At 72.2% G+C, this 54,607-nt stretch carries 59 protein-coding genes, 2 tRNA genes and 1 pseudogene (1 of these 62 cut by a window edge); 22 read left to right on the forward strand and 40 right to left on the reverse strand.

Annotated features, from left to right (window positions below; translation table 11 throughout):
* Together metG and rsmI are read right to left on the reverse strand one after the other, a co-directional pair.
* Positions 1-1,542, reverse strand: the 5' portion of a protein-coding gene (gene metG / locus ASF37_RS12160) for a methionine--tRNA ligase (RefSeq protein ID WP_056580851.1). Its footprint begins 27 nt before the window's first position; 1,542 of the gene's 1,569 nt are visible here — the first part of the coding sequence; the start codon lies at positions 1,540-1,542; the stop codon falls past the left edge of the window.
* Between the two features lie 97 nt (positions 1,543-1,639).
* Positions 1,640-2,488, reverse strand: a complete 849-nt coding sequence (gene rsmI / locus ASF37_RS12165) for a 16S rRNA (cytidine(1402)-2'-O)-methyltransferase (protein ID WP_200931228.1) — start codon at positions 2,486-2,488, stop codon at positions 1,640-1,642.
* Between the two features lie 189 nt (positions 2,489-2,677).
* Between rsmI and ASF37_RS12170 the strand changes: the two genes are divergently transcribed.
* Complete coding sequence (locus ASF37_RS12170) at positions 2,678-3,682, forward strand: hypothetical protein (RefSeq protein ID WP_056580853.1); 1,005 nt, start codon at positions 2,678-2,680, stop codon at positions 3,680-3,682.
* A 73-nt stretch (positions 3,683-3,755) separates the two neighbouring features.
* Positions 3,756-5,285: a dolichyl-phosphate-mannose--protein mannosyltransferase gene (locus ASF37_RS12175; RefSeq protein WP_056552465.1), complete on the forward strand. Its 1,530-nt coding sequence runs from the start codon at positions 3,756-3,758 to the stop codon at positions 5,283-5,285.
* On the opposite strand, the gene ASF37_RS12180 is transcribed toward ASF37_RS12175, so the two are convergent.
* The 11 genes from ASF37_RS12180 to ASF37_RS12230 form a co-directional block, all read right to left on the reverse strand.
* Positions 5,282-5,884 carry a TetR family transcriptional regulator gene (locus ASF37_RS12180; protein ID WP_235500000.1) on the reverse strand — a complete coding sequence of 201 codons (603 nt, stop codon included), beginning with the start codon at positions 5,882-5,884 and terminating at the stop codon, positions 5,282-5,284. The two genes, ASF37_RS12175 and ASF37_RS12180, sit on opposite strands and share 4 nt — an antisense overlap.
* A gap of 50 nt (positions 5,885-5,934) precedes the next feature.
* Positions 5,935-7,191 (reverse strand): NAD(P)/FAD-dependent oxidoreductase, encoded by a 1,257-nt coding sequence (locus ASF37_RS12185; protein WP_056580859.1) that lies wholly within the window; start codon positions 7,189-7,191, stop codon positions 5,935-5,937.
* A 4-nt stretch (positions 7,192-7,195) separates the two neighbouring features.
* Positions 7,196-7,363 carry a rubredoxin gene (locus ASF37_RS12190; protein ID WP_055969034.1) on the reverse strand — a complete coding sequence of 56 codons (168 nt, stop codon included), beginning with the start codon at positions 7,361-7,363 and terminating at the stop codon, positions 7,196-7,198.
* A complete protein-coding gene (locus tag ASF37_RS17755) occupies positions 7,360-7,641 on the reverse strand; it encodes a rubredoxin (RefSeq protein WP_082480484.1) in 282 nt (93 codons plus the stop codon). The genes ASF37_RS12190 and ASF37_RS17755 overlap by 4 nt, the downstream gene beginning before the upstream one ends.
* Before the next feature lies 1 nt (position 7,642).
* A complete protein-coding gene (locus ASF37_RS12200) occupies positions 7,643-8,857 on the reverse strand; it encodes an alkane 1-monooxygenase (RefSeq protein ID WP_055969037.1) in 1,215 nt (404 codons plus the stop codon).
* Positions 8,858-9,147: 290 nt separating this feature from the next.
* A complete protein-coding gene (locus ASF37_RS12205) occupies positions 9,148-10,026 on the reverse strand; it encodes a type II secretion system F family protein (RefSeq protein WP_055969040.1) in 879 nt (292 codons plus the stop codon).
* 1 nt (position 10,027) lies between these two features.
* Positions 10,028-10,963 (reverse strand): type II secretion system F family protein, encoded by a 936-nt coding sequence (locus tag ASF37_RS12210; protein WP_055969042.1) that lies wholly within the window; start codon positions 10,961-10,963, stop codon positions 10,028-10,030.
* A gap of 4 nt (positions 10,964-10,967) precedes the next feature.
* Positions 10,968-12,353, reverse strand: a complete 1,386-nt coding sequence (locus ASF37_RS12215) for a CpaF family protein (RefSeq protein ID WP_055970252.1) — start codon at positions 12,351-12,353, stop codon at positions 10,968-10,970.
* Between the two features lie 2 nt (positions 12,354-12,355).
* Complete coding sequence (locus ASF37_RS12220; RefSeq protein WP_055969046.1) at positions 12,356-13,552, reverse strand: P-loop NTPase; 1,197 nt, start codon at positions 13,550-13,552, stop codon at positions 12,356-12,358.
* Positions 13,549-14,226 carry a Flp pilus assembly protein CpaB gene (locus ASF37_RS12225; protein ID WP_156364662.1) on the reverse strand — a complete coding sequence of 226 codons (678 nt, stop codon included), beginning with the start codon at positions 14,224-14,226 and terminating at the stop codon, positions 13,549-13,551. Before ASF37_RS12225 ends, ASF37_RS12220 begins: the two co-directional genes overlap by 4 nt.
* 267 nt (positions 14,227-14,493) lie before the next feature.
* Positions 14,494-14,697: a Flp family type IVb pilin gene (locus tag ASF37_RS12230; RefSeq protein ID WP_055969052.1), complete on the reverse strand. Its 204-nt coding sequence runs from the start codon at positions 14,695-14,697 to the stop codon at positions 14,494-14,496.
* Positions 14,698-15,201: 504 nt separating this feature from the next.
* Between ASF37_RS12230 and ASF37_RS12235 the strand changes: the two genes are divergently transcribed.
* On the forward strand, positions 15,202-15,780 hold the full coding sequence (locus ASF37_RS12235) for an RNA polymerase sigma factor (RefSeq protein WP_056552971.1): 579 nt from the start codon (positions 15,202-15,204) through the stop codon (positions 15,778-15,780).
* Positions 15,777-16,793 (forward strand): DUF4349 domain-containing protein, encoded by a 1,017-nt coding sequence (locus ASF37_RS12240; protein ID WP_056580861.1) that lies wholly within the window; start codon positions 15,777-15,779, stop codon positions 16,791-16,793. The genes ASF37_RS12235 and ASF37_RS12240 overlap by 4 nt, the downstream gene beginning before the upstream one ends.
* A gap of 6 nt (positions 16,794-16,799) precedes the next feature.
* Here the strand turns inward: ASF37_RS12240 and ASF37_RS12245 are convergent, their stop codons facing one another.
* Positions 16,800-17,369, reverse strand: a complete 570-nt coding sequence (locus ASF37_RS12245) for a dihydrofolate reductase family protein (protein WP_056574469.1) — start codon at positions 17,367-17,369, stop codon at positions 16,800-16,802.
* 65 nt (positions 17,370-17,434) lie between these two features.
* On the opposite strand from ASF37_RS12245, the gene ASF37_RS12250 reads away from it, so the two are divergent.
* Together ASF37_RS12250 and ASF37_RS12255 are read left to right on the forward strand one after the other, a co-directional pair.
* Complete coding sequence (locus tag ASF37_RS12250) at positions 17,435-18,034, forward strand: TetR/AcrR family transcriptional regulator (protein ID WP_055969061.1); 600 nt, start codon at positions 17,435-17,437, stop codon at positions 18,032-18,034.
* A gap of 57 nt (positions 18,035-18,091) precedes the next feature.
* The gene (locus ASF37_RS12255) at positions 18,092-18,433 is read left to right on the forward strand and encodes a hypothetical protein (RefSeq protein WP_056580864.1); all 342 of its coding nucleotides are present in this window, start codon (positions 18,092-18,094) and stop codon (positions 18,431-18,433) included.
* A gap of 2 nt (positions 18,434-18,435) precedes the next feature.
* Here ASF37_RS12255 and ASF37_RS12260 read toward each other — a convergent pair whose 3' ends face one another.
* A complete protein-coding gene (locus ASF37_RS12260) occupies positions 18,436-19,941 on the reverse strand; it encodes an FAD-dependent oxidoreductase (protein ID WP_056580867.1) in 1,506 nt (501 codons plus the stop codon).
* Between the two features lie 90 nt (positions 19,942-20,031).
* Between ASF37_RS12260 and ASF37_RS12265 the strand changes: the two genes are divergently transcribed.
* The 4 genes and pseudogenes from ASF37_RS12265 to ASF37_RS17760 form a co-directional block, all read left to right on the forward strand.
* On the forward strand, positions 20,032-20,637 hold the full coding sequence (locus tag ASF37_RS12265) for a cysteine hydrolase family protein (RefSeq protein ID WP_056574474.1): 606 nt from the start codon (positions 20,032-20,034) through the stop codon (positions 20,635-20,637).
* 73 nt (positions 20,638-20,710) lie between these two features.
* Positions 20,711-21,652 carry a non-homologous end-joining DNA ligase gene (gene ligD / locus ASF37_RS12270; protein WP_055969072.1) on the forward strand — a complete coding sequence of 314 codons (942 nt, stop codon included), beginning with the start codon at positions 20,711-20,713 and terminating at the stop codon, positions 21,650-21,652.
* Positions 21,653-21,800: 148 nt separating this feature from the next.
* The gene (locus ASF37_RS12275; RefSeq protein WP_056580870.1) at positions 21,801-22,931 is read left to right on the forward strand and encodes a glutamate--cysteine ligase; all 1,131 of its coding nucleotides are present in this window, start codon (positions 21,801-21,803) and stop codon (positions 22,929-22,931) included.
* A gap of 273 nt (positions 22,932-23,204) precedes the next feature.
* Positions 23,205-23,273: pseudogene (locus ASF37_RS17760) on the forward strand (hypothetical protein); the annotation flags it as partial.
* Between the two features lie 308 nt (positions 23,274-23,581).
* Here ASF37_RS17760 and ASF37_RS12285 read toward each other — a convergent pair.
* From ASF37_RS12285 to ASF37_RS12315, 7 genes are all read right to left on the reverse strand, one after another.
* A tRNA-Ala gene (locus ASF37_RS12285) sits at positions 23,582-23,654 on the reverse strand.
* A 62-nt stretch (positions 23,655-23,716) separates the two neighbouring features.
* Entirely contained in the window at positions 23,717-24,643 is a 927-nt protein-coding gene (locus ASF37_RS12290) for a hypothetical protein (RefSeq protein ID WP_056580875.1), read from the reverse strand.
* A gap of 79 nt (positions 24,644-24,722) precedes the next feature.
* Positions 24,723-25,334: a GNAT family N-acetyltransferase gene (locus ASF37_RS12295; RefSeq protein ID WP_056580878.1), complete on the reverse strand. Its 612-nt coding sequence runs from the start codon at positions 25,332-25,334 to the stop codon at positions 24,723-24,725.
* Positions 25,335-25,344: 10 nt separating this feature from the next.
* On the reverse strand, positions 25,345-25,875 hold the full coding sequence (locus ASF37_RS12300; RefSeq protein WP_055969087.1) for a molybdenum cofactor biosynthesis protein B: 531 nt from the start codon (positions 25,873-25,875) through the stop codon (positions 25,345-25,347).
* Positions 25,872-26,300, reverse strand: a complete 429-nt coding sequence (gene moaC / locus ASF37_RS12305) for a cyclic pyranopterin monophosphate synthase MoaC (RefSeq protein ID WP_056580971.1) — start codon at positions 26,298-26,300, stop codon at positions 25,872-25,874. The genes ASF37_RS12300 and moaC overlap by 4 nt, the downstream gene beginning before the upstream one ends.
* Positions 26,301-26,382: 82 nt before the next feature.
* Positions 26,383-27,705 (reverse strand): gephyrin-like molybdotransferase Glp, encoded by a 1,323-nt coding sequence (gene glp / locus ASF37_RS12310; RefSeq protein ID WP_082480489.1) that lies wholly within the window; start codon positions 27,703-27,705, stop codon positions 26,383-26,385.
* Positions 27,706-27,710: 5 nt separating this feature from the next.
* Positions 27,711-29,051 (reverse strand): UTP--glucose-1-phosphate uridylyltransferase, encoded by a 1,341-nt coding sequence (locus tag ASF37_RS12315; RefSeq protein ID WP_056580974.1) that lies wholly within the window; start codon positions 29,049-29,051, stop codon positions 27,711-27,713.
* Positions 29,052-29,098: 47 nt separating this feature from the next.
* On the opposite strand from ASF37_RS12315, the gene ASF37_RS12320 reads away from it, so the two are divergent.
* Entirely contained in the window at positions 29,099-29,689 is a 591-nt protein-coding gene (locus tag ASF37_RS12320; protein ID WP_056580881.1) for a 5-formyltetrahydrofolate cyclo-ligase, read from the forward strand.
* A 52-nt stretch (positions 29,690-29,741) separates the two neighbouring features.
* On the opposite strand, the gene ASF37_RS12325 is transcribed toward ASF37_RS12320, so the two are convergent.
* The 3 genes from ASF37_RS12325 to ASF37_RS12335 are packed head-to-tail and all read right to left on the reverse strand — an operon-like array spanning position 29,742 to position 32,565.
* Positions 29,742-30,155, reverse strand: a complete 414-nt coding sequence (locus ASF37_RS12325; RefSeq protein WP_056580884.1) for a VOC family protein — start codon at positions 30,153-30,155, stop codon at positions 29,742-29,744.
* 3 nt (positions 30,156-30,158) lie between these two features.
* Positions 30,159-31,202: a hemolysin family protein gene (locus ASF37_RS12330; protein WP_055969099.1), complete on the reverse strand. Its 1,044-nt coding sequence runs from the start codon at positions 31,200-31,202 to the stop codon at positions 30,159-30,161.
* A complete protein-coding gene (locus tag ASF37_RS12335) occupies positions 31,195-32,565 on the reverse strand; it encodes a hemolysin family protein (RefSeq protein ID WP_056574490.1) in 1,371 nt (456 codons plus the stop codon). Before ASF37_RS12335 ends, ASF37_RS12330 begins: the two co-directional genes overlap by 8 nt.
* Before the next feature lie 118 nt (positions 32,566-32,683).
* Between ASF37_RS12335 and ASF37_RS12340 the strand changes: the two genes are divergently transcribed.
* From ASF37_RS12340 to mscL, 3 genes are all read left to right on the forward strand, one after another.
* On the forward strand, positions 32,684-32,995 hold the full coding sequence (locus ASF37_RS12340) for an FmdB family zinc ribbon protein (RefSeq protein ID WP_056580888.1): 312 nt from the start codon (positions 32,684-32,686) through the stop codon (positions 32,993-32,995).
* 101 nt (positions 32,996-33,096) lie between these two features.
* The gene (locus tag ASF37_RS12345; RefSeq protein ID WP_056580891.1) at positions 33,097-33,705 is read left to right on the forward strand and encodes an SAF domain-containing protein; all 609 of its coding nucleotides are present in this window, start codon (positions 33,097-33,099) and stop codon (positions 33,703-33,705) included.
* A gap of 85 nt (positions 33,706-33,790) precedes the next feature.
* The gene (mscL, locus tag ASF37_RS12350) at positions 33,791-34,174 is read left to right on the forward strand and encodes a large conductance mechanosensitive channel protein MscL (protein ID WP_055969111.1); all 384 of its coding nucleotides are present in this window, start codon (positions 33,791-33,793) and stop codon (positions 34,172-34,174) included.
* A gap of 8 nt (positions 34,175-34,182) precedes the next feature.
* Here the strand turns inward: mscL and ASF37_RS12355 are convergent, their stop codons facing one another.
* The 5 genes from ASF37_RS12355 to ASF37_RS12375 form a co-directional block, all read right to left on the reverse strand.
* Entirely contained in the window at positions 34,183-34,389 is a 207-nt protein-coding gene (locus ASF37_RS12355) for a hypothetical protein (protein WP_056552521.1), read from the reverse strand.
* On the reverse strand, positions 34,379-35,275 hold the full coding sequence (locus ASF37_RS12360; RefSeq protein WP_156368194.1) for an NAD(P)-dependent oxidoreductase: 897 nt from the start codon (positions 35,273-35,275) through the stop codon (positions 34,379-34,381). The genes ASF37_RS12355 and ASF37_RS12360 overlap by 11 nt, the downstream gene beginning before the upstream one ends.
* Before the next feature lie 106 nt (positions 35,276-35,381).
* Positions 35,382-36,179 (reverse strand): HAD-IIA family hydrolase, encoded by a 798-nt coding sequence (locus ASF37_RS12365; protein ID WP_055969122.1) that lies wholly within the window; start codon positions 36,177-36,179, stop codon positions 35,382-35,384.
* Positions 36,176-37,180 carry a PHB depolymerase family esterase gene (locus tag ASF37_RS12370; protein ID WP_156368195.1) on the reverse strand — a complete coding sequence of 335 codons (1,005 nt, stop codon included), beginning with the start codon at positions 37,178-37,180 and terminating at the stop codon, positions 36,176-36,178. Before ASF37_RS12370 ends, ASF37_RS12365 begins: the two co-directional genes overlap by 4 nt.
* 92 nt (positions 37,181-37,272) lie before the next feature.
* The gene (locus tag ASF37_RS12375) at positions 37,273-37,551 is read right to left on the reverse strand and encodes a hypothetical protein (RefSeq protein WP_055969128.1); all 279 of its coding nucleotides are present in this window, start codon (positions 37,549-37,551) and stop codon (positions 37,273-37,275) included.
* A gap of 143 nt (positions 37,552-37,694) precedes the next feature.
* Here ASF37_RS12375 and ASF37_RS12380 point away from each other — a divergent pair, with 143 nt between their 5' ends.
* The gene (locus ASF37_RS12380) at positions 37,695-38,873 is read left to right on the forward strand and encodes a PQQ-dependent sugar dehydrogenase (RefSeq protein WP_055969132.1); all 1,179 of its coding nucleotides are present in this window, start codon (positions 37,695-37,697) and stop codon (positions 38,871-38,873) included.
* Between the two features lie 31 nt (positions 38,874-38,904).
* Here the strand turns inward: ASF37_RS12380 and ASF37_RS12385 are convergent, their stop codons facing one another.
* The 4 genes from ASF37_RS12385 to ASF37_RS12400 all read right to left on the reverse strand — a co-directional run bounded on the left by ASF37_RS12385 (position 38,905) and on the right by ASF37_RS12400 (position 41,400).
* A complete protein-coding gene (locus ASF37_RS12385; protein WP_055969137.1) occupies positions 38,905-39,540 on the reverse strand; it encodes a hypothetical protein in 636 nt (211 codons plus the stop codon).
* An 8-nt stretch (positions 39,541-39,548) separates the two neighbouring features.
* On the reverse strand, positions 39,549-40,526 hold the full coding sequence (locus ASF37_RS12390) for a hypothetical protein (protein WP_156368196.1): 978 nt from the start codon (positions 40,524-40,526) through the stop codon (positions 39,549-39,551).
* 252 nt (positions 40,527-40,778) lie between these two features.
* Positions 40,779-40,851, reverse strand: a tRNA-Arg gene (locus tag ASF37_RS12395).
* Between the two features lie 87 nt (positions 40,852-40,938).
* Entirely contained in the window at positions 40,939-41,400 is a 462-nt protein-coding gene (locus tag ASF37_RS12400) for a PaaI family thioesterase (protein ID WP_055969144.1), read from the reverse strand.
* A gap of 58 nt (positions 41,401-41,458) precedes the next feature.
* Here ASF37_RS12400 and ASF37_RS12405 point away from each other — a divergent pair, with 58 nt between their 5' ends.
* Positions 41,459-42,007, forward strand: coding sequence for a TetR/AcrR family transcriptional regulator (locus ASF37_RS12405; RefSeq protein WP_055969147.1), 549 nt, complete (start codon positions 41,459-41,461; stop codon positions 42,005-42,007).
* Positions 42,008-42,200: 193 nt separating this feature from the next.
* Here the strand turns inward: ASF37_RS12405 and ASF37_RS12410 are convergent, their stop codons facing one another.
* Complete coding sequence (locus tag ASF37_RS12410; protein WP_056580903.1) at positions 42,201-43,157, reverse strand: PHB depolymerase family esterase; 957 nt, start codon at positions 43,155-43,157, stop codon at positions 42,201-42,203.
* Positions 43,158-43,270: 113 nt separating this feature from the next.
* On the opposite strand from ASF37_RS12410, the gene ASF37_RS12415 reads away from it, so the two are divergent.
* Positions 43,271-44,263, forward strand: a complete 993-nt coding sequence (locus ASF37_RS12415; protein ID WP_056574511.1) for a DNA topoisomerase IB — start codon at positions 43,271-43,273, stop codon at positions 44,261-44,263.
* Positions 44,264-44,266: 3 nt separating this feature from the next.
* Here ASF37_RS12415 and ASF37_RS12420 read toward each other — a convergent pair whose 3' ends face one another.
* Complete coding sequence (locus ASF37_RS12420; RefSeq protein ID WP_056580906.1) at positions 44,267-45,634, reverse strand: NAD(P)/FAD-dependent oxidoreductase; 1,368 nt, start codon at positions 45,632-45,634, stop codon at positions 44,267-44,269.
* A 156-nt stretch (positions 45,635-45,790) separates the two neighbouring features.
* Here ASF37_RS12420 and ASF37_RS12425 point away from each other — a divergent pair, with 156 nt between their 5' ends.
* Positions 45,791-47,440 (forward strand): Ig-like domain-containing protein, encoded by a 1,650-nt coding sequence (locus ASF37_RS12425; protein WP_056580909.1) that lies wholly within the window; start codon positions 45,791-45,793, stop codon positions 47,438-47,440.
* Entirely contained in the window at positions 47,433-48,098 is a 666-nt protein-coding gene (locus ASF37_RS12430; RefSeq protein ID WP_156366821.1) for a hypothetical protein, read from the forward strand. Before ASF37_RS12425 ends, ASF37_RS12430 begins: the two co-directional genes overlap by 8 nt.
* 7 nt (positions 48,099-48,105) lie before the next feature.
* Here ASF37_RS12430 and ASF37_RS12435 read toward each other — a convergent pair whose 3' ends face one another.
* From ASF37_RS12435 to ASF37_RS12445, 3 genes are read right to left on the reverse strand one after another with little or no spacing between them, the layout of a single operon-like run.
* Positions 48,106-49,053 carry a 1-aminocyclopropane-1-carboxylate deaminase/D-cysteine desulfhydrase gene (locus ASF37_RS12435; protein WP_056552539.1) on the reverse strand — a complete coding sequence of 316 codons (948 nt, stop codon included), beginning with the start codon at positions 49,051-49,053 and terminating at the stop codon, positions 48,106-48,108.
* Positions 49,050-50,225 (reverse strand): S8 family serine peptidase, encoded by a 1,176-nt coding sequence (locus ASF37_RS12440; RefSeq protein ID WP_056580912.1) that lies wholly within the window; start codon positions 50,223-50,225, stop codon positions 49,050-49,052. The genes ASF37_RS12435 and ASF37_RS12440 overlap by 4 nt, the downstream gene beginning before the upstream one ends.
* 42 nt (positions 50,226-50,267) lie before the next feature.
* A complete protein-coding gene (locus ASF37_RS12445; RefSeq protein WP_056574528.1) occupies positions 50,268-50,717 on the reverse strand; it encodes a PGPGW domain-containing protein in 450 nt (149 codons plus the stop codon).
* A 143-nt stretch (positions 50,718-50,860) separates the two neighbouring features.
* On the opposite strand from ASF37_RS12445, the gene ASF37_RS12450 reads away from it, so the two are divergent.
* From ASF37_RS12450 to ASF37_RS12460, 3 genes are read left to right on the forward strand one after another with little or no spacing between them, the layout of a single operon-like run.
* Entirely contained in the window at positions 50,861-52,168 is a 1,308-nt protein-coding gene (locus tag ASF37_RS12450) for a cyclopropane-fatty-acyl-phospholipid synthase family protein (RefSeq protein ID WP_056580918.1), read from the forward strand.
* Positions 52,165-52,971, forward strand: a complete 807-nt coding sequence (locus ASF37_RS12455) for a DUF1295 domain-containing protein (protein ID WP_235492863.1) — start codon at positions 52,165-52,167, stop codon at positions 52,969-52,971. Before ASF37_RS12450 ends, ASF37_RS12455 begins: the two co-directional genes overlap by 4 nt.
* A gap of 2 nt (positions 52,972-52,973) precedes the next feature.
* Positions 52,974-53,885, forward strand: coding sequence for an NAD(P)H-binding protein (locus ASF37_RS12460; RefSeq protein WP_156368198.1), 912 nt, complete (start codon positions 52,974-52,976; stop codon positions 53,883-53,885).
* 24 nt (positions 53,886-53,909) lie between these two features.
* Here ASF37_RS12460 and ASF37_RS12465 read toward each other — a convergent pair whose 3' ends face one another.
* On the reverse strand, positions 53,910-54,599 hold the full coding sequence (locus ASF37_RS12465; RefSeq protein ID WP_055969178.1) for a metal-dependent transcriptional regulator: 690 nt from the start codon (positions 54,597-54,599) through the stop codon (positions 53,910-53,912).
* Between the last annotated feature and the right edge of the window lie 8 nt (positions 54,600-54,607).

Below are 54,607 nucleotides of genomic sequence, written 5' to 3' on the forward strand. Positions count from 1 at the left end.
CAGGCTCGGGACCTTCGTGATCACCGAGCCCTCGGGCAGCCGGCCCCAGGCCGCCGCCGCGGAGATGCGCTGGTCGGCCAGCGCCCCCAGCGCCGGCTCGGCGCCCAGGGACTCCCACAGCGACGCCGACGCCTTCGGCATGACGGGGTTGAGCAGCACGGCCAGCACGCGCAGGCCCTCGGCCGCGGTGACCAGGATGGTCGCGAGCCGCTCCTTCTGCGACTCGTCCTTGGCCACCTGCCACGGCGCCTGATCGGTGAGGTAGCCGTTGAGCGCCTCGACGATCCGCCACACCTGGGCGAGGGCGTCCTGCGGGGCGATCCGGTCGATCGCGCGGTCGGCCTCGAGCACGGACTCCTCGACCAGCGCGACGAGGGCGTCCTCGGCCGGGCCGTGCGGGCCGGCGTCGGGCAGCGCGCCGTCGAAGTACTTGCCGATCATGGCGGCCACCCGCGAGGCCAGGTTGCCGAAGCCGTTGGCCAGCTCGGCGTGGTACCGGGCCCGCATGTCCTCCCAGGAGATCGAGCCGTCGGCGCCGAACGTGAGCGCCCGCGCGAAGTAGTAGCGGTAGGCGTCGGATCCGAACACGTCGACCAGCTCGTCGGGACGGATGCCGTTGGCCTTGCTCTTGCTCATCTTCTGCCCGCCGACCAGCAGCCAGCCGTGGGCGAACACGCGGTGCGGCACCGGGCGGCCTGCGGCCATGAGCATGGCCGGCCAGATGACCGCGTGGAACCGGGCGATGTCCTTGCCGACGAGGTGCACGTCGGCGGGCCAGAGCTCGCCGAAGCGCTCGTCGTCGACGCCGTAGCCCGCCGCCGTCACGTAGTTGAGGAGCGCCTCGATCCACACGTACATGACGTGCGAGTGGTCCCACGGGACCTTGATGCCCCAGTCGAACGTGGACCGGCTGATGGAGAGGTCCTTGAGCCCGCGGCGCACGAACGAGACGACCTCGTTGCGCGCCGACTCGGGCTGGATGAAGTCGGGGTTGCTCTCGTAGAGCTCGAGAAGGCGGTCGGCGTACTTGCTGAGCGGGAAGAAGTAGTTCTCCTCGGTCATGTGCTCCACCCGGGAGCCGTCGAGCGCGGAGACCTTGTGGCCCTCGTCGTCACCCTCGCCGTCGGCGACGTCGTCCTCGGCCACGAACTCCTCCGACCCCACGGAGTACCAGCCGGTGAACTCGCCCTTGTAGACCTCGCCGCGGTCGTAGAGGTCCTGCCAGAACGCCTGCGATCCTGCCTCGTGGCGCGCCTCGCTGGTGCGGATGAAGTCGTCGTTGGCGATGTCGAGCGTCTCGAGCAGCGGTTTCCACTCCGTCTCGACCAGCCGGTCGGTCCACTCCTGCGGCGTGACGCCGTTCTGCTCGGCCTTGCGGAGCACCTTGAGGCCGTGCTCGTCGGTGCCCGTCAGGTACCAGACGTCCTCGCCGCGCTGCCGGTGCCAGCGGGTGAGGATGTCGCCGATGACCGTCGTGTAGCCGTGGCCGATGTGCGGCGCGTCGTTGACGTAGTAGATCGGCGTGGTGACGTAGTAGGACACGCCACGATCCTAGTGACCGCGGCCCGGACGTCCGGCGCTGCGTCGAGCAGGCGGGGGTCGTGGGGCGTCGGTCGGGGCTGGGCCGGTCGGCCGCTTGTCAGCGTGCGTGGGCGGCGTCGTAGACCACGCGCTTGCGCACGCCGGTGTCGGCGACCACCTGGGCGACGGCGTCCTTGCGGCTGAGCCCGGTGGACTCGGCGGCGGCGACCAGGGACCGGAGGGCGTCGTCGTCGAGGTCGGCGGCGACGGCCACGTGGCCGGCCACCACGAGCGTGACCTCGCCGCGGACGCCGTGCTCCTGCTCGTCGACCCAGGCCACCAGCTCGGCGAGCGTGCCACGCGCGACCTCCTCGTAGGTCTTGGTCAGCTCGCGGCACACGGCGGCGGGACGGTCGTCGCCGAGGGCCGAGGCCAGGGCGGCGAGCGTGGCACGGGTGCGGTGCGGCGACTCGAAGAACACCATGGTGCGGGGCTCGGTGGAGAGTGCGGCGAAGGCACGGTCGCGCTCGCCGGCCTTGCGCGGCGGGAACCCCTCGAAGCAGAAGCGGTCGACCGGCAGCCCGCTGACGGCCAGGGCCGTGAGCACCGCCGAGGGGCCGGGGATGGCGTGCACGTCGACGTCGGCCTCGAGCGCCGCGACCACCAGCCGGTAGCCCGGGTCGGACACGCTCGGCATGCCGGCGTCGGTCACGAGCAGCACGTCGAGCCCGTCCTGGAGGTGCTCCACCAGCTCGGGGGTGCGCTCGCGCTCGTTGCCCTCGAAGTAGGAGACGATCCGCCCACCGACCGTCGCACCGAGGTCGGCCGCGAGCCTGCGCAGACGTCGGGTGTCCTCCGCCGCCACGACGTCGGCCGACCCGAGCGCAGCGACGAGCCTCGGCGACGCGTCGTCCGCCCGCCCGATGGGAGTCGCCGCGAGGATCAGCATCCCCCCATCCTCCCCCATCGGTGGATTCTCAACATCAGGCTCCCCATCGGTGGATCCTCAACCTCAGCAGGCGGGCTGCGGTTGAGAATCCACCGATGACTGGGGTGCGTCCACAGGACCGGACCGCGCCACGTCGAAGGAGCGTTGCCATCCACAGCACCGACGGGATCCCTGTCGAGACCGGGCGTCCGGGTCTGGACTGGTTCCATGGGATCTCCACGCCGTGTTCCTGCCGAGCTGCACGGCAGACCGTTCCACCGGGACGAGGCTCTCGCGCTCGGGGTCACGGCGCGCCAGCTGCAGCACTCGCGCTTCGTCGACCTGTTCCCGTCCGTGTACCGGCTCGAGGACACCCTCATGACGCCTCGCGCCTGGGTCGAGGCTGGACGTCTGGCCCTTCCAGGCGACGCGCACGCCAGCCACCAGACCCGGTTGGTCGATCTCGGCGTCGAGCTGGGACCGCTGTTCCCTCTCCACTTCACGGTTCCCCGCGACCTGCATCTCGCCGCCAAGCCCTCGAAGCTCTTCCTGCACCGCACGGTCGCCCTGCCACCGGTCGACGACGGCGGGGTGAGCATCGCGGCTGCCCTCACGGGCGCCGCGAGCATCCTCCGCCTGCTCGACGTGGTGAAGCTCGCCGACTGGGTGCTGCACCGAGGCCACGTCCGCGTGCACGACCTCCGCCGGTTCACCGAGACCGACCACTGGCGCCCTGGCGCGGACGAGCTGCGCCGGGCCCTGGAGCTGATCGACCCGGGGTCGGCGAGCCTGCCCGAGAGCGAGCTGCGGTGCCTGCTCGTGGGCGCTGGACTCCCGCGACCGGAGTCGAACGCCGACGTCCACGACGCGGACGGCCGCTTCCTGGCCCGAGGTGACCTCGTGTACCGCTGGCTCAAGCTGTTGATCGAGTACGAAGGACGGCAGCACGCCTTCGACGTCGCGCAGTTCGAGCGGGACATCCACCGGTACGGCGGACTCCGTGGGGATGCCTGGGCGTACTTCCAGGCCACCTCGTCGATGCTCGAGACCCCGGCGGCAACCGTGCGGGCCATCCACCAGCTGATGGTGCGGCAGGGATACACCGGTGCTCCCCCGTCGTTCGTCGGGCGCCGGTGGCAGTCCCTCTTCGAGGTGCCGACGCGCTGGCGCCACGATGCGCGACGTCGCGGTCGCGACTCGTCGGTGGCTCAGCAACCGCAGATCCGCCGCTGACGTTGCTGAGGCACCTTCGGTCCGGCTGATGTTGATGATCCACCGATGGTGGGCGGGCTGGCAGGATGGGCGGGTGCGAGGGTGGGAGCGGGAGCGCGTCGTGGGGTGGGTGGGCCCGCTGTCCGTGGCGGTGCTCGCGCTGGTGCTGCGGCTGTGGCACCTCGGACGGCCGAACCTGCTGGTCTTCGACGAGACCTACTACGCCAAGGACGCGTACTCGCTTCTGCAGCACGGCTACGTGCAGGACTTCGTCGAGGACGCCAACGACAAGATCGTGGCGGGCGACCTCGCGGACCTGATGACGGGCCAGCCCGCCTACATCGCCCATCCCGACGGTGGGAAGTGGCTCATCGCGCTCGGTGAGCAGCTGTTCGGCATGGACTCCTTCGGGTGGCGCGTCTCTGCCGCCGTCGTCGGTGCCCTCACCGTCCTCGTGCTGGCCCGGCTCGTGCGCCGGCTCACCGGGTCGACGTGGGTGGGCTGCCTGGCCGGGCTGCTCCTGTGCCTCGACGGCATGCACCTCGTGATGTCGCGCACCGCCCTGCTCGACGTGTTCCTCGCCTTCTGGGTGGTCGCCGCCGTGGCCTGCCTCGTCGCCGACCGCGACGCCGTCCGCGCACGGCTCGACCGCCACCGGCCCTGGCGACCCTGGCAGCTCGCCGCCGGACTGTGCTTCGGCATGGCGACGGCCACGAAGTGGAGCGGTCTCTACGCACTCGCCGCGTTCGGCCTCGTCGTCGTGGTGTGGGAGGTGCTGGCCCGACGCAGCCACGCACGTGAGACCGGGTCGTCGGGACCACGCTTCGGCTGGATCCGCACGACCCTGGTCACCGGGCTGCCGGCCTTCGTGACGATCGTCGGCGTGACCCTCGTGGTCTACCTCGTGTCGTGGACCGGGTTCCTGCTGCACCACGAGCTGTACGCCGAGCGCTACGGCCTGGGCGATCCGTCGTGGGGCACCTACGTCGCCTCGCCCACCCCCGGCGCGCTCGGCGCGGTCACCGACGCCTTCCGGTCGCTCTGGCACTTCCACGTGATGCTGTTCGACTTCCATACCGGCGACTACCTCGCGGGCAAGACGCACCCCTACGCCTCGAACCCGCTCGGCTGGCTCGTTCTCGAGCGGCCGGTGGCCTTCGACGCGCAGAACGACCTGCCCGCCGCCACCTGCGGCGCTCCGGCCGACTCGTCGTGCATGCGCGTGGTGACCGCCCTCGGGAACCCCGCCGTGTGGTGGACCGGGTCCCTCGCGGTGATCGCCTCGGTCGTCGCGTGGTTCCGGACCCGCGACGGTCGCTGGGCGGTGCCGGTGGTCGGCGTCGCCGCAGGATGGCTGCCCTGGTTCCTCAGCACCGACCGACCGATCTTCAGCTTCTACGCCGTGGTCGTGCTCCCGTTCATGATCGTCGCCGTCTGCCTGCTGGTCGACGAGGCGCGGCGCGCGGCCACCACGGCGCGTCAGCGCTACGCCGTGGGGCTGGTGGTGGGCCTGCTCGTGGTGGCCACCGTGGTCCTCTTCTGGTTCTTCCAGCCGATCTGGACCGACGCGCTGATCTCCTACGACGCCTGGTACCGCCGGATGTGGTTCAGCCGCTGGATCTAGGCCCCGGAGCCAGGAGCAGCCACCGCCGAGCCCGACGCCTCGCGCCCGGCGATGGCCAGACCCAGCATCCAGGCCACCTCGTCGGCCGCCTCGCGGGCCGGCTTCGACGGTCGCGTGATCGACGAGAGCACGAGCCGCACCACCACCTCGACGGCCACGTCGAGCTCGGCGTCGGCGAACGGCAGCGGCGAGAACTGGTCGACCAGCTCGGCCTTGACCACGGCCGACGCCGCCTCCACGATCTCGCCGGACTCGGTGGTGAGGATCGCCAGCAGGTCGCCGTCCTGCTCCGAGTGGACCGACGTGACGATCGTGCGGACGAGGACGCTGCGCTCCCCCAGCTCGAGGGCGCCCCGGCAGGCCGCCCGGACGCCGGACACGATGTCGTCGGCCTCCCGCAGGCGGTCGCGCACGACGGCGAGGAAGCGGTCCAGCTCGCGCAGCGCCAGCGCCTGCGCCAGGGCGTGCTTGGTGCCGAGCTCGTTGTGCACGGTCTGACGACTCACCCCGGCCAGCCGGGCGATCCGCGACATCGTGATCGCGCTCCACCCCTCGGACTCGACGACCTGCTGGGCCGCGTCGAGGAGGCGTTCGCGCATGGAGGGCACGACGGCACCGTACGTCGCTGCGCCAAGGTCGGCGGCGACGGTCACGCCGGTACCTCGGTGAGTGCCTCCGCGAGATCGTCGGACTCGACGAGCAGCCCGGGCTCGGGCCGCGCGCCCTCGGCGATCCACCGGCGCGCGAGCCGCACGTCGGCCGGGCGGCCGAGCGCCACGGCACCGCGCAGCACGCCGCCGTCGAGGTAGAACGCGGTGAAGTCGCGGGCCTCGAGCGAGCCGCGCAGGGCGACGTCGTGGCCGGCAGCCGGCCAGCCCGTCACCTGCAGCGTGTGCCCGTACTGGTCGGACCAGCACCACGGGACCTCGTCGAAGGCCAGGTCCTGGCCGGCCACGACCTTGCCGACCGCAGCGCCGTGGTTCTGCGCTCCCTGCCAGTGCTCCACGCGGTGCATCCCGCCGAGCACCCCGCTCGGGAGCAGGGCGACGTCGCCGGCGGCGTACACGTCGGGGGCGTTCGTGCGGCCGTGGTCGTCGACGACGATCGCACCGCCCTCGACCTCGATGCCGGCCTCGACGGCGAGCCGGCTGTTCGGCGCCATGCCGACGGCGACCACCACGACGGGCGCGGACCACGCACGACCGTCGGCGGCGGTCACGACGGTGTGCCCGGCGGCGTCCCCGGAGCCGGCGTCGATGGAGATGACCTCCACCCCGCAGTGCAGGTGGGTCCCCTGCTCGGCGTGGAGCGCGGCGTAGAAGTCGCCGAGCGCCGGCGGCAGGAGGTGCGGCAGCGGCGACGCAGCGGCCTCGAGAAGGGTCACCTCCGCACCTCGCTCCCGTGCGCTGGCGGCGATCTCGGACCCGATCAGCCCGGCACCGACGACCACGACGGGCCGGCCGGGCCCGAGGGCGGAGACGATGCCGTCGACGTCGGCGAGGGACCGCAGCGTCCGCACGCCGGCGGCGCCTGCCTCGGTGGTGACGGCGTCGAGCGTGCGCGCCGAGCCGCCGGTGGCGAGCAGGAGGCTCCCGTAGCCGATCACCTCGCCCGAGGCCAGCGTGACCTCGTGGTCCTCCACGGAGACGGACGCGACCGCCTGGTCCGTGCGGAGGTCGATGCGCTGCTGCTCGTACCACTCCGCCTTGCGGATGCGGATGTCGTCAGCACCCTTCTCGCCCCGCACGACCTCCTTCGAGACCGGGGGCCGACGGTAGGGCAGCTCCGGCTCGTCGCCGATCAGGACGATCTCGCCCTCGAAGCCGGCCAGGCGCGCTGCGCCGGCCGCGCTGACGCCCGCGATGCCGGCGCCGACGATCACGAAGCGGTCCGTGGTCACGGTCATCGACTCAGCCGACCTGCGTCATCGTGAAGTCGGCCTTGGCCGCGCCGCAGTCCGGGCAGGTCCAGTCGTCGGGGATGTCCTCCCACTTCGTGCCCGGCGGGAAGCCCTCCTCCTCCCAGCCCTGGGCCTCGTCGTAGATGAATCCGCACTGCTGGCACTCCCACACCTTCACTGCTGCGCTCCTCGCTGTGCTTGTCCCATCCGGTCTTGCTCCGCCTGCTCGCGGGCCCGTGCGGCCCGCGTCTCGGCACTGATGATGTCGCCGTCCTGGTCGTTGCCGGTGAACTCGGCCTCGGGCACGAAGTCGACCTGCTCGCGCACGCCGCAGTCGGGGCACGTCCAGTCGGCGTCGACGTCGTCGAACGCCGTGCCGGGCGGCCACCCCTCACGGGGGTCGCCGACGGTCTCGTCGTACACGTACTCGCAGTTCGGGCAGATGAAGCGGGCCATGTCAGGCGGCTCCCTCGAGATCGGTGGCGGTCGCGGAACCGTAGCGCGCCCGGTACCGGTCCGCCATGCGCGGATGCAGGTTCGCCTGGTTCACGTCGCCGTCGTAGTGCGACAGCACGCGCTCGTCCATGACCCGGCGCCACACGGCCGGGATCCACGTCGCGACGATCATGCCGGCGTACCCGGTGGGCAGCACGGGAGCCTGCTTGAAGTCGCGCAGGGCCTGGTAGCGACGCGTCGGGTTGGCGTGGTGGTCGCTGTGCCGCTGCAGGTGGTAGAGCAGCACGTTGGTGCCGATGTTGTTGCTGTTCCAGCTGTGCGACGGGTTGACCCGCTCGTAGCGGCCGGACTCCAGCTTCCGACGCTTCATGCCGTAGTGCTCGAGGAAGTTGACCGACTCGAGCAGCCAGATGCCCAGGATGGCCTGGAGCACGAGGTAGGGCAGGATCTCGGGGCCGAAGGCGACGGTCAGCGCGCCCCACAGCACCACGCTGAACGCCCAGGCGTTGATGACGTCGTTCCTCAGGCTGAACGGGCTCTTGCCGAGCCGGGCGAAGCGCTTCTTCTCCAGCGACCAGGCGCTCTTCAGGCTGCCCAGGACGGTGCGCGGCATGAACTCCCAGACCGTCTCGCCCAGCCGGCTGCTGGCGGGGTCCTCGGGGGTGGCGACCCGCACGTGGTGGCCCCGGTTGTGCTCGATGTAGAAGTGGCCGTAGAAGGTCTGCGCGAGGGCGATGCGGGCGAACCAGCGCTCGTGCTCCTCCTTCTTGTGGCCCAGCTCGTGGGCGGTGTTGATCCCGATGCCGGCGACCATGCCGAGGCCCGTGGCCAGCCCGATCCTCTCGAGGACGCTCAGCGGGTCGGGGATGCCGGGCAGCGTGCCGCCGCCGAGCAGGTAGGCGCCCCAGATGAAGCCGACGAGCTGGAGCGGGATGAACGCGTAGGTGACCCAGCGGTAGTAGCGGTCCTCCTCCAGCGCCTCGATGAGCTCGTCCGGCGGGTTGTTCGGGTCGAGCCCGGCCATCAGGTCGAAGAGCGGGATGAGGACGAACACGAAGAACGGTCCGAAGAACCACACGCCGCTCCACCCGGTGGCGGCGTACATGCCCCACATGGTGAGCGGGATGAGCGGGATGATCGCGCCCATGATCCACAGATGGCGCTTCCTGTCGTTCCACTCGACGGTGCGGCCGTCGACGGTGGCCGAGATCGTCATGATGTACCTCCTGCTGCCGGTCGCGACGCTGCGGGGTGCGGCGCGGATCACTTGACAGAAAGGTACTAACTGTCAAGCCGCTTGACAACCCCTTAGCTCCTGTCAAGTGGTGGGCGTCACATCTCGCCGGTGGACGCGCCCCGACGACAAGCGGGGAGATCAGAGCGAGCCGCCCCCGACGGGAGTCGGGGACGGCCCGCTGAGGCCCCGGACCGGGGCAACAGGGAAACCGCGGTCCGGGGAGCTTGTGGGCCGGCGGGAGCCGGCGTGTTCAGTTGTGGTCCGAGTGGTCAGTTGACGGCGTAGGCGTAGACGATGGCCGGGCCCAGCACGATCGCGAACAGCACCGGCAGGATGCAGGTCATGAGCGGGATCAGGATCTTGACCGGGACCTGCTGCGCCTTGGCCTCCGCCCGACGGCGCCTGCTCAGCCGCATCTCCTTGGCCTGGCTGCGCACGACGCTCGCGATCGAGACGCCGAACTCCTCGGCCTGAACCACGGCCTTGCAGAAGGCGCGCAGCTCGTCGACCGACGTCCGGTCGGCGAGCGACAGGTAGGCCTCCTTGCGCGACATGCCCAGGCTCATGTCCTGCATCAGCCGCACGAGCTCGTCGTTGAGCGGACCACTGCCGCGCTCGCCGGCCTTGGCCAGCGCCGCCTCGAAGCCGACGCCGGCCTCGAGCGAGATGACGATCTGGTCGAGCAGGTCGGGCAGGGCCTTCTGGATGTCCTCCTGGCGCTTGACCGCGTAGTTGTACACGAGCAGGTCCGGGACGAAGTAGCACAGGACCACGGACCCGGCCGCCGCCAGCGGCATCAGCGGGTGGTCGAACCGGCTCAGGAGCATCGACCCGAAGAGCAGCCCGAAGAGCGCGCCGGCGGGCTTCATGAGCACCACCCGCTCACGCGTCCACCCCTCGGGGTGGCCGGCCAGCACCATGTTGCGCTCGAGCCGCTTGAGCAGGGTGCTCGGCGTGAAGCGCTCCCACAGGTCGGCGCGCGTCTCGTCGACCTTCTGCACGCCGCTGTCGGCCACGCTGTCGGGGACGCGGGTCATGGTCTTGACCCGCTTGCGGACGGCTCCGCCTCCGGGCGCGGCCACCACGCCGGCGCCGACGAGGGCCAGCCCGAGGGCCATGAGCAGGAGCAGTGCTGCGAGCAGGACCATGTCAGAACTCGATCCGCACGATGGACCGCATCCAGAAGCCACCCAGCACGTACATGACGCCGCAGCCGAGCATGATGAGCTTGCCGATGCCCGAGTCGATGAAGACCCCCATGCGGTCGGCCGCGACCATCGAGTAGTAGATCCCGATGCCGATCGGCAGGGCCATCAGCACGTAGGCCGAGATCCGGCCCTCGGCCGACAGCGCCATCACCTGCTCGCGGATGTGGTGCCGCTCGCGGATGGTCTCGGCCACCTGGTCGAGGATCTCGTTCAGGTTGCCGCCGGTCTCGCGCTGGGCCTCGATGGCCTGGGCGATCCAGCGGAAGTCGTCGGACTCCATCCGGTCGGCGACCTGCTCCATCGCGTCCACCAGGTCACGGCCGATGCGGTACTCGTTGACGACCCGCGTCAGCTCCTCGGCCATCGGCGAGTCCGCGTCGCGCGACGCCGCGTCCATGGCCGTGGGCAGGCTCTGGCCGGCCCGCAGCGAGGACGCCATCATCTGCAGCAGCGAGCCGAGCTGTCCGGCGAACCGCTTGCGTCGCCGACCCACCTTGGCGCGCACCACCACCTTGGCCACGACGGGCACCAGCAGCGAGGCCACGAAGGAGAGCAGCACCGGCTGCTGCAGGGCCACCAGCCCGAAGAAGGTCCCTCCACCGAGGGCGAGGACGAGCACGACGAGCGCGGCGACCGACGACCTCATGCCGGCCAGCTCGAGCTCGTCGGAGGTGAACGGCCGCCAGCCTCGACGGCTCAGCACCCCTTCCACCGTCGAGACGGCACCGTCGTTCATCCGCCTGAGCAGCGGCTTGCGCTCGAGCACGGCGTACTGGGCCACCCGGCCACGCGTGCCTCGCGTCTCCGGCATCCCGACCACGGCCAGGTAGCCGCAGAAGACCGCGGCGAGCACGAGGACCGCTCCGATGATCAGCATCGGGTCACCCCACCCTCGCCTGACGCACCAGGTTCTCCAGGTCGAACGCGATGCCGTGGTCCTCGAAGCGCTCGCTGAACCGTGGCCGGATCCCGGTCGGGATGGCGTGGCCTCGGAACTTCCCGTGCTCGTCGACCCCGGCGGCGAAGTCGAACGTGAACACGTCCTGCAGCACGACGGTGTCACCCTCCATGCCGAGCACCTCGGTCACGTTCACGACGCGGCGCGTCCCGTCGCGCAGTCGTTGGATCTGCACGATGAGGTCGACCGCGCTGGCGGCCTGCTCGCGGATCGCCCGCAGGGGCAGGTCCATGCCCGCCATGAGCACCAGCGTCTCGAGCCGCGACATGGCGTCGCGGGGCGAGTTGGCGTGCAGCGTGGAGAGGGAGCCGTCGTGGCCCGTGTTCATGGCCTGGAGCATGTCGAGCGCCTCGCCGCCACGACACTCGCCGACGACGATGCGGTCCGGACGCATGCGCAGCGAGTTGCGCACCAGGTCACGGATCGTCACCTCGCCGCTGCCCTCGATGTTGGCCGGCCGCGCCTCCATGCGCACCACGTGCGGCTGCTGGAGGTTGAGCTCGACGGCGTCCTCGATCGTGACGATCCGCTCCCCCGCCGGGATGAACCGGCTGAGGACGTTCAGCAGCGTCGTCTTGCCGGTGCCGGTGCCGCCGCTGACCAGGATGTTGAGCTTGGCCTGCACGCAGGCGTGCAGGAGCTGGGCCATCTGCTCGGTCATGCTGCCGAAGCCGATGAGGTCGCTGACCGTGAACGGGTCCTTGCTGAACTTGCGGATCGTCAGCGACGAGCCGTCGACGGCCAGCGGCGGGATGACGGCGTTCACGCGGGACCCGTCCGAGAGCCGCGCGTCCACGAGCGGCGACGACTCGTCGATGCGCCGACCGACCTTGCTGACGATGCGCTCGATCACGCGACGCAGGTGCTCCTCGGAGGCGAAGCGGGTGGCGACCTGGGTCAGCCGGCCGCGACGCTCCACGTACACCTGGTCGAAGCGGTTGACCATGATCTCGGTGATGGACTCGTCCTCGAGCATGCGCTCCAGCGGTCCGAGCCCGATCGCGTCGTCCTCGACGTCGCGGACCAGCCGACGTCGCTCGTCGGAGCTCAGCAGCAGCTGCTGGTCACCCTCGATGACGGCGGTGAGCTCCTCGCGCACGAAGGTGTGCAGCTGCTCCTCGGTCAGGCTCGGGTCGTTGATGCGCGCCCCGATCCGGTCGAGCAGCGCCTCGGACGCGCGGGCCTTCATGGTCGCGTAGGCGTCACCGAGAGCACCGGTGGCCTCGACCTCCTCCAGCTCCTCCTCGACCACGGACGAGGAGAAGGTGCTGGTCTCGCGCGCACTCGCGAGGCGGTCGCTCAGCCGCATGGTCACGCCACCTCCAGCCGCTTGTGGCCCTGCTTGCCCTCGGTGGCGCGCGCACGGTCGTAGATCTTCTTCGACAGCGACTTGACCGCCTTGGCGAACGGGTTCGACTTGCTGGTGACGACGAGCGGCACGCCCTTGTTCGACGCGACCGGCACCTCCTTGGCGCGCGGCAGCACCAGGTCCACCGGCACACCGAGCAGCGCCTCCACGTCCTTGACCTTCAGACCCGACTGCTTGTCGGCGAAGTTGAGCACGACGTGGCGCGACGGCGGCATCAGCGACAGCTCGCCCAGCAGCTCGATCTCCTTGCGGACGCTGCGCAGACAGGCGATGTCCATCGTCGAGACGAGGATCGCGTCGTCGCTCGCCTCGAGGGCTCCGAGGGTCGCCTCCTCGAGTCCGGCGGCCGTGTCCAGGACCACGTAGCGGAACTGCTCCTGCAGCTGTCGCACGAGCGCGCTCACCTGCTCCGCCGTGACGTGGTCGTTCGCGGCCGGGCTCTCGGCGCCGCAGAGGACGAAGAAGCCGGCGTCGTGCACCGTCAGGTACGTCTTGAGCAGCAGGCTGTCGTGCGCTCCGGGACCGAAGGCGTCCTCGAGCGTGTGCGACGGGCGAAGGTCCAGCACCGTCGAGACGTCGCCGAACTGCAGGTCCAGGTCGACCAGCACGACCTCCATCGGCGACTGCTGCGCGAGCGACACCGCGAGGTTCGTCGAGATGCTGGTCTTGCCCACCCCGCCCTTCGGCGACAGCACCGTCATGGTGCGGGACCGGAAGTCGACGGGCATGGTCTTGGGGGCCAGCTTGAGCGGGTCTCCCGACGACGTCGGCGCGCGCGCGTCGAGCCGCGCCCGCAGTCCGGCCAGCAGGCTTGGGTCGTCGATGCTCGGAGCCACGTCGCGGATGCCCGACCGCATCGCCTCGAGCATGATCTCCTTCTCGGTCGCCGCGACCAGCACCAGGTCGACGTCGGGCCGGACGGCCGCGACCTCGCGCGCCAGGGCCATCGACGCAGCGAGCGGCACCGCGGACGTGAGGACCATGGCGTCGGGGATGACGGTGGGGTCGAGGCCGCGCAGGAAGCTCGTGGAGTCCCCCTGCAACGCGTCGGCACCGAGCGTCACGCACTGGTGGCCGATGGTGGCCTCCACCCGGGCGGCGAGCTCGTCGTCGCCGCCGACGATCAGGACGAGGCTCATCGGTCCAGCACCTCGTCGGACGTGACGACGCCACCGCCACCGGTGTCGGTGTCCTCGTTCTGCTTGGTGATCCAGACCTTGCCGAACTCCATGGCGTTGACGATCTTCGTGACGTCGGCGGTCTTGACCGCGACCGTCACGGTGGCGCCGGCCGTGCTCTGGCCGTCGCCTACCCCGGCGTCGACCTTGAGCACCGGCACGCCGTCGACCGCCATGGCGCTGCTCCCGCTGTAGCTGGCGACCACGCCGACCGTGTCGCCGGCCGCCAGGGCCCCACCGACGATCCGCTGGCCCTCGAGCAGGATCGACAGCTCCTGCATGCCCTTGGGCACGGCGGCGTCACCCTTGACGTCGCCGGCCTCGGCGAACTTGGCGGGGGTCAGCTGGTCCCCGGGCACGAGCACGCCACGCGTGACCAGACCCTCGAGCTCGGACAGGTCGGTGACGGCACCGGGCACGACGGCTGCCTTGGGCAGCTCGACGGCCTCGACGCTCGCACTCAGCTCGGAGGACGGCGTCTTGGTCGCCACCTCCTGGGTGACCCGCAGCACCGTGGTGCGCTCGGTCCCCTCGAAGGCCCGGTCGTCGGCACCCTTCGCGTAGGCGAAGAGGGCAGCGAACCCGAGCACGGCCAGCAGCACGGCTGCACCGATGGCCAGAAGTTGCTTGTTCACGAAGATCTCCCTGTTCTCGTGAAGCGCACGGTCCATGACCCCGGACCGCGAGGGGTGGTGGGGACGCCAGACAGGACGCCCCGAGATGCCTGTGCACCCCGTCGCGGGACCGTCCCTCACCCTGTTGCTTGCTGTGCCGCCCTCCGGGCTCCCTCTCCGGTGGGTGGCGAGAGTCGACGCTGAGGCCTCAGTTCCTCAGGGCCGCTCGTGACGATCGAGCAGACGGTGCCGCGAGCCCGAGCTCGCGGCACCGTCCCAGGTTCTCGATCAGCCGCCGGCCTGGCCGTCGATGGCCGTCTCGACACCGGTGAAGGCGTCACGGACGTCGCCGCCCAGGAACCCGATCACGACGATCAGGACGGCGGCGATGAGTGCCACGAGCAGGCCGTACTCGACGGCGGTGGCGCCCTTCTCGTCGCGGCGGTCCTTGAGGCCGGCGACGAAGGCGAGGACGGTGCTGAATGCGTGCATGGTGTTCTCCCTCAGAATGGTGAGCCGCCGGTGACCGGCTGCTCCGCCACCCCTGTTGGTGGCGCTCCCTGAGAAGAAGGTAAGGCCTAAAGTCCCGGGCCGTCCTGGAAGTTACGGGCCATCTTTTCCTGGTCACAACGAACTATGGACGAAACCGTGTGAAGCACTCCGGTTCGATGGGGCACCACCGCACCACACACACGACATGGCGTGGTCCGAGCCGGTGCGTTTCCTCATTTTCCAGTGTTTTTCGACGGCGCGCCGGACCCCTCGCCGAACGACGGCGGCGCGACACCTTCTGCGCCCGCCCGCCATCACCCACGGCCGGTCGACCCTCGGCGACTCGAAGGACTAGTCCGGTCGGTCCGCCGATCCGACCCTGTCGGGACCGCGGAAGGGTCCGCCAGGGACCTTCGCCATGTCCGCACCCCCCCGATCTCGACGGTGAGACGATGTGGCGTCCACCGACACGTACCGGTTGTGACCACCCGCCAGGAGGCCCCCGTGAGCAGGCCCCGCACGTCCGAGACCGGCGACGACGCCGACACGGACGGCGGCCTGCTCCAGCGGGCGAGCACCGGTGACCGCGACGCGTTCGGCGAGCTCTACGACCGGCATGTCCGGGCCGTCTACTGGCAGGCCTTCCGCGTCCTGCGCGACGCCGACGCGGCCGAGGACGCCACCCAGGAGACCTTCGTGGTCGCGTGGCGTCGCTCGCGCACGATCCGACTGGTGGACGGGTCCGTGCTGCCGTGGCTGCTCGTGACCGCCCGGCAGGTGGCCCTGAACGCGGCCCGCAAGGCGGCGCGACGCCGCACTGCGGAGCTCGACGAGGACCTCCCCGCTCGGGACGACGTCGAGTCGACGGTGGAGGCCGAGCTGGCTCGGGTCGAGATCGACGCCGCGGTCGCGGCCCTCGGCGAGCTGGACCAGCGGTTGTACGCCCTGTGCATCGACGGGGACCACAGCTACGAGCAGGCGGCGCGTGAGCTCGGCGTGACCCACGCCGTGGTCCGCAACCGTCTGCACCGACTGCGCGGCCGGCTCCGCGCCGACCTGCGCGCGATGAGGGAGACGTCATGACCGGACGTGGGAACGAGGAGCTGGACGGCCTCGGCGACGAGCGGATCAGCCGGATGCGCCAGGGCGTGATGCACCAGGTGGACGCCGACGTGACGCGTCGCGGCCGTCGCGCCCGGCGCGTGGTGGGGGGCGCGGCCGCTGCGTGTGTGGTCGTCGTCATCGGCGGCCTCGGGACCAGCCTCCTCGTGGCACCCGACGACGGGGGTGACGCGGCCGGCGCCGACAGCAGCGCCGACGTCGCCGCTGCACCCCAGCAGCCCGAGGACGCCGCGGGAGGCCTCCGCACCGAGGTGGACACCGACGAAGCCACGGCACAGGAGCTGCCCGACGTCGAGCAGTCCGAGCGCCAGGTCGTCACGACCGGCAGCGCCACCGTGCGTGTCTCGGCGCCGGCGGAGGTGGCGGACGCCCTGGCTGCCTGGGTCGATCGAGCCGGAGGACGCATCGACCAGCGGGCCGAGTACACGAGCGACGAGTCCGGCACGCGCGGGCGGGTGACGTCGGCGTCCCTCGTGGTGCGGGTCCCGGCCGACGCCGTCGACCGCACGGTGGCGCAGCTGCGCACCTACGGCACCGTCACCGGGCTCGACGTCGCGCGCGAGGACGTGACCGACCGCGTGGCCGATCTCGACGCCCGCATCCGCAGCCTCACCACGTCGGTCGATCGTCTGCTCGAGATCCTCACCGACGCGGACGACGCAGAGGCGCTGCTGGCCGTCGAGCGGGCGCTGTCGGAGCGCCAGGCGGACCTGGAGTCGCTCCAGGCCCAGCGGCGCGCGGTGCGCGACCAGGTCGACCTCTCGACCCTGTCGGTCGAGCTCGTCACCCGCGACGGCGCCGAGTCGGTCGACCCCGGCGGCTTCGTCGGCGGCCTGCAGTCGGGCTGGAACGCGTTGGTCGCCGTCGTCAACGCGAGCGTCGAGGCGCTCGGGGCCGTGCTCCCCTGGCTCGGCGTCGCGCTGCTGGGGTGGCTGCTCTGGCGCCTGGTCGGCTGGCTGCGCCGCAGGCGTTGACCGCTGTCAGGCCCGTTCGAACCAGGTGACCAGAGCCCCGTCGTCGAACGCGACCGAGTCCGTGGGGCGGAACGCCGCCGGCCGGAAGGGGCCGTCGACCACGGGCCGCCCGGACCCGGCCACGACCGGGTACCGCTTGAGGACGATCTCGTCGATCTCCGGCAGCAGGCTCCCGGCGAGCCGCCCGCCCCCGCACAGCCAGATGTCCTGCCCGTCCTGCGACTTCAGCTCCCGGACCCGCTCGACGACGTCGCCGCGGACGACCTCGAGGGCGGGATCGGGCGCCTCGAGCGTCGAGGAGACCACGACCTCGCGCAGGTGCGGGTAGGGCCGGGTGATGCCCACGTCCAGGGCCGGCCGATAGGTCCCGAGTCCCATCAGCAGCGTGTCGAAGTGCTGGTTCGGCGCGTCGGCGAGCCCCAGCGACTCGCGGAACGCGTGCGGCAGGGTCTCGGGGTACTGCTCGCAGATCCAGGTGAGCATCTTCTCCGAGAGGGCGAAGAAGTCGACCTCGTGCTCCGGTCCGGCGATGTAGCCGTCGAGCGACGTGCCGACGTAGTAGACGAGCTTCCGCATGGGGTCCCCCTGAGTACTCTGTTCGTAGTGGTTCAACGGTAGCACTACGACTGGAGTGGTCTCACGTGGCACGATCCAACCCGGCTCGACGGGCTGCGCTCCTCGACGCCGCGATCCAGACGCTCGCTGCCGAGGGAGCACGTGGCCTGACGTTCCGAGCGGTCGACGCCGGCGCCGACGCCCCGGCCGGGACGGCGTCGAACTACTTCCGCAACCGCGACGACCTGCTCACCCAGGCCGGGGAGCGCGTCTACGAGCGGCTCCTCGACGGCGCGAGCCAGGTGGTGGTGCCCGCCGATGCTCCCCGCGACCGCGACCTGCTGGTCCGGCTGATGGTCGACACCGTGCGCCGGATCGTGGACTACCGCACCGGCTTCCTCGCCCTGCTCGAGCTTCGGCTCGAGGCCACCCGGCGCGAAGGCGTCCGCGACGTGCTGACCGATCGCGTACGGGCCGACCTGCTGAGCAACATCAGCACCCACGAGCAGTGGCACATGCCGGGCGACGCCGTCACCGTGCGTCTGCTCTACCAGGCCCTCAACTGGCTGGTGGTCGATGCGCTCACCCTCCCCGGCCTCGTCGACGACGCCGAGCTCGACGCCTACGTGGCCGAGACCGTCGAACGACTCGTGCCGTCCGACCGGCCCGGTCCCCTACCCGCCTGACGCGTGGCCGGGACCGTCGCGGGTACCTCTGGTACGAACCGCGACGAGGAGGCGACCGTGAGCGACGACAGTGTGAGCGACGACGGGCGAGAGCCGGACGACTGGAGCGGCAGCATGAAGCGGCCTTGGTACAACCCGCCTGCGCGGCGTGGGGGCAGCGGGACCGGTGAGGGCTGGTGGCGATGGACGATCGCGGCGATCACGCTCGTGGTGGTCGCCGTGGTGGTCGTCCTCGTGCTGGTGGACCGGGACGTGCTCCCCCGACCCTGGGCATACGCCGTGCTGCCCGTGGCGATCTTCGCCGCAGGTCTCTCGAGGGTGGTGACGATCCTCAAGGCCAGGACCGCGGACCGGCGGGGCCTCCAGGAGCGGGACGGCCCGCCCCACGACACCCGTTGATCTCAGGTCGTCGACTCGTCGGCGTCCGGGCGGACCGGGGCGAGACCACGCGTGGCGGGTCCCTCGATGAGTCGGCCGTCGGCCTCGAAGCGTGACCCGTGGAGCGGGCAGTCCCACGAGCCCTCGACGTCGTTCCAGCGGACGATGCCGCCGAGGTGCGGGCACACGGCGGAGACCGACCGGGTGCAGCCGTCCACGACGGACGTGGCGACGGGCGGTCGACCTCGCGTGACCACGCCCTGCGTCTCACCGGGCGTGACCGGCGCCCGACCGAGGGCGCCCAACCAGCCGGACGTCATGTGCGCGCCGACCTCGGAGTTCCATCCGAGGACCGCTGCTGCGGCGCGAGCGCCCAGGAGCCGGCGCGGAGGCACGACCGGAACCTCGTCCCCTTCTGCGACCGCTCGGGCGAGGCGGCGCGCCGCACCCACGCCTGCCACCAGGCCCCACCCGCCGAACCCGGTGATCACGTGGACCCGCGACGACCCGCGCGTCCGTCCGACGATCGGCACCTCGTCGGGCGTCTGGTAGTCCTGCGCCGACCACGCCGCGACCTCACGTCCGACGTCCAGGTGCTCCCCGGCCCAGCCCCGCAGTGCCTCCACGTGCCGTCCGGCCGGCATGGATCGACCGACCGCGTGACCGTGCCCACCGACCAGGACGAGCGGACGTCCGTCGGCGTCCGTCGCACCGCGCACCGTCCACGACGGCGAGCCGACGGAGACCGCCATCGGCTCGAGCTCCTGGTCGCTCTCGAACGCGACGATGTAGGAGCGGTGCGGCTTCGTCGTGGCGAACGCTGCGCTCCGGTCGAGCACGGGCAGACCGGTCGCGACGACCACCTGCTCGGCGGTGAGCTCGGTGCCGTCGTCCAGGGCCACGACGGGATGCTCACCGCCTCCGACCGACCTGGCACGTCGGCCGACCTGCACGTCGACCCCGGCGTCGACGGCCTCCTGGGCCAGCGCGGCGGTGTAGGCCAGGGGGTCGACCTGCAGCTGGTCCTCGAGCACCACGGCGCCGTACCCCGGAAGACCGCCCGGGACGGCGCGTTGCCAGCGCGTGGCCAGCCCGGCGCGTCGCGCAGCCGCGTCCTCGGCACGCGTGGCCTTGATCTCGCGCTCGTGCGCGGCCCAGCTCACGGCCGGCCTCCGCTGGAACGGCACGTCCCAGCGCTCCAGCACCTGCTCGATCCACGCGAGAGCCTCCTGGCAGGTCTGCACGTACGCGGCCGCCGCGCTGCTGCCGTGGTGGCGCTCGATCGTCGACAGACGCGTGCCCTGCAGCAGGCTCAGCTTGCCGGTGGAGCGTCCCGACGTCCCGCCGCCGATGACGGGACGAGCCTCGACGACGGTCACCCGTCGTCCACGGTGGGCCAGCTCGGTGGCGACGGACAGACCCACCACTCCGCCACCCAGCACCACGTCGTCGTACGCCGACCCGGGCGCGGGTCGGGACTGCGGGACGTGGCTGGGGCGCTCGATCTCCCAGAGGCTTCGGGCGGTCATGCGTGCTCCTTCGTCGACGGACACCGTCGACCGACGAGTACCCGGACCTTGCACGGGCATGCGCCACGCCGCTCGGGGTACGAGGACGACGTGGACGAGACGACGGCAGCCTCGCGGGACGACCGCACGACGAACGACGCCGATGTGCACCGCAGTGCACTGGTGCTCATCGACCTTCAGGAGGACTTCCTCGACGCCCCGGGCCTGCGCGAGCGAAGGCCCGCGCTCCTGCGCGCGGTGCGACGCTGGATCGACCTGGCCGAGGGCGCTGACGCCCTGGTCGTCGAGGTGCGGACCGAGCTGCCCGAGGATCCCGAGACCTGGGCCCTCAACATGCGCGAGGACGGGCAGCCGGTCGCGCTGGCGGGGACGCCGGGCGCGTCACGGGTGTCCGAGCTCGCGGACCTGGAGGTGACCTCCGTCCTCAAGCGACGGGACGACGCCTTCCTCGGTACCGGGCTGGCCGCGCTGCTGCGGGGACACGGCGTCGACCATCTCGTGGTCGCCGGCGTCTCGACCCAGGCCTGTGTGGCCATGACGGCTGCCAGCGCGTACGCCCACGACCTGTCCGTCGTCCTGGCGGGCGAGGCGGTCGCCTCCGACGACGCCCATGCGCACACCGAGGCGATCCGCTGGCTCGCGGACGAGTACCGGCAACCTGTCGCGGATCCCGCCGACGGCTGGCCACACGGGTGAGCGCGGGCCGGCGTCGGCGCTTGCGCACCCGCCTCACCTGGCACCCCGCCCCACCCGATGACAGTCTGGGTTCGTGGCGGACGCGGTCGAGGTCGAGGTCGACGACCGGCTCGTGCGCGTCTCGAACCCCGACCGGGTCTACTTCCCCGAACGAGGGTGGACCAAGCTCGACCTCGTCGAGTACTACCTCGCCGTGGGCGACGGCATCGTCAACGCACTGTTCGAGCGACCGTGCATGCTGCACCGCTTCCCCAAGGGCCTCGCGGGCGACAAGGTGCACCAGAAGCGCGTCCCGAGGGGTGCACCACCGTGGCTGGAGACGGTGCGCCTGACCTTCCCGCGCTACGACCGGACCGCGGACGAGCTGTGCGTCACCGAGCTCGCCGCCGTGGTGTGGGCCGTGCAGATGTCCACCGTCGAGTTCCACCCCTGGAACAGCCGCCGCGACGACCCCGAGAAGCCCGACGAGTGGCGGATCGACCTGGACCCCGGCCCCGCGTGCGACTTCGCCACGGTGCAGCGGGTCGCAGCCGTGGCGCGCGAGGTCCTCGACGAGCTGGGTGCCGTCGGCTTCCCGAAGACGTCGGGAGGTTCCGGTCTGCACGTGTACGTCCGGATCCCGCCCGAGCACGGCTTCACCGACGTCCGACGTGCGGCCCTGGCTTTCGCGCGGGAGGTGGAGCGGCGCACGGACGAGGCCACCACGACCTGGTGGCGCAAGGACCGTGACCCGTCGCAGGTGTTCATCGACTACAACCAGAACGCCCGAGACCACACGATCGCCGCGGCGTACTCGGTGCGCGGCGTGCCCGACGGGCGGGTCTCGACCCCGATCACCTGGGACGAGGTGCCGGACGTCGATCCGCGCGACTTCACCCTCGAGACCGTGCCGCCCCGCTTCGCCCGGCTCGGCGACCTGCACGCCGGGATCGACGACGCCGTCTTCGACCTCGCCCCGCTCCTGGAGTGGGCGGACCGCGACGGGGTCGACGTCGACGACGACCCCGACGCCTGAACGAGGCGGCCGGCCCGCACGCGACGATCGTGCGTCGGGCGCTTCGCACGCGCCGGCGCGGGTACCCGCCTGGGCACGGGTCCGGCATCGTGGGCGGGCCCGCACCCACGCCGACCGGTCCCGATGGCCCGACGAAGGAGCACCACGGATGACGATTCGCAGCATCGGCGTGGAGGAGGAGATGTACCTCGTCGACCCACGCACCGCCAGGCCGGTGCCCCGGTCCGAGGACGTGCAGGAGGTCGACGACGACCGGGACGAGGGCGCACCGCAGGACGTGACGCAGGAGCTGTTCCTGGAGCAGGTCGAGACGACGACCGATCCGGCCCAGGACCTCGCGACCCTGCGCGGCCACGTCGTCGAGGCCAGGTTGCGCGCTGCGGCGGACGCGCAGGCCGTGGGCGCCGCGCTGCTTCCCTCTCCCACCCCCGTGGTGGGCCGCCCGCAGCACGTGACGCCCCACGAGCGCTACCGGTGGATGGCCGACCGGCATCGCGACCTGTTCCCGGCGGTCGCGGTCTGCGGGATGCACGTCCACGTCGACGTCGAGGACGACGAGGAGGCGGTCCGGGTGATCGACCGCCTCGGTCCGTGGCTGCCCGTCGTGACCGCGTTGTCGGCCGGTTCCCCCTTCAGCGAGGGCGCCGATACCGGCTTCGCGTCGTGGCGCGCCCGACAGTGGGACCGCTGGCCGACGGCAGGGCCCACGGAGCCGTTCGGCGACCTGGCGACCTACCGCCGTGAGGTGGAGGCCGCCGTGGCGTCGGGCGTGGCGATCGACGACGGCATGGTCTACCTCGACGCCCGGGTCGGGCGGGCGACCCCGACCGTGGAGGTCCGGGTCATGGACGTGCAGCTCGACGTGGACGACGCCGTTGCCTTCGCGGGTCTGGTCCGCTCGCTCGTGACGACCGTCGCGGAGGTCCCCGACCTCCCAGGGTGGTCCGTCGCCCGCCTGCGGACGGCGCGCTGGCTCGCGCAGCGCGACGGGGTCACCGGTCGGCTCATCCACCCTGTCGACGGGACACCCGTCCCCGCTGCCGAGGCGGTGGAGGCCCTGCTGGATGCCGTCGACGACGCGCTCGGGGCGGCGGGCGACCGCACCCTGGTCCGGTCACACGTCGACGCGCTCCTGGCGGACGGAGGGGCGGCAGGCCGCGCACGACGGGTCGCAGCCGGAGATCCCCAGCGGTGGGCCGACCACGTCGTCGAGAGGACGCGCCAGTCGCTGGCGACTGCACGCGTCGAGACGTCGGAGTCGGGTACGTCCTCGGCATGAGCGAGACGACCTGGACACCCGCCGACCTGGACGAGCTTCGCGCCCGGATGCTCCTCGAGCAGGACGACCTGGCCGCACGCCTCCGCGAGCACCGCCGCACCGGTCCGGAGTGCGGCGACTCGGTCGACCACGCGAACGTCAACGTGGCGACCGAGCTCGACGTCCTCGCCGAGGCGCGGGACCGCGAGCTCCTCACCCAGGTGGAGCGCATCCTCCAGCGGCTGGGGCGGCACGTACGCCACCTGCGAGTCCTGCGGGGGTCCGGTCGAGCGAGCGCGGCAGGAGGCCTATCCCCACGCGACCACCTGCCTGACCTGCGCCAGGTCTGGGCGTCGGGGATAGCGCTGCCGTTCGCAGCGCGGGACGAGGCCCCGAGCGTGGAGCATAGGAGACTCCGTCGCTCGCAGAGCTCGCTCCTCCCCGAATCACCAGACCCTATTCGGATGAGACAAGGCCCCCGCAGCAACGAACAAGGCCCCCGTCACGAGTGACGGGGGCCTTGTCTCATCCGAGTGGAGCATAGGAGACTCCCTCCCTCGCTGGCGCTCGGTCGTCCCCGAATCCCTAGCCTTGATTCGTAGGACAGAAGGCCCCCGACTCACGCGCAGAAGGCCCCCATCACGAGTGATGGGGGCCTTCTGTCCTACGAGTGGAGCATAGGAGATTCGAACTCCTGACCTCTTCGATGCGAACGAAGCGCGCTACCAACTGCGCCAATGCCCCAGGTCGATCCAGGTTAGCACCAGGGCCCGGCGCTTCCGCACCGACCCGGCGAGCACCGGGACCTACTGGCCGGACGCCCGCCGCGGCTGCTCGGCGACCGTCTCGCCGGCCGTCCGGCCACCCGGCAGCTCGACGTCCTCGCCCTCGACGTGGCCCGACGTCCAGGTGCCCGGAGCGTCGAAGTCGATGGTGCGGACCGTGCGGCCGACCCGCGGCTTGGTCACGTAGGTGGGCAGCGTGACCGGGAGCGGGTCCCACAGCGGGGTGCCCGACGTGGACACCGACGGAACCGCGATCTGCAGCTTCTCCTCCAGCGCGTCGGCCGGGAGCTCCGTGCGCTGCATGACGTGCTTGCGGTCGGGCTCGACGTCCTCGAACTGGCCGGAGACCACGATCGTGTGCTCGTCGTCGACGGTGCGCTCGGGAGTGGCGCGACGCGACGAGCGCGTGGCGACGTCGGACGCCGCCGACTGGGCTGCACGCTTGAGGGAAGGCAGCCGCGAGGCGAGGGAGGCGCGCTCACGGCGGGGGCTGCTGATGCCACGCTCGGCGCGCACCTGCACGCGGCAGGCCACGAGCCAGGCGACGACCAGAAGGGCGGGCAGACCGACCCAGACCGGGGAGACCACCGAGAAGGCGGCCAGACCGCCGACGAGGACCAGCGACGTGAGCAGGGTCAGCAGCGTGCGACGGCGACGGCGGGCGGCCACGATCGCGGCCCGACGCGTCGGCGCGGAGGAAGCGGGCTGCGGGGCGACGGGCTGGGCCGACTCGGCCGGGACGACGGGTTCGTCGACGATCTCGTCCACGGGATCGACCTCCTCGGGCTGTGCGGCCTCGCGCCGCCTGGAGACGACCCGACTCAGGGGGCTCAGCGTTTCGAGGGACTCCGAGGAGCTCGCCTCGTCGTACCGACGCAGGACGAGCGGCACGAAGTACGCCGCCCACACAGCGACGACGAACGCGACGATCAGTCCATTGGCACCCACGCCGCAACGGTAGGGCGGACGCCGAACGAATCGGCGCAGGTCACACCGTGTGTCGCGTGAAGATTGTGACGGGTGTGACTCAGGTGACCGGCTCGCGGGCGTCGTCCGTGCCCGTCACGCGGGCCAGGAGGCGCCCCGGGCGGTCGTCGGCCAGCGCCTGGAAGATCCGGTGGTCACGCCACGCGCCGTCGATGTGCAGGTACTCCCGAGCGAGCCCCACCTCGTCGAGCCCGAGCTTCTCCACGACCCGCAGGCTCGCGCTGTTCTCGGGTCGCACCGAGATCTCGACGCGGTGCAGACCCACGGTGTCGAGCAGGTGGTCGGCCACGAGCGCCACCGCCACCGGCGTGATGCCGTGGCCCGCGTGCCGCCGCGAGATCCAGTACCCGATGCTGCCCCAGCGCGCCGACGCCCACGCGATGCCGTTGACGGTGACCTGGCCGACCATCTCGCCCTTCCAGGTCACGGCGAACGGCATGGCCTTGCCCTGACGGGCCCGACGGCGCTGAGCGCCGATCATGGCCCGGTAGGACATCGGCGCCGAGCCTCCTCCGGGCGGGAGGGTGGCCTCCCACGGCGCCAGCCACGCCACGTCGGCGCGCCTCAGTCGCGCCCACGCGCCCGCGTCGGACCGCTTGAGCGGCCGGACGCCCACGTCGCCGTGCGACAGCTCGACCGGCCACCCCTTCACGTCCGGACCCTCACGTGTGGGCCTGCGGGTGGTCGGGACCGCCGTGGTCGACGCCCGCGAGCTGGTCGACCGCGTGCCCGACCACGGGGGCCAGGACCTCGATCGCGTCCTTGACGCCTCCACGGGACCCGGGCAGGTTCACGACGAGGGTGCTCCCTGCAACGCCGGCGAGGCCACGCGACAGCACGGCCGTGGGGACGCCCTTGGCGACGCCGGCCGCCCTCAGGGCCTCGGCGAGGCCGGGGAGCTCGCGGTCGAGCAGGGGTCGGGTGACGTCGGGGGTCCGGTCGGTGGGGCTGATGCCGGTGCCTCCGGTGGTGAGGACGACCGCCGCGCCGGCCGCCAGCGCGACCGAGATCGCGTCGGCCACGGGCTCGCCGTCGGGCACCACGGCGGCGTCGTCGGTGTCGAAGCCCCAGGCGCGTAGCGCCTCCACGAGCATCGGACCCGTCTGGTCCTCGTAGACCCCGGCGGACGCGCGGTTGGAGGCGACGACGACCGCGGCACGGCGCCCCTCGACAGGCTCGGGGACCGAGGTCACGACGTGCTCCAGTCGCCGCTGCGGCCGCCGGACTTGGCCACGACCTCGACGTCGGTGATGCGCGCGTGCTTGTCGACGGCCTTCACCATGTCGACGACCGTGAGGGCCGCGACCGTGACGGCGGTCAGCGCCTCCATCTCCACGCCCGTGCGATCGGTCGTGCGCACGCTGGCACTGATCTCGACGGCGTCGTCGACGACGGTGAGGGACACGTCGACGCCGCTGATGGCCAACGGGTGGCAGAGCGGCACGAGGTCGGGGGTCCGCTTGGCCGCCATGATCCCCGCGACCCGCGCGACGCCGAGCGCGTCACCCTTGGGCACGCCCTCCCCGCGCAGCAGCGCCACGACCTCGGACGAGACCTCGACGCGACCCTCCGCGGTCGCGGTGCGCCGCGTGACGTCCTTGTCGCCGACGTCGACCATGCGCGCAGCGCCCGTCTCGTCCACGTGCGTGAGGTGCGCGCGCCCATCGTCCGCCCGTGGCCCGGGTCCTGCCTCGGACACGCTAGAACGGCCTGTCGAGCACGAGGGTGCGCACGGTGTCGCCGAGGTTGAGCGCCGTCTCGTCCTCCCCCACCACGATGAGTGCGTTCGCGTGCGCCAGCGACCCGAGCAGGTGCGACCCGTGGCCGCCGAGCGGCGTCACCTTCGCCCCGCGGTGCGTGACCTCGAAGACGCCACGCACGTACTGGCGCCGACCCGGGGACGACACCACGTCCTGCGTGAGGACCGCGTGCACCATGGGCCGCCGGTACGGCGTGAGGCCCATGAGGCGGCGGATCGCGGGCAGCACGAACACCTCGAACGACACGTAGGCCGAGACGGGGTTGCCGGGCAGCGTGATGATCGGCGTCTGCTCGTCGAAGATCGTGCCGAAGCCCTGCGGCTTGCCGGGCTGCATCGCGACCTTGGGGAACGAGACGGTGCCGAGGGCGGAGAGGGTCTCCTTGACGACGTCCTTCTCGCCCTCGCTGATGCCACCGCTCGTGACCACCAGGTCGGCGCGCACCAGCTGGTCCGACAGCGTGCGACGGAACGTGCGGGGGTCGTCGCCCACGGCGCCGACGCGGTAGGCGATCGCGCCGGCCGCGCGCACCGCCGCGGCCAGCATGTAGCTGTTGCCGTCGAAGATCGAGTCGTAGTCGAGGTGGGCGCCCGGCTCACGCAGCTCGTTGCCCGTGGACAGCACCACCACCCGGGGCCGGGGGCGTGCGGCCACACGACCGAGACCCAGCGACGCCAGGAGCCCGGCCTCGCGCGGACCGACCACGGTGCCGGCCGGCAGCACGAGGTCACCCTCGCGCACGTCGTCGCCGGCACGACGCACGTTGGCGCCGACGCGGGGGGCCGACGTGAACCGCACGCGGGCGTTCCCGCGGTCGGTGTCCTCGAACGGGACCACGGTGTCGGCGCCCCGCGGCACCGGGGCGCCCGTCATGATCTTGACCGCGGTGCCCGGGGAGATGGCGAACGGACGAGAGGTCCCGGCGTGGATGTCCCCCACCACGGGGAGCTCGACCGGCTGGGCCGTGCTGGCCTCGGCGAGGTCCTCGGCACGCAGGGCGTAGCCGTCCATCGCGGAGTTGTCGAAGCGCGGCAAGGAGATCGGGGCGCGCACGTCGGCGTGCAGCGGCAGGCCGAGCGACTCGACCACCGGCTGGTCGTACGGCTCGAGCGGTCCGATGCCGCGCAGGATCTGCTCGAGGTGGTCCTCGACCGTCAGGAACCCGTCGGGCACGCTCTGCGGACGCACCCGAGGGCGGGGTCCACGGACGGGAGCGGCGTCACCGGTCTGCTGACCGGTCTCGTTCCCCACGTCGGACGACATGCGCGTCAGCCTAACCGGGTGCCCGCCGGAACGCTGCGGGCCGTGCCGTCGTCGTCGAGCCGGGCGTCACCGACCACGACCACGTCGCGCTCGAACCGCCAGTCGCCGCGCACCGTCAACGACGACGCTCCCGACAGCGACGGGACGTGCGGCACCCGGGCGTCGAAGTCAGCAATCGTCGTGAAGAACCGGCGGTCGAGGTCCACGAGCGGGCGCGGGTCGACCGTGGCCCGGAGGCGCGCGTCGTCGCCGAGGCCGTACACGTCCGAGCGCAGCAGCATGAGGTCGTTGGTGGTCTTGACCGGCAGGAAGCGCGACCGGTCGACCTCGATGGCCGTGGCCCCGTCGAAGACCTCCACGGCTGCGCCCATCGCCGACTCGATCTGCACGACCTTCGGCGACGTGGGGTCGGTGGGGTCGACGGTCTTCTCGTTGCGGATCAGCGGCAGCCCCAGCACGCCGTTGCTCGAGCGGAGCGTCTCGAGCAGGCGCGGCAGGTCGAACCAGAGGTTGTTGGTGTGGAAGAACGGGTGCACCGTCAGGTCGGCGGCCCTCTCGGCGTCCTCGTCGGCCGTCTGCGCCGTCTCGCGAAGCACCAGCCGGCCGTCGGACCGGCGGACCACGAGGTGGCCGCCCTTGACGTCGGCCGGGGTGCGCCGGCACACCTCGGCCGCGTACGGAGCGCCGGTGGAGGCGAACCACGCCATCATCGCCGGGTCGGGCGCGGCCCCGAGGTTGTCGGCGTTGGAGACCGTGGCGTAGCGGTACCCGGCATCGACCAGACGCTCCAGGACACCGGAGACCAGCAGCGCCGTGTACAGGTCGCCGTGCCCGGGCGGGCACCACTCGAGCGAGGGGTCCGCGTCCCAGGTGACCGGGGTGAGGTCGTCGGCGCGCAGCTTGGGCTCACGGTTCTGCAGGAAGTCCAGCGGCAGCCCGTCGACCTCCAGCCCCTCGTGGGCGGCGAGCGCCGCGAGGGAGTCGTCACGGGTCCGGAAGCTGTGCATGAACAGCAGCGGGAGGGACACGTCGTGGTCGCGCCGCACCTGCTGGACCTGCCGGGCGATGACGTCGAGGAACGTGAGGTCGGCCCGCACGGGCAGCAGCGTCTTGGCACGGTCCATGCCCATCGACGTGCCGAGCCCGCCGTTGAGCTTGATGACCGCCGTGACGGCGGCGGCGTCGCGCTGGGCCTGCGGGTCGGACTCGACGTCGGCGGCGCGGTCGACGTCGACGAGCGGCTCGACGTCGGCTTCGCGCACGAGCCCCGTCGCCCCTCCCTCGAGCTGGCGGTAGAAGTCGCTGAAGACCTCGATCGCCGGTGCGGCCACGTCGGCCCGTTCCATCTTCGTGCGCGCCAGCTCCAGTCCGTCCACCCGCCTAGGCTAGTCACATGGGCCGGTCGATCGCAGAGGCGAAGCATGCCGCGCGCCGCCCGTTGCTGGAGTCGCGCCGTCGTCGGACCCCCGACCAGCGGGCGGTCGTCGCGGAGGCGCTCGCCGCGCACCTGCTGGCGCTGCCGTCGATCGCCCGCGCCGGCCGCGTGGCGGCCTACCGTTCCATGGCCGACGAGCCCGGGACCGCGGTCCTTCTCGACGGTCTCGTCGCACGCGGGACCACCGTCCTGCTGCCCGTCACCCACGACGACGGGACGCTCGCCTGGGTCGAGCACGACCCGACGGCGGCCACCCGCAGGTCACGGCTCGGGGTCGACGAGCCGGTGGGCCCTGCCGTCGGCGAAGGAGCGCTTGACGGGGTCGACGTGGTCGTCCTCCCGGCCCTCGCCGCCGACCACCACGGACGTCGTCTGGGGCGCGGCGCCGGGTACTACGACCGCGCGCTCGCGTCGCTGTCCGGGACGCGGCGCCCCCTCCTGGTCGCGCTCGTGCACGCCGACGAGCTGGTGCCGGAGGTGCCGCACGAGGACCACGACGTGCCGGTCGACGTGGTCGTCACCGAGAACGGGATCTTCCGGGTCCCGTGACACCCGAGCCCGAGCGCAAGCACCGAGCAGCGCGTGCTGAGCAGGACTCGGCTCAGAGCACGGTCTGCCCGATCGGTCCCGGGTTGTGCGCGACCTCCCAGCGGAAGCCGGCGGGATCGGCGAAGTAGCCCGAGTACCCGCCCCACTCGCGGTGCTCCCCCGCCGCCACGTGGACGGCACCGGCCTCGCGGGCGGCCGCCAGCACGGCGTCGACCTCCTCGGGCGTGCCGACGTTGTGCGCCAGCGTGATCGGTGCGACGCCCTCGCCGCGGCGGATCGGGCCGACCTCGGCCTCGAAGCCGGCCTCGGACCACAGCGACAGCACGACCTTGTCGGCCACGCGGATCATGATCACCTCGCCGTCCGCCTCCAGCTCGACGGGCCAGCCGAGGCCGTCGACGTAGAAGCGGCGCACCGCGTCGAGGTCGGGCACGGCCAGGGTCACGAAGCTGAGACGGGGATCCACGGGTCAGACCTCGAGGCGCTCGGCGTCGCGGATCTCGCCGACGAGCTCCTCCAGCACGTCCTCGAGCATGATCACGCCCAGCACGGCGCCCGACTCGTCGGCCACCCGTGCCATGTGGGAGCCCTTGGCCTGCATCACGCGCAGCGCCTCGTAGAGCCCCGACCCCACCCCCACCGTGGACAGCGGTCGCAGCCACTTGTCGGCGATCGGCTCGTTCCGGGCGGTCTCGTCGGTCTCCAGCACGTCCTTGATGTGCAGGTACCCGGTGAGGTCGCCGCCGGCGTCGGTGACCGGGAAGCGGGAGAAGCCGGTGCTCGCGCACGCCTGCTCGACGTCGACCGGGGTGGCGGACGGCGCGATGGTCATGAGGCTCTCGCGCGGCAGCAGCACCTGGTCGACCCGACCGTCGTGGAACTCCAGCGCGCCCTGTACGAGGCCGTACTCGTCGTCGTCGAGCAGCCCCTCGCGACGGGACTCCTCGACGAGCCCGGCCACCTCGTCGTGGGTGTAGGTGGACGCCACCTCGTCGACCGGCTGCACGCCGAGCAGGCGGACCGAGAGGTTCGCGATGCCGTTGAGCGAGACGACCAGCGGCTTGAGGATCGCGATGACCACCAGCATGAACGGACCGAGCACGAGCGAGGCGCGGTCGGGCTTCACGAGCGCGAGGTTCTTGGGCACCATCTCGCCGAAGACGACGTGCAGGAAGACGATGATCGACAGCGCGATGACGAACGAGATGGGGTGCACCAGGCCGTCGGGGACGTTCGCGGCCTCGAACGCCGGCTCCATCAGGTGGGCGAGCGCCGGCTCGCTGATGGCGCCGAGCCCGAGCGAGCAGATGGTGATGCCCAGCTGGGCGGCCGCCATGGCGAGCGTGACGTTCTCCATGGCCTTCAGGGCGAGCTTGGCGCTGCGCGAGCCGGCCTGGGCCAACGGCTCCAGCTGGGTGCGCCGCACCGAGATGAGGGCGAACTCCGCCGCCACGAACAGGGCGTTGAGCGCCAGCAGCACGACGGTCAGGCCGATGCCGAACCAGTCACCCATGGTCGGCCTCCTCGCCGTCGGCGGGCCCCTCGATCGTCAACGTGACCCGGTCGATGCGGCGCCCGTCCATCCGGTCGATGGTGAGCGAGACGGGCAGCGGCTCCGGGTCGTCCTCGTCGTCGTCGGGCGTGGGGTCGACCTCGAGCCGGACCACGTCGCCCCGGACGCCGAGCCGGCCGAGCTCGGCGTGCATGAGGCCGGCGACGGTCTCGTAGTCCTCGCTCTCGGGGAGCGCCACGCCGGTCTGCTCGAGCACCTCGTCGGGCCGTAGCAGGCCCGACAGGGACCACGTGCCGTCCTGGCGGTGGCGGCTGGGCGACGACAGCCGGTCGTGCTCGTCGAGCACCTCGCCGACGATCTCCTCGACCAGGTCCTCCAGCGTGACGATGCCGTCGGTGCCGCCGAACTCGTCGACGACGACCGCCATCTGCATGCCCTGCTCCCGCAGGAGCACCAGGAGCGGGTCGAGCTCGAGGCTGTCGGGGACGGTCGTGACGGGGCCGGCGAGGTCGGACAGACGCACGCTCCTGCGGCGGTCGGGGTCGACGCCCACCGCCTGCTTCACGTGGACGATCCCGATCACGTCGTCGGGCGAGCGCCCCGTGACGGGGAAGCGGGAGTGACCCGTCTGCCGGGCGGCCTCGATCACGTCGAGGGCGGTGTCGCGCGCCTCCAGGAAGTGCACCCGGACGCGTGGGGTGCGCACGTCGGCGGCGGTGCGGTCGCCGAAGGCGATGCTGCGCGCCACCAGGTCGGCGGTCTCGTCGTCGATCGCACCCTCGCGCGCCGACCGGAGCACGAGCGAGCGCAGCTCGAGCGGCGAGCGGGCCGACCTCAGCTCCTCCTGCGGCTCGACGCCGAGCGCACGGAGCGTGCGGTTGGCGGTGCCGTTGAGGAACCGGATGGGCCAGGCCATGACCGTGGTGAACAGCCGCTGCGGCAGCTGGGTCACGGCCGCGGTGCGCTGCGGGAGCGCGAGCGCCAGGTTCTTGGGGATCAGCTCGCCCACGAGCATCGTCACGACGGTGCTGACGAACAGGGCGATCGCGTACGAGACCGCGCTCTGGGCCCCACCGGTGACGCCGAGGTCCTCCAGCGGCCCCCGGACGAGCCGACCGATCGCGGGCTCGGCGAGGAAGCCGATCGCGAGGTTCGTGATCGTGATGCCCAGCTGTGCGCTGCTCAGCTGGGTCGAGAGCGAACGCAGCGCCTTGAGGGTGCCGACCGCTCCGGCGTCGCCCTGCTCCGCGTCGCGCTCGACCGTGGCCCGGTCGACGGTGACGAACGAGAACTCCGCGGCCACGAACACGCCGCAGGCGAGCATCAGAAGGAACGAGAGGCCCAGCAGCAGAAGCTCGGTCATGCGGTCATTCCGGCTGAGTCGGGGTCGGTCACGATGCACTGAACTGTACCCTTTGCCCGTCAGGAGTTCCTGCCGGCTCAGCACCTGAGCGCCGGCATGACGTCAGGAGAGAAGACCCGTGCCGACCTACCAGTACCAGTGCACCGACTGCGGTGAAGCGCTCGAGGTGCACCAGTCGTTCACCGACGACGCGCTGACCGAGTGCCCTGCCTGCCAGGGCCGGCTCCGCAAGGTGTTCAACGCGGTGGGCGTGGTGTTCAAGGGCTCCGGGTTCTACCGCAACGACAGCCGTGGGACGACGACCTCGTCGGACTCCTCGAGCTCCTCGAGCACGCCGGCGAGCAAGGACTCCGGCGGCGCCAAGGAGAAGACCGCGACCAGCAGTGCGACGTCGAGCAGCTCGACGTCCTCCGGAGGCTCTGCCTCCTGACCCCGGCTCCCCGTGCTGCTTCGTGGTCCGCACCACGTGAGCCGCGCCGGGGCTGTGGACGACCGGTGGAGCGCAGACCGCCCACTTCCTAGCCTGCACGGATGGACCGACTCCGCTCCGCCGTGCTCGACCACCGCCGACTCCTGGCCGCGGTGTGCACCGGCCTGGCCGTGCTGCTCACGGTGGTCGCGGTCCGCCAGCCCGGCGACACGGTCACGGTCGCCGTGGCGGCGGCCGACCTGCCCAGCGGGCACGCCCTGACCGACGCCGACGTCACCATGGCCCGGCTCCCCCGCACCGCGGCTCCCACCCGCGTCCTCACCGACGTCGAGACGCTCATGGGGCGACGCGTCGGAGGCCCCATGCGCGCCGGCGAGGTGTTCACCGACGCCCGGGTGCTCTCGGCCGGCACCACCGACCAGCTGCCCGAGGGCCACGTGGTGACCACGCTCCGCCTCGCCGACGCAGCGGCCACCCAGGGGCTGCGGGTCGGCGACCGGGTCGACGTCGTGGCCGTGGCCGCGCGCGACGACGGACCGAGGGCCACGGTCGTCGCGACGTCGGCGCAGGTCGCTGCCGTGCCCGCGCCGGACGGCGCCGAGGAGGCCACGCTCGCCGTCCAGACGCCACGCGAGACCGCCCTGACCCTCGCCCGTGCCGGTCTCGAGGCGCAGCTCAGCGTCGTGGCGGTCTCCCCCGGCACCGCCTGAGGAACCCACGGCGACGTTGCTCGGAGCCCCGCATCCCGTGCCCTACGCTCGAGGACGACCCTTCCAACCGTCCTAGGGGGACACCATGATCCAGGGATTCAAGGACTTTCTGCTGCGCGGCAACATCGTCGACCTCGCCGTCGCGGTGGTCATCGGCACGGCGTTCACCGCACTCGTCAGCGCCTTCACCAGCTCGTTCATCAACCCGCTGATCGGGCTGGTCAGCGGCGGTGGCACGGCGGGCGGCAGCTTCGAGGTGAACGGTCAGGTGTTCACCTACGGCGCGTTCATCACCGCCATCATCACCTTCGTGCTCACCGCGGCGGTCGTCTACTTCGTCGTCGTCGTGCCCATGAAGGCGGTCAACGAGCGTCTCTCGCGTGGCAAGGAGCCCGAGCCCGAGGGCGTCAGCGAGGACATCCAGCTCCTCCGCGAGATCCGCGACTCGCTGCAGCGTCCGATCGGCTGACCTCTGGTCTAGCCGCCGTGATGGGGCGGGACGTCCCGCATCAGCTCGTCGTCACGACGAGACGGTGCGGGCGTCCCGCCCTTCGTGCGTGGCGGCGGCGACACGTCGTCGTCGCGCTCGTCGCGCGTGGTGTCGGGCAGCAGGTCCCCGAGCAGCAGCGCGGCCCGGCGCCGGCGCTCCTGCTCCGCGCGCCGCGCCTCGTCGTCAGCCGACACCGTCGAGCCAGTCCGGGGTGAGCTTGGGGAACAGGGGGTGCCAGCCGGCGCGGTCGCCGAAGCGCTGCGAGCTGATGCGCTGCGACCGCGAGAACGTCTCGAGCCGCACGCCCGCGACCTTCTGGGTGATGCGGTGGTGGAAGCGCCCGCCGCGGCGCCCGCCCGCGAGCGCGAGCTGCTCGGCCAGGTCGGCACGACGGCAGGGCTCGGCGCCCACGTTGTAGGTGCCCACCGGCGCGGTGAGGGCCGACTCCGCTGCGGTGCCGACGTCGTCGACGTGCACGAGGTGGACCCACGACTGGGGGTCGCCCCAGCCGGTGGGCCGGCCGGACCGGGCACGACGCACCATCCAGCGCGAGCTGGGGTCGGGGCCGACGATCTGGCCGAAGCGCAGCACCACCACGTCGGCGCCGTGCCGGCGGACCGCCTCGGCGTGCTGCTCGGCCTCGGCCACCGTGTCGGTGTCGCGGGTGATCTCGACGGGGGCCTGCTCGTCGATCCAGTCGTCGCCACCGTCGGCGTAGATGGACGAACGGCTCTGCTGCACGAGTCGTGGGACGCCGGCCGTGAGGGCCGCCTGGGCCACCCGCTGCGAGCCGATCGCCCGGATCCGGTCGTTGGCCCGCCACGCGCCGGGGCGCAGCATCGACAGGCCCACCGGCATCCGTCCGGCGAAGTTGATGACGACGTCGCAGCCCCGCATGCCCTCGACGAGCGCGTCGGCGTCGAACACGGTGCCGCGGTGCGGGCGGCCGCCGCGGGCCTCGACGACGGAGGCGGCCCGGTCGGATCGGGCGAGACCGACGACGTCGTGTCCTGCGTCGACGAGACTCGTCATCGTCGAGCGGCCCATGACTCCGCTGGCTCCGGTGAGAAAGACCTTCACGTTCTGGCTCCGTGACGTCGGGTGGTGTACCGCCGTGTGTGGACTGGTGTCGACCGCCGGTCGGGCGATCAATCGGACCAGGATAGCGGAACCGGGCCCAGGGCCCTCAGGCGTCGCTGTCGGCCAGCTCGGAGACGAGGGGGACGACGTCGGCGATCGAGTCGACGACGCGGGTGGGCCGGAACGGGAACCGGTCGACCTGGCCCGGGGAGGTGGAGCCGGTGAGCACCAGGATCGAGCGGAGCCCGGCCTCGAGCCCCGAGAGCACGTCGGTGTCCATGCGGTCGCCGATCATGACGGTGGTCTCGGAGTGGGCCTCGATGCGGTTCAGAGCCGTGCGCATCATGAGCGGGTTGGGCTTGCCCACGAAGTAGGGCTCGACGCCGGTGGCCTTCGTGATGAGCGCCGCGACCGATCCGGTGGCCGGCAGGCTGCCCGACGGAGAGGGACCGGTGGGGTCGGGGTTCGTGGCGATGAACCGGGCCCCGCTCTCGATGAGCTGGATGGCCTTGGTGATCGCCTCGAAGGAGTAGGTGCGGGTCTCGCCCAGCACCACGTACTCGGGGTCGCGGGTGGTCATCACGTAGCCGACGTCGTGCAGGGCCGTCGTCAGCCCGGCCTCGCCGATCACGTAGGCGGTTCCCTCGGGACGCTGCTCGCTCAGGAACTTGGCGGTGGCCAGGGCCGACGTCCAGATCGCCGACTCCGGGATGTCGAGCCCGGCGGCGTGCAGGCGGGCCCGCAGGTCGCGCGGGGTGAAGATCGAGTTGTTGGTGAGCACCAGGAACGGGCGCTCCTGCGTGCGAAGTGCCGCGATGAAGTCGGCCGCACCGGGGATGGCGCGCTCCTCGTGCACGAGGACGCCGTCCATGTCGGTGAGCCACGAGACGACGGGCTTGGTCATGGCTTCTCCTGGTCGATGGAGTGCGTGCGCACGAAGTCCCAGATCAGCTGGGTCGCGTCCACGTCACCCTTGGCCGGTCGGGTCCGGGGCGAGTCGACGGTGGCGCCGGGCGCGTCACCGCCGGGCCAGCGGTGCTTGCCGGCGCCCAGGAAGTAGGCCTCGACGTCGGCGCCGCCCGCGCACGGCGTGTAGGCGAGGTGGACGACGCCACCGGGCAGCTTGGTGCGCGCACCCGGCAGGCACCCGTTCTGCTGGGCCCAGCGTGCGGCCGTGAGCACCGCCGACGGGAGACGCCCGATCTTCGTCTTGGCGGCACCCTTGAGCGGGACGACCTTGTCCTTCATGCCGTGGAACACGATGAGGGGTCGGGCGGGCGCCTGGGCGCACTCGGGGGTGCGGTAGGGGCCGGCCACCGACGCGTACGCGGCGAAGCGGTCGTCGTCGCGGCACGCGAGCGCCATCGTGAGGGCGCCACCGTTGGAGAAACCCACGGCGTAGGTGCGCGACTCGTCGGTGCAGGTCGTGCTGCGGACGTCGTCGAGGAGCGCGTCGACGAAGGCCAGGTCGGCCCCGTCGCGACCGTCGACCTCACGGAACCGCCACGCGGGGACCTTGCCGAGCGCCTGGGGTGCCACGACCACGGCGTCCTCGGTGTCGGCCAGCTGGTCCATGCGGGTCATGCGCAGCATCGACTCCGGATCTCGTCCGAGACCGTGGAACAGCACGACGACCGGCAGCGGGCGGCTGCCGTCGTAGCTGGCGGGTACGTGCACGAGGTAGCGCCGGTCGGCGCCACCGAAGGTCATGGTGCGCTGGCTCGTGCCGATGATGCCGGGCGCGGGGGTGCTGCACGGACCGTCGGCGACGGGCGGGGCCGCCGGCTCGTCGGAACGCGCCATGGTGGTGCCGGCGAGCACGAGGGTCGCCGTGAGCACCGAGGCGAGGAGGACGAGGAGCGGTCCCGAGGCATGCGTGCGAGCACGACGGACCAGGGACACCACGGGCACATCCTACGCGGCGCGGACCCCGGCCTCGGCATCGTCGACGCGTCGGCCGTCACCCGCGCTCCGGGGCGCGCACCCCCTGCGGGCGGTCAGCCGTCTGCGGGAGCCACCACGGAGGCGAGCCCCGCAGGCTGCGGGTGCTCGCTGGTGCACCGGGCCCCGGGGTCGATCTGGTGCACGACGGCGTCGACCAGCCACTGGTCACCCGCGCCCCGGCACTCGACCACGACGTACACGCTGGACCCGTTGTGGGTACCCAGCGCGACCACGCCGCTCATCGCCGCTGTGTGGAAGTCGGCGAGGATCCTCTGCTGCTCGCGCACGCCGCTGACCTCGTACACGACCACGGTCCAGGAGCGTTCGTCCATCCGTGACATGAGGCCTCCGAGGTGCGCGGGCGTGCTGCGTGGTGCGGTGAGCGTACGACCGATCCCGCGTCGGCGCGCGTCGGCGACGTGACGACCTCGCCGGAGAGGGTGACGGATCGGCGGACCGCACGGATACTGGGTCGATGAACCTGCGCCGCGTCTCCGTCGTCCTGTGCGCGAGCGCCTCGCTCGCCGCTGCCCTCCTGGTCGGGGGCACGCCGGCCGCCACCTCCGCTGCCGCCGAGGCCCCGGCCCTGGACGTCGAGGTCGTGCAGTCCGGACTCGTCCATCCGTGGGCGCTGACGTTCCTGCCCGACGGTTCGATGCTCTACACCCAGCGCGACGCCCGGACCGTGACGATGCTCGAGCCGTCGGGCCGCTCGACGGTCGTCCTCTCCCGCCCGGCGGGCATGTGGAACGGCGGCGAGACGGGGCTCATGGGGATCGAGACCTCCGTCGACTTCGCCAAGACCGGCCTCTTCTTCACCTGCCACGGCTACCGCTCGGGCTCCACCGCCGACGTCCGTGTGGTCGCCTGGAAGCTGGACCGGACCACGCGCAAGGCGACCTTCTCGCGCAACCTCGTGACCAGCCTGGTCTCCCGCTCGGGGCGCCACGGCGGCTGCGCCCTGGAGCGCGGCGCGGGCTTCTCGCTCTACATCGGCACCGGCGACGCGGCCCGACCGGACGTGCCGCAGGCGCCTCGGTCCGGCGGCGGCAAGGTGCTCCGCGTGGTCAGCTCGACCGGCAACGGGTACCGCGACAACCCGTGGGGCACGGCCGCGAACGCGATGCAGCGGCGGCTGTGGACCTACGGCCACCGCAACGTGCAGGGGCTCGCGCGTCAGCCCTCCACGGGCCGCATCTGGTCGGCCGAGCACGGCTCGTACCGCGACGACGAGATCAACGGCCTGGTCAAGGGCGGCAACCACGGCTGGAACCCCGTGGCGCGGAAGGCCGGCGACCCGTTCTACAACGAGGGCGCCAACTCGCCCATGACCGACTTCGCGATCCCAGGAGCGCAGCGGGCAGCGTCGTGGAGCTCCGGTCAGCCGACCATCGCCACCAGCGGAGCCGCGTTCGTGACGGGCGAGAGCTGGGGTGCGCTCGACGGCGCGCTGGCGGTCTCGGCGCTGAAGGGTCAGCACCTGCGCTTCCTCACGTTCGACTCGGCCCTGAAGCTCGTCGACGACGTGCGCCCGCCGGAGCTCGACGGGACGTACGGGCGCCTGCGGGGCGCGCAGCTCGGCCCCGACGGCGCGCTCTACGTGACGACGTCGAACGGGTCCGACGACAAGATCCTGCGCATCACGCCGCGCTGACGGGACGCCACGGCGGCGCGCAGGTCCCGGCTCAACGCTCGTCGAACGGCGTCATCGGCGGCGCCAGGTGCTCCAGCTCGGCGAACCGGTGGCTCCACGGCGAGCCCTGCTTCATCCGTTCGCCGAGCGCCGTGCGCTGCCCGTCTCCCCAGAGCGGGGGCGTGCCCGTGGCCGTCGCGACCGTGCCGGCGGCGGCGAGCAGGACGGTGGACAGCCCGCTGCGCCGGCGGGTGGGGGCCACGTAGACCTGGTCCACCTCTCCGGTGCGCGGCCACCACCGAACCGCACCGGCCTGGTCGGCGGCGCGGACGCCGGCCTCGCGCGGCAGACGTCCCTGCAGGACCTCACCTGCCGGGACCGTCCCGCCGGCGAAGGCGACGAGGTTGGTCGCGGGCTCACGCTCCTGGGGCTCGTGCACCTGCACGAACCAGAGCCCACCGGTGCGCTCGAGCAGCGCGGGGGCGACCTCGAGCCGCAATGGCGTGCCGTCGGCCCGCGGGGTCAGCCGGCAGAGCACGGTCTCCCCACGCACCAGGTCCTCGGCCTCTGCGGCGAGCAGCTCCGTCACGGTGCCGTCGGGGCGAGCGCCACCGACGACCGACGCGAACCAGGCCGTGGCGCCGTCGGGCCCCAGCGCCCGACAGCGCCAGACCTGCGGCCCGAGCACGAGGCGGCTCAGGCGTCCGAACGGCGTCGGCCGGCCGCGACGGCCGTGCCGCCGGCGGCGACCATGCCGAGACCGAGCGCGAGGAGTGCGCCCTCCGGGCCCCCGGTGTCGGGCAGACGTGCCGAGCCGGCCGCGTCCAAGGAGTCGCTCGTGTCCGAGGGGTCAGCCGGGTTCGAGGGATCGGTCGGGCCCGAGGGATCGGTCGGTTCGGCCGGCTCCTCCGGACTCGGCGCGCCCAGCTCGAACCACACGTCCGCGGTGTCGTCGCAGAAGAGGGCATCGGTCTCGCTCACCTCGCACGGGGTGACGGTTGCGGTCCTCGTCTCGGGCGCCAGCTCGCCCGGGGACGAGAGGTGCTGGACGGTGACCGTGGCCCCCGGCGTCGTGTAGTACCAGTTCAACCGGTCCGTCGCGGACTGGCCGGGATCGTCGATGTCGACACCTCGGGCGCTGGCGCGCAGCTCCGGCTGGTTCGGGTAGGGCCGGAAGAAGTTGCCCTCGCACTGGCTGTCGCCGCTCCCCGGGTCTCCGACCGCGATGGTGGTGCAGTCGAAGGTCTCGGAGTCGGCGCCGTCCTGGCTCGTCACCGTCACCCGGAGGACGCTGCCCTCGGTCACGGTCCCGGCGGGGAGGTCGTTGTCCTCGGCGAGGCGGACACCCACCCGGAACTTGCGCGACCCGTAGTTCGGAACGACCTCCTCGGCCTCGTCGACGTCGTCGACGACCTTCGGGTCGGGCGTGTCCTCGGTGGACGTCGCCTCGGACGTCGACGTCCCGGTCTCCGGGCTGGTGCTCTCCTCGACGTCGGACTCGCCGTCCGGGGCCGCGGAGGTCTCGGGCGTGGAGGTCGGCGTCGACTCCTCGGAGCCGTCGACGTCGCTCGAGGTGGTGTCGTCGGCAAGCGCAGGCGCGGCGACGGTCACGAGACCGGCCACGGCGCAGGCGCCCGCGACGGTGAGGCGGGCAAGGGGCGAGCGAGCGCTCATGAGGGACATCGGTGCTCCGGACGGGACAGGGGGCGGGCCGCGACCAGTATGGGGCTCTGCGCAGGTCGACGGGGCGCACTCCCACGAAAGGGGACCTTGGACCCGGCGCGGCCCGGACCTTTCGGGCCGGCGACCGGCGAAGCCGGGCTGGGTTCGAACCTGGGACCTGCGACTGAGGAGACCGTTTCCCTGCCGCTGCTGCTCCGCGCCCATCACGACCCGGCCGTACGTGCCCCACGCCCCGGCCGTACGTGCCCCCGGCAGGATTCGAACCTGCGACCTGCGGTTTAGGAAACCGTTGCTCTATCCCCTGAGCTACGGGGGCGGGGCGCCGAGCCCCGAGGGGTGACGACGCACCCCCATCTTGGCAGGCGCGGCAGGAGCGGGGCGCAGCCGACCCGACCTCGGCAGGTCAGCGGTAGATCATGCAGGTCGTGGTGCCGTGGGCGACGAGCCGGCCGGAGGCGTCGACGATGGAGCCCTCGGCGGTGGCCACCTGGCGTCCGACGTGGATGGTGCGGCCGGTCCCGACCAGGCGTGCACCGTCGACCGGGACGGTCCGGATGTAGTTGACCTTGAGCTCGAGCGTCCCGTACCCGACGCCCGCCTCGAGCGTCGAGTGGATCGAGCAGCCCATCACCGAGTCGAGCAGGGTGGCGCAGATGCCGCCGTGCAGGGACCCCAGGGGGTTGGCGAAGGTGGGCTTGGTCGGCACCGAGAACACGACCGTCCCCTCCTCCAGCGACTCGACCTCGAGGCCGAGGAGGTCCCCGATGAAGGGCGGCCTGTCCTCGGCCGCGAAGGCGGTCCGGAGGAACTCCAGCCCGGTGAGCTGCTTCAGGTGCTCCAGCTGCTCGGCTGACAGCGACGTCATGACGGACCCTCTCGATCGACGAGGACCCACTATAGACCGATCGGTCTATAGTGGGTCGATGGCCACCGGAGCGAGGGACCGCATCGTCACCGCCACCATCGCGCTGGTGCGCGAGCGTGGGGTCCACGGCACCGGCGTGGCCGAGGTCCTCGAGCGCAGCGGTGCGGCGCGCGGATCGATCTACCAGCACTTCCCGGCCGGCAAGCCGGCCCTCGTCGCCGAGGCCGTCCGGGTCGCAGGACGACACCTGGAGAGACTGATGACCGACGGCGCCGCGGCCGCCCCCGAGCAGCCCGCCGTCGCGATGCTCGAGGCAATGCTGGACTGGTGGGAGCGGGAGATCCGTCGCCACGGCGGAGCACTGGGCTGTCCGATCGCGGCCGCGGCGGTCGATGACGACCCGGTGGTGAACGCTGCCGCCCAGGCGGTGTTCGAGCGCCTGCACGCCCTGCTGTCCGAGACCACGGGCGACCCGAGCGCCGCCAGCGTGGCTCTCAGTGCGGTCGAGGGAGCCATCCTGCGCTCGCGCGTGGCTCGGGACCCGGAGCCCCTCGACGACGTCCGGCGCCACCTGACGGGGCTGCTCGGGGCCTCCCCCCGCACCTAGGCCAGTGGCCTTCCAGGGGTCGGCACGGGGGGAGGTCCTTCCAACGTAACGGCTCAGCGGCGTCGCGCGCGACGACAGCGCGCAGTCTCCGCGACCCACCGCGTCCCCGCCCTCACGTCACTGCGGAGGCAGGGTGCGCGCGTGCTCCATCCCTCGCTCGGCCCAGTCGGCCAGTCCGTCGCCCAGCGAACCCTCAGTCGCCCAGCCCGAAGAACTCGACCATGAGGTCGGTCGCGTCGATCGAGGACGTGGTCTTCCCCAGCACGGGCACCTCGAAGTCCGCCCCGGGCCAGGTGTGCCCACCGTCGTCGATCACGTACGTCTCGAGGCGCGCGGAGTCGTCGCAGTCGCGCCACCGCTCCAGCTCCACGTCGGAAGCCACCTCGGTCGTGCGCGGCTTCGTGGCGCAGCCGTCGTGCTTCGCCCAGTCGGCCATCACGGCGTCGACCGAGCGGACGGGGAACAACGGGGTCTCCCCGCCGTCGAACGGGACCACCTCGTCGCCCGTGCCGTGGAAGTAGACGACCGACGCGGGCGGTGCGTCGCTGCAGGCGGCGTCGTCGTAGAACGTGGCGGCCACCCCGCCGTAGGCCTTGAACGGGAAGTCCCCCGAGCAGGCCATCGCGAAGACGACCGCCGACCCGTTCGACATGCCGGCCGCGTACTGCCGGTCGTCGTCGACGCACCACTCGTCGCCGAGGGACTTCGTGAGCTCGAGCCAGAACGCGGCGTCGGAGCCGGCCGTGGAGGCCGGTGTCAGGACGTCCCACGTGCTGGGCGTCCCGGTGGCCTGCGGCGAGACGAGGATGAAGTCCCGGTCGTCGGCGGCCGTCGGGAACGACGCGTACGTCGCGACCTCCGCGGCGGAGCTGCCGAGACCGTGGAAGAGGTACACGACGGGCAGGGGGCGTGAGCCGTCGTAGCCGGTCGGCACGTGCACGATGTACTGCCGCAGCGTGCTGTCGACGGTGATCCTGCGGGTCACGTCGCGTGTCGCCCCGGTGACGTCGTCGGGCACGGACCCGCAGCCCGCCGACGCGGCCGTCGTGGTCGGTGCGCTCGTGGCGGGGGTCCTGTCGGGCTCGTCGGTGCCGCGCGTGCAGGCGCCCAGGGTGAGGGACAGGACGACGACCGCGACGAGAGCTCGCACGCCCCTAGTCTGCCGGGTCCCGCCGCACGCCGAGGTCGACACCTCGTGATCGACGCCCGCGTCGGTACCCGGCTCGAGTCGCGAGGGCCACGGAGGCGACCTACCGTCGCTGCATGGTCCGGCTGCGTCGCGTCTCTGCCTCGATGGACGGCTGGTCGCGTGTGCGGCACGGCCGAGGCTTCCGCTACCTCGACCAGGACGGCGCCCCGCTGCAGGAGATCGACGTCGAGCGCTGCAAGCAGCTCGTCATTCCGCCTGCGTGGACGAAGGTCTGGATCTGCCCGGTGCACAACGGCCACCTGCAGGCGGTCGGCACCGACGACGCCGGACGCCGTCAGTACCTGTACCACCCGGCCTGGCGCGAACGGCGCGACGCCGAGAAGTTCGTGCACATGGAGGGCTTCGCCGCGGCACTGCTCGACGTCCGCGACCGTGCCCGCGACGAGGTCACCGACGAGCCGACGCTGCGCAGCGTCTCCGCCCTGGCCTTCGGCCTGCTGGACCTCGGGATCTTCCGGGTGGGCTCGGACCGCTACGCCGACGAGAACGGCAGCTACGGGCTGACCACCATCGAGAAGCAGCACGTCCGACGTGACGGCGACACGCTCGTGTTCTCCTACGTGGCCAAGAGCGGCCAGGACCTGGAGGTCGCGCTGCGCGACGAGCGGCTCATCTCGGCGCTCGAGCCGCTGCGTCGCCGCCGCACCGGCGGCGACGTCCTGCTGGCGTACCGCGGCGACGACGGCTGGTCGACCCTCGGGGCGTCAGCCGTCAACGACTACGTGAAGGAGATGCTGGGCGAGGAGTTCTCGGCCAAGGACTTCCGCACGTGGCGCGGCACCGTGATCGCGGCGGCCGCCCTCTCCTCGTCGGACGCGTCGACCAAGACCGCGCGCAAGAAGTCGGTGGCCGCCGCGATGCGGGAGGTCTCCGAGCACCTCGGCAACACCCCGGCCGTCGCACGCTCGTCGTACGTGGACCCGCGCGTCGTCGACCTCTTCGACGACGGGGTCGTGGTGGCCGGCGGTCACCGTCCCGTCGCTCCGGGCGAGCCGGTGAGCCGCACGCTGGAGAAGCAGGTCCTCGAGCTGCTCGGCAAGGGCTGAGGGCTACTCCGACACGTCCTGCAGCACGCTCTCGACCGCTCGCCAGAACGTCGGGTAGGCGAACACGGAGTTCCGCAGCGTCGCCACCGGGACCTCGGCGCGGACCGCCACCACGAGACCCGAGACGGTCTCGCCTCCGGTGGGTCCGACCACGGTGGCACCGACGACGACGTCGCGAGTGGTGTCGACGACGATCTTGACGACGCCCTCGGCGCCCGGGCCGTGGGTGAACCCGCGCGAGCTCTGCGCGAGGTCGGTGGTGGAGACGGCCACGTCGAGACCACGGTCGCGCGCCTGCTTCTCGGTGAGGCCGACGCCGCCGACCTCCGGGTCCGTGAACGTGACCCGCGGGAACGACGTGTCGTAGTCGGGCAGGTCCTCCCCGAGGATCGCGCGGGCCGCGCGGTCCGCCTGGTACATCGAGACGTGGGTGAAGGCGCCGCGCCCGGCCACGTCACCGACGACCCAGACGCCGTCGGCCGCGAGCATCGCGTCGTCGACCTCGATCGACCGGGCGTCGGGGTCGAGACCGACGGTCTCCAGCCCGAGGTCGCCGATGGACGGCGTCCGCCCGGCTGCCACCAGCACCTGCTCGGCGTGGACGGTGCCCGAGGCCAGCTCGAGGGTGAACTGCGTGCCGTCGTGGGAGACGGAGGTGATGCTGTCGCCCTCGCGCACGTCGATGCCGTCGCGCTCGAACGCACCCCGCAGCACGTCGGAGGCCTCCGGCTCCTCGGGACCGAGGATCCGGGGGCCGACCTCGACCACCGTGACCTCGCTGCCGAAGCGGGCGAACGCCTGCGCCAGCTCGAGCCCGATCGGCCCGCCACCGATGACCACGAGGGAGCTCGGCAGGACGGTCGCCTCGAGAGCCTCGTGGTTCGTCCAGAAGGGCGTGCCGGCGAGTCCATCGATCGGCGGCACCGCGGCCCGGGTCCCCGGGTTGAGCACGACGCCGCGCCGGGCCTCGATGCGCTGCGTCCCCCCACCGGCGACGTCGACCTCGACCACGCCGGGACCGGCCAGCCGACCGTGACCGCGGACCAGGCGCGCGCCCGACTTCTCGAGCCGCTCGGCGGCCACGGTGTCGTCCCAGTCGTCGGTGGCCTGCTCACGGATGCGCTTCGCGACCACGGAGAAGTCGGGCTCGACCGTCGCGGCGCCGGCCAGCTCCACCGCGCGCCGGGTCTCCGCGATCGCGCCGGCGGCGCGGATGAACATCTTCGACGGGATGCAGCCCCAGTAGGGGCACTCACCGCCCACGAGACCGGACTCCACGGCCACGACCTCGAGCCCCTCCCCCGCCAGTCGGGCCGCCAGCGCCTCGCCACCGGGTCCGAGACCGATCACCACCACGTCGCACGTCGTCATGCCCCCATCGTGGCCCCGCCGTGGTCCTCGCGCAGGACCGGGGCGCGACTCCCGGGTGAACAGAGCCGCGAAAGGCGGGCGGAGTCGGCCGCCGTGACCTACGCTCACGGAGCCCGCACCCGCGGGACGACCCACATCGCACTCCCGCGGAGCCTCATGTCCCTGCCTTCCGGCACCACGTTCCTGCGCACCCCGATCGGCCGTCTGGCCGTCACGGGTGCCGCCACCCTCGTCACGCTCGTCGGCGTCGCGCCGACGGCCATGGCCGACGAGGACCTCGCTCCCGAGACGTCCTCGACGGACCGGACCACCACCGAGTCGTCCGGCGTCGAGCCGTCCCTCACCCCCGAGCAGGAGCAGGAAGCGCTCGCCGAGGAGCCCCCCGCAGGTGACGCCGTGGACGGACCTGCGTCCGAGGACGTCGCCGCACCGGCCGAGGAGCCGGTCGAGGTGGACCCGACGGAGTACGAGGCCGAGCCCGCCGCCGAGGCCGCGCCGGGGCCCGAGGTGGCCGCCGCCGACACCGAGCTCGTGCTCGCCGACGACACGGGCGACGTCACCGCGGGCCGGACCGGGACGTTCTACGTCCTCCAGAACGACACCAGCACCGACGCGATCCGCTCGCTCACGATCGAGAGCCAGGGCGAGCACGGCACGGCCTACGTGGTGGGATCCCGCTTCGAGGAGCCCGGCCAGGACGTACCGGGCGAGGGCTCGCTGCGCGTCGAGTTCGACGCCGACGAGGACTACACCGGACCCGACTCGTTCACCTACCGCGTGACGACGGCCGACGGCACCACCGCCACGGCCACGGTGGACCTGCAGGTCGAGGCCTACGTCGCACCGCCGGTGAACGCGGACTTCGGCACCACGAAGTTCCGGGTGGGCGTACAGCTGGCCGACGGGTCCTACGCCCCCCAGGGCACGGCCGGCGGCGTGTTCCGCATCCAGGAGATCCGCGCCGACGGTACGACCCCGGATCCCACGACCTGCACGACGTTCACCACCTTCGAGTTCGGCCCCGGTTCGTCGAGGTGCAGCGAGCGCGAGGGGAACCCCGGCTCGACCTACGTCATCACCCAGGAGTCGGCCGCGCCCGGCGCCATCGCCTCGCCGCGTCGGCGCGTGATCGACCCGTGCACGGAGGAGACACCCGAGTACTGCTTCTTCTTCAGTCCCGGTGAGTCCTCCGACAGTGCCGTCGCCCTGTTCACGAACGCGGGCGCGATCCTCCCCGATGCCGTCGACGACGAGGACGAGTCCTTCGACGGCGACCCGGTCGACGTCGACGTGCTCGCCAACGACGACAGCGAGGACCCGGGCACGACGCTGGACGTCGCGTCCCAGCCCGACGGCGGCACCGCCGAGCTGGTGGGCGAGGCCACGGTTCCGACGCCGGAGCCGGGCCCGGACGACCGCGTCGGCGTGCTGGCCGTGCCGAGCGCGGGCACCCAGCGGATCCGCTACACGCCGGAGCCGGGCTTCGAGGGCGTGGACACCTTCACCTACCGCCTCACCAACGGCAACGGGTCCGACACGGCCACGGTCAGCGTGCTGGTCAGCGACAACGGTGCCGTCACGCCGGTCGACCCCGAGGACCCGGCCGACTCCGACGACGGCTCCACCGCGCCCGCCGACGCGTCGCTCGGGGGCTCTGCCAGCGGCACGGTCGCGACGGCCACGTCGAGCCTGCCCTCGACCGGTGGCCCGCGGACCGGCCTGCTGGCCCTCGGCGCTGCGCTGCTGGCGACCGGCGCCGCGGCCGTCGCCGGAAGCCGACGCCGTCGGGACGCCGCGGGTGCCTGACGACGCACCCGCGTTCCCGATCTGGCACGTGCGTGTCGTCGACACCGGCGGCGCGCTCGTGCGGGTCTCGCTCGTCCAGTCCGACCGGCACGCCGACGGGACCGCGCTGACGGTTCCCGAGGCGGAGGCCGGGTCGGAGGAAGCCGCGGGCGTCGTCGCCGTCGCACACCTGACCGACGGGCTCGTGTCCCGGCTCGAGGTGACGGCGGACGCGGCACCCAAGGCACCTCCTCTCTGGTTCGTGGAGGTCCCGGAGCCTGAGCCGGCGTCCGGTCCGCCCGCGACGTCGATCGTGGCGTTCACCGGTGGCGACGTCGAGGAGACGGCTCTCCTGACGGTGCGCCAGGCGCAGCACCATGGCATCCAGTCGGCCGAGCAGGTCGGCGCGTTCCGCTGGATCCCGCACTCGGGCTTCGGCGACCAGCTCTACGTGGCCCCGTCGTGGCGGAGGCGGACCATCGGCACGGGTCTGCTCGCTGCGGGCGGTGTCCTGTCACTCGCGCGCGGGTGGCCCCGACCGTGGGGCGACGGCCAGCGCACGGCCGAGGGCGACCGCATGCGCCAGGTCGCCCGCTGGGCGCACCTCAGCCAGGAGCTCACCCACCTGATGCCGCCCATGACTCCCTTCGAGGAGCGCGGGGACGCGCCACCCCGATAGTGGTCGGCTACCGCGGGCCGTGCGTCTGCAGGAACAGCACGGGGCCGTCGAGGGCGCTCCCGCGGATCGCGGCGAGCGCCTTGGCCGTGTAGACAGGCTCGAGCTCCAGGCCCTGGTCTGCGGCCCAGGCGCGGGCCTCCTCGGCCTCGGGCGTCAGGGCACCGTAGGTCTCGCCGAGCCACGACGCGTCGGCGACGAGGTCGCGCGGACCGATGCGCTCCTCCACGAGAGCGCCCCGGGTGCGCAGGAGTGCGGCCGTCTGGTCGGCCAGGCGCGCGATGGTGACGGCGTCGAGGCGGAAGGCGTCGTTGACGACGATGCCCAGCACCCGCGAGCGCAGACCCGCCATGCGCAGCCCGAGCGTGAGGCCGGCGGCCGTTCCACCGGACCCGACCGCCGTCACGACGGTGGCCGGCTCGGGCAGCAGACCGGCCCGGACCTGCTCCGCGATCTCGAGGGCGGTCTCGACGTACCCGAGGCTGCCGACCGCGGTCGATCCGCCGGCCGGGACGTAGTGCGGCAGACGCAGTCCGTCGGCGTAGCGCGCGAGCAGGAGGGGCGCGGTGCGCCTCAGGCTTCGCACCGACCGGAACCGGTGGATGTCGGCACCGGAGGCGTCGAGGCGTCGTGTCTGCTCGCGCACGTGGTCGTCGACCGGCTGGTCGACGAGGCCGAGCACCACGCGCAGCCCGTGCTCGCGTCCGTAGAGCGCGGCGGCGAGACCCCAGTGGGTCCCGATGCCACCCACGGTGAACATCACTCTGCGGCGCCGACGTTGGAGCTCGGGGATGATCCACTCGAGCTTGCGGACCTTGTTGCCACCCCACCCGCCGTCGCCGAAGCCCGCCTCGTCCTTGACCCAAAATCCGTCGAGCTCCCGCACCGGCGTGGGGCCGGTCCCGAGCCGGACCCACGGCAGGTCGGCGTCCGGGAAGCGGCGCGCGAGGAAGGTCATCCCACCAGGGCCCGCACGTCGAGCAGGCCGGCGCCGTACGTCCGGTCCTTGCCGCGGGCGCCGAGGTCGCGGGCCGTGCTCTCGAGGCGCGCGGCAACCGTGCCGGCGCTCCAGCCACGCCGGCTCATGGCCATCGCCGCTGCGGCGGCCACGTGCGGCGCCGCCATCGACGTGCCGCTGAGCGAGCAGTAGTAGGTCCCGGAGCAGCCCACCCTGTTCTGCCTCGGCACGGTGGACCAGATGCCGCCCCCCGGAGCGGCGACGTCGACCCAGGATCCGCAGCTGCTGAAGCGCGAGGCGGCGAGCGAGGAGTCGAGCGACCCGACCCCGACGACTCCTGCGTAGGCGGCGGGGTACTGCGTGCGTACGAACAGGCCGCACCCGGTGTTCCCGGCCGCGGCGACCACGAGCACGCCCCTGCGCTGGGCGTAGGCCACGGCCTGCCGCACGGCGGGGTCGTCGCCCGGGATGCTCAGCGAGAGGTTGATGACATGAGGCCGGCGGTCGGCCGCACGCACGATGCCGCGCGCGACCGCGTCGCTCGTGCCGCGGCCCGCGGAGTCGAGCACCCTGATCGGCAGGATGGCCGCGCGGGGCGCGAGTCCGGCCACCCCACGACTATTGCCCGCGACGGCGGCCACGATGCCGGCCACGTGCGTGCCGTGGCCGTTGGGGTCGGCCGCGCTGGTGCCGGGGGCCAGCACGTCGTAGCCCGCCCCGACGTTGGCCCTGAGGTCGCTGTGCGTGGCGTCGACCCCGGTGTCGAGGACGGCGACGACCGCACGCCTCGTGGTCCTGGTGGCGGCGCCGTTCGCCCGCGTCCAGACGGTCTCGGCCTGGAGCCGGGTCAGGCCCCACTGCCGGGGGCGGAGCGTGTCGTTCGACGCGGTCGTGCGCACGGGTAGCGCGACCGACACCGCGTCGACGTCGCGGTCGCGCAGCGCACGGGCCACGAGCAGCCTGGCTCGATCGCGACTGGACACGACGGTGGTGCTGATCTCAGGTCGACCCTGGGGTCCGAGGGTCGTGGTGACCACGCGCAACGGCTGGCCGTCCGCGGCGCGGGCCACGATCCGCTCCGCCGTCCGGTCCACCGGCGGCTCGTCCGACGCGGCGACCGGAGTGATCCCGGACGCCAGGAGACCGGCGACCGTCGCGGCGAGGACGGTCACAGCGACAGGGGGACGACGACGTCGGGGCGTCACGGGCGAAGACTACCGCGTTCGCCAGCGCCGCACGCTGTAGACGAGCAGACCCCACGCCACCACCGCGGAGGCCATCAGCCCCAGGCCCGTGGCCCATCCAGCCGCGGGGAGCCGGGGTCCGAAGCCGACGCCGAGCACGCTGAACTCCGGGATCGTCGGCGACATCCACCACACGACGCCGAGCGCGAACAGCCACACCCCGCCGAGGGCGCTGAGGGTGATGCGCGGCCAGGTGGCGACGCCGAAGCGCGCCGCCTCGATCGCCTTCTCGCGCACGGGCCCCAGTGCCCGCCGCGCCCAGGCGTGCTGGCGCGAGAGCACCGTGATGCCCGCGAGGATGATCAGGAGGCCGGGTCCCGGGAGCGGCCACAGGATGATCCCCACCACGACCAGGACCCAGCCCAACGTCTCGGTGGCGACACGCTCGAGCACGCCGCGCTCACGACGCTGCTGCTTCATGGCCACAGGATGCCCTAGTCCACCCACACCGGGGCACGGACCTGGTGCGGTCCTGGACACACCGATCCACGGTGGCCACGGCATCGAATGGTTCTCGCGGACCCCGGATGGCGGGTCCACGCCGACCAGACCAGGATTGACCCATGAACAAGGCCGCCGCCCTGCTGTCCCTCGCCGAGGAAGCCCTCGACATGTCCCTGCCCGTCCGGCTCCGGCTCTGGGACGGCAGCGAGGCCGGACCGGCCGACGCTCCCGTGCTGGTGCTGCGCGACAAGCGCGCCGTGCGGCACGTGCTGCACTCCCCCGGTGAGCTCGGCGTCGCCCGCGCCTACGTGCAGGGAGACCTCGACCTCGAGGGCGACCTGGCCGATGGCCTGCGCACCATGTGGGAGGCGGTCCGCGTGGCCCGCGAGGCCGACGGCAAGGCCGGTCGGCCGAAGATCAGCCTGCGCCTCAAGCTGCGCGGCGCCTACCTCGCGGTGCGCCTGGGCGCCATCGGCCGACGCCCCGCCGCACCGGCCGCCGAGTCGAACCTGACCGGCGAGCTGCACAGCCGCGAGCGTGACCGGGCGGCCATCAGCCACCACTACGACCTGTCGAACGACTTCTACGAGCTCATCCTCGACCCGCAGATGGCCTACTCCAGCGGGTTCCACGCCGATCCGTCGATGTCCCTCGAGGAGGCGCAGACGGCCAAGCTCGACCTCGTCTGCCGCAAGCTCGGGCTGCGGCCGGGCATGCGGATGCTCGACATCGGCTCCGGCTGGGGCTCGCTCAGCCTGCACGCCGCCGCGCACTACGGCGTGCACGTCACCGGCGTGACGCTGTCGTCGGAGCAGCGCGACTACGTCATGAAGCGCGCCGCCGAGCGTGGGCTGCAGGGTCGCGTCGACGTGAGCCTGCGCCACTTCCGCGACCTCGCCGGAGCAGGCGTGGCCGACGGGACGATCGACGCCATCGCCTCCATCGAGATGGGCGAGCACGTGGGCGACGAGGAGTACGTGGTGTTCACCGAGTCGATCCAGCGCTACCTGCGCCCCGGCGGACGCGTGCTCATCCAGCAGATGTCGCGCAGCAACGACGCGCCCGGCGACCGTCCCGGCGGCGGACCGTTCATCGAGACGTACATCGCCCCCGACATGCACATGAAGCCGATCGCGAAGACCATCGGCCTCATCGCCGGTGCCGGCCTGGAGATCCGCGACGTGCAGGCCATGCGCGAGCACTACCCGCAGACCGTCGCCGGGTGGGCCGCCAACCTGGAGGAGAACTGGGCCACGGCCGTGGCCCTCGTCGGTGAGGAGACCGCCCGCGTGTGGCGCCTCTACCTGGCCGGCGGGTCGCTCGCCTTCGAGGAGAACCGCATGGGCGTCGACCAGATCCTGGCCGTGAAGCCCTCCCCCGCCGGCCGCAGCGACATGCCGGCCAGCCCCCTGGAGTGGTTGGCTTGATCGCCAACGACACCTCGCACGCGCTGGTCACGCTCGGCTTCGGCCTCCTCACGGTCGTCGTCCTCATGGCCGTCTGCATGGCCATCTCGGTGCGCATCCAGAAGCTCACCGTGGTCGACACCGCGTGGCCGCTGGGCTTCGTGGCGGTGGCCGTCGTCTCGGTCTTCGTGACCGGCTACGGCGACGGGATGCCGGGGACCCAGCTGCTGCTGCTCGTGCTCACCGCCGTGTGGGGCGTGCGGCTCGCGGTGTACCTGCACCACCGCAACAGCGGCAAGGACGAGGACCCCCGCTATGCCGAGCTGGCCGAGAAGGACGGACGCTCGTTCGGACAGGTCGCGCTCACCCGGGTGTTCCTCCCCCAGGGCATCGCGATGTTCCTCGTGGCCACGCCGGTGATGGTGGGCATGAACAACGTCGGCACGATCGGCTGGCTCGGCTGGCTGGGCGCAGCCGTGTGGGCCGTCGGTCTGTTCTTCGAGGCCGTGGGCGACTGGCAGCTGGCCCGGTTCAAGAAGGACCCCGAGAACAAGGGCCAGGTCATGGACCAGGGCCTCTGGCGCTACACCCGGCACCCGAACTACTTCGGCGACGCCTGCGTGTGGACCGGCATCTGGATCGTGGCGGCGTCGTCGTGGGCCGGTGTGGCCACGGTGATCAGCCCGATCGCCATGACGATCTTCCTCACGAAGGTCACCGGAGCCTCGCTCAACGAGAAGGGCATGAAGCGCACCAAGCCCGGCTACGACGACTACGTCCGTCGCACGAGCGGCTTCATCCCCCTGCCCCCGAAGAAGGCGTGACGATGGCGCCGGTGCTGGTCACCGGGGTCACGGGTTTCGTCGGGGCGCACCTGGCCGAGCGGCTCGTCGCACGCGGCGACGAGGTGCGTGTGCTCGTCCGCAACCCCGCTCGACTGCCCGACGCCGCATGGGTGTCGTCGGTCGAGGTGGTGCAGGGCGACGCGGGTGACCCGCAGGTCCTCGCCCGTGCCATGGCAGGCGTCGGCGTGGCCCACTACCTGCTGCACGCGATGTCCGACGGTGACGACTACGCCGCCGCCGACCGGGTGCTCGCCACCACCTTCGCCACGGCGGCTGCCGAGGCCGGTGTGCAGCGCATCGTCTACCTGGGTGGCCTGCTGCCGCCCGCGGACAGCGAGCTGACCGAGCACCTGGCCTCGCGCGACGAGGTCGCCCAGATCCTCCTCGGCGGCAGCGTCCCCGCGGTGGTGCTGCGCGCCGGCATGGTGATCGGCCGCGGCTCGGCGTCGTTCGACCTCATGGAGGTCGCCACCCGCCTTCTGCCCGTGGTCGTCGGGCCGACGTGGCTGAAGCACAAGATGCAGCCGGTCGGGCTCGAGGACCTGCTGCACTACCTGGTGGGCGTGACCGACCTCGAGGGCGAGGTGCGGCGCAGCTTCGACGTCGGCGGGCCCGACGTCGTCACGTACCGCGAGCTGATCCAGGCCCACGCGCGGGCCGCGGGCCGACGGGTGCCGTCGACGCTGCTGTTCCCCGTGCTGCTGCCGCACACGTTCAGCCTGCTCGTCGGTACCGTCGCGCCGGGTCCCAGCTCGCTCAACGCCGCCCTGGTCCACAGCCTGTCGCTCGACATGGTGTGCACCGAGCACGACATCGACGACCTCGTGGGGCTCCCGCCCGGCGGGCGGACGTCGGTGGAGGCAGCGCTCCGCCAGGCCACGCAGCGCCCCTAGCGCTGCGGCAGCCCTGGGCGGGGTCTACTCCGAGACGAAGATGTGCGCGGCGGCGTCGGCGTCGATCTCGGCGGTCTCGCCCTGGCGGGCGACGACCACGCCGTCGTGACCGCGCGAGACGAGCACGTCGTTGCCGGGCAGCGCGCCGACGCGGCGCAGGACCGACATGACCTCGGTGTCCTTCTGCAGCTCCTCGGCGATGCGCCGGACGATGCGGCGGACGGGCTCGTCGGAACGGCCGGTGACCTTGGTGAGCGGCTCGACGCCGTGCAGGAACGTGGAGTCGTCGACGACCTCGCCGAGCTCCTCGAGCCCGGGGATGGGGTTGCCGTACGGCGACTCGGTGGGGTGCTCGAGCAGCTCGACGAGCCGACGCTCGACCTGCTCGGACATGACGTGCTCCCAGCGGCAGGCCTCTTCGTGCACGAACTCGATCTCGAGCCCGATGACGTCGGTGAGCAGGCGCTCGGCGAGACGGTGCTTGCGCATGACCCGCGTGGCGAGGGCACGACCCTTGTCGGACAGCTCGAGGTGGCGGTCGCCCTCGACGGTGAGCAGGCCGTCGCGCTCCATGCGCGCCACGGTCTGGCTGACCGTGGGCCCGCTCTGGTGGAGGCGCTCGGCGATGCGTGCGCGCAGGGGGACGATGCCCTCCTCCTCCAGCTCGAAGACGGTGCGCAGGTACATCTCGGTGGTGTCGATCAGCTCGCTCACGCGGCCAT

The sequence above is a fragment of the Aeromicrobium sp. Leaf289 genome (genome assembly GCF_001423335.1).
Lineage (GTDB): Bacteria > Actinomycetota > Actinomycetes > Propionibacteriales > Nocardioidaceae > Aeromicrobium.

What these genes read in the sequence shown, in the direction of transcription:
- rsmI (WP_200931228.1), bottom strand. Translation starts at nt 2,488, where the DNA reads ATGGGGGAGGATGGGGGGATGCTGATCCTCGCGGCGACTCCCATCGGG.
- ASF37_RS12170 (WP_056580853.1), top strand. Translation starts at nt 2,678, where the DNA reads ATGGGATCTCCACGCCGTGTTCCTGCCGAGCTGCACGGCAGACCGTTC.
- ASF37_RS12180 (WP_235500000.1), bottom strand. Translation starts at nt 5,884, where the DNA reads ATGCGCGAACGCCTCCTCGACGCGGCCCAGCAGGTCGTCGAGTCCGAG.
- ASF37_RS12185 (WP_056580859.1), bottom strand. Translation starts at nt 7,191, where the DNA reads ATGACCGTGACCACGGACCGCTTCGTGATCGTCGGCGCCGGCATCGCG.
- ASF37_RS17755 (WP_082480484.1), bottom strand. Translation starts at nt 7,641, where the DNA reads ATGGCCCGCTTCATCTGCCCGAACTGCGAGTACGTGTACGACGAGACC.
- ASF37_RS12200 (WP_055969037.1), bottom strand. Translation starts at nt 8,857, where the DNA reads ATGACGATCTCGGCCACCGTCGACGGCCGCACCGTCGAGTGGAACGAC.
- ASF37_RS12205 (WP_055969040.1), bottom strand. Translation starts at nt 10,026, where the DNA reads ATGGTCCTGCTCGCAGCACTGCTCCTGCTCATGGCCCTCGGGCTGGCC.
- ASF37_RS12210 (WP_055969042.1), bottom strand. Translation starts at nt 10,963, where the DNA reads ATGCTGATCATCGGAGCGGTCCTCGTGCTCGCCGCGGTCTTCTGCGGC.
- ASF37_RS12215 (WP_055970252.1), bottom strand. Translation starts at nt 12,353, where the DNA reads ATGCGGCTGAGCGACCGCCTCGCGAGTGCGCGCGAGACCAGCACCTTC.
- ASF37_RS12220 (WP_055969046.1), bottom strand. Translation starts at nt 13,552, where the DNA reads ATGAGCCTCGTCCTGATCGTCGGCGGCGACGACGAGCTCGCCGCCCGG.
- ASF37_RS12230 (WP_055969052.1), bottom strand. Translation starts at nt 14,697, where the DNA reads ATGCACGCATTCAGCACCGTCCTCGCCTTCGTCGCCGGCCTCAAGGAC.
- ASF37_RS12240 (WP_056580861.1), top strand. Translation starts at nt 15,777, where the DNA reads ATGACCGGACGTGGGAACGAGGAGCTGGACGGCCTCGGCGACGAGCGG.
- ASF37_RS12245 (WP_056574469.1), bottom strand. Translation starts at nt 17,369, where the DNA reads ATGCGGAAGCTCGTCTACTACGTCGGCACGTCGCTCGACGGCTACATC.
- ASF37_RS12260 (WP_056580867.1), bottom strand. Translation starts at nt 19,941, where the DNA reads ATGACCGCCCGAAGCCTCTGGGAGATCGAGCGCCCCAGCCACGTCCCG.
- ASF37_RS12275 (WP_056580870.1), top strand. Translation starts at nt 21,801, where the DNA reads ATGACGATTCGCAGCATCGGCGTGGAGGAGGAGATGTACCTCGTCGAC.
- moaC (WP_056580971.1), bottom strand. Translation starts at nt 26,300, where the DNA reads ATGGTCGACGTCGGCGACAAGGACGTCACGCGGCGCACCGCGACCGCG.
- glp (WP_082480489.1), bottom strand. Translation starts at nt 27,705, where the DNA reads ATGTCGTCCGACGTGGGGAACGAGACCGGTCAGCAGACCGGTGACGCC.
- ASF37_RS12315 (WP_056580974.1), bottom strand. Translation starts at nt 29,051, where the DNA reads ATGGAACGGGCCGACGTGGCCGCACCGGCGATCGAGGTCTTCAGCGAC.
- ASF37_RS12320 (WP_056580881.1), top strand. Translation starts at nt 29,099, where the DNA reads ATGGGCCGGTCGATCGCAGAGGCGAAGCATGCCGCGCGCCGCCCGTTG.
- ASF37_RS12330 (WP_055969099.1), bottom strand. Translation starts at nt 31,202, where the DNA reads ATGGGTGACTGGTTCGGCATCGGCCTGACCGTCGTGCTGCTGGCGCTC.
- ASF37_RS12335 (WP_056574490.1), bottom strand. Translation starts at nt 32,565, where the DNA reads ATGACCGAGCTTCTGCTGCTGGGCCTCTCGTTCCTTCTGATGCTCGCC.
- ASF37_RS12345 (WP_056580891.1), top strand. Translation starts at nt 33,097, where the DNA reads ATGGACCGACTCCGCTCCGCCGTGCTCGACCACCGCCGACTCCTGGCC.
- mscL (WP_055969111.1), top strand. Translation starts at nt 33,791, where the DNA reads ATGATCCAGGGATTCAAGGACTTTCTGCTGCGCGGCAACATCGTCGAC.
- ASF37_RS12365 (WP_055969122.1), bottom strand. Translation starts at nt 36,179, where the DNA reads ATGACCAAGCCCGTCGTCTCGTGGCTCACCGACATGGACGGCGTCCTC.
- ASF37_RS12375 (WP_055969128.1), bottom strand. Translation starts at nt 37,551, where the DNA reads ATGGACGAACGCTCCTGGACCGTGGTCGTGTACGAGGTCAGCGGCGTG.
- ASF37_RS12380 (WP_055969132.1), top strand. Translation starts at nt 37,695, where the DNA reads ATGAACCTGCGCCGCGTCTCCGTCGTCCTGTGCGCGAGCGCCTCGCTC.
- ASF37_RS12390 (WP_156368196.1), bottom strand. Translation starts at nt 40,526, where the DNA reads ATGAGCGCTCGCTCGCCCCTTGCCCGCCTCACCGTCGCGGGCGCCTGC.
- ASF37_RS12400 (WP_055969144.1), bottom strand. Translation starts at nt 41,400, where the DNA reads ATGACGTCGCTGTCAGCCGAGCAGCTGGAGCACCTGAAGCAGCTCACC.
- ASF37_RS12405 (WP_055969147.1), top strand. Translation starts at nt 41,459, where the DNA reads ATGGCCACCGGAGCGAGGGACCGCATCGTCACCGCCACCATCGCGCTG.
- ASF37_RS12415 (WP_056574511.1), top strand. Translation starts at nt 43,271, where the DNA reads ATGGTCCGGCTGCGTCGCGTCTCTGCCTCGATGGACGGCTGGTCGCGT.
- ASF37_RS12420 (WP_056580906.1), bottom strand. Translation starts at nt 45,634, where the DNA reads ATGACGACGTGCGACGTGGTGGTGATCGGTCTCGGACCCGGTGGCGAG.
- ASF37_RS12425 (WP_056580909.1), top strand. Translation starts at nt 45,791, where the DNA reads ATGTCCCTGCCTTCCGGCACCACGTTCCTGCGCACCCCGATCGGCCGT.
- ASF37_RS12435 (WP_056552539.1), bottom strand. Translation starts at nt 49,053, where the DNA reads ATGACCTTCCTCGCGCGCCGCTTCCCGGACGCCGACCTGCCGTGGGTC.
- ASF37_RS12445 (WP_056574528.1), bottom strand. Translation starts at nt 50,717, where the DNA reads ATGAAGCAGCAGCGTCGTGAGCGCGGCGTGCTCGAGCGTGTCGCCACC.
- ASF37_RS12450 (WP_056580918.1), top strand. Translation starts at nt 50,861, where the DNA reads ATGAACAAGGCCGCCGCCCTGCTGTCCCTCGCCGAGGAAGCCCTCGAC.
- ASF37_RS12460 (WP_156368198.1), top strand. Translation starts at nt 52,974, where the DNA reads ATGGCGCCGGTGCTGGTCACCGGGGTCACGGGTTTCGTCGGGGCGCAC.